The 56,690-nt window shown below is 69.5% G+C and carries 46 protein-coding genes and 1 pseudogene (2 of these 47 cut by a window edge); 21 read left to right on the top strand and 26 right to left on the bottom strand.

Features of this window, described 5'->3' with window-relative positions; all coding sequences use genetic code 11:
* From ACN469_RS15210 to ACN469_RS15200, 3 genes are all read right to left on the bottom strand, one after another.
* Nucleotides 1–86: the 5' end (the start) of a hypothetical protein gene (locus ACN469_RS15210; protein ID WP_498768490.1), read on the bottom strand. The gene continues 94 nt to the left of window position 1, outside the view; the window shows 86 of its 180 coding nt (coding positions 1–86); the start codon lies at nt 84–86; its stop codon lies off the left edge, out of view.
* A gap of 8 nt (nt 87–94) precedes the next feature.
* The gene (locus tag ACN469_RS15205; RefSeq protein WP_498768488.1) at nt 95–2,815 is read right to left on the bottom strand and encodes an AsmA family protein; all 2,721 of its coding nucleotides are present in this window, start codon (nt 2,813–2,815) and stop codon (nt 95–97) included.
* Between the two features lie 350 nt (nt 2,816–3,165).
* Complete coding sequence (locus ACN469_RS15200) at nt 3,166–4,770, bottom strand: TolB-like translocation protein (protein WP_498768486.1); 1,605 nt, start codon at nt 4,768–4,770, stop codon at nt 3,166–3,168.
* 250 nt (nt 4,771–5,020) lie between these two features.
* Between ACN469_RS15200 and ACN469_RS15195 the strand changes: the two genes are divergently transcribed.
* Nucleotides 5,021–6,796: a DUF885 domain-containing protein gene (locus ACN469_RS15195; RefSeq protein ID WP_498768484.1), complete on the top strand. Its 1,776-nt coding sequence runs from the start codon at nt 5,021–5,023 to the stop codon at nt 6,794–6,796.
* A 10-nt stretch (nt 6,797–6,806) separates the two neighbouring features.
* Here the strand turns inward: ACN469_RS15195 and ACN469_RS15190 are convergent, their stop codons facing one another.
* Nucleotides 6,807–7,265, bottom strand: a complete 459-nt coding sequence (locus tag ACN469_RS15190; RefSeq protein ID WP_498768482.1) for a fibril protein — start codon at nt 7,263–7,265, stop codon at nt 6,807–6,809.
* 286 nt (nt 7,266–7,551) lie between these two features.
* Here ACN469_RS15190 and ACN469_RS15185 point away from each other — a divergent pair, with 286 nt between their 5' ends.
* Nucleotides 7,552–8,040 carry a hypothetical protein gene (locus ACN469_RS15185; RefSeq protein WP_498768480.1) on the top strand — a complete coding sequence of 163 codons (489 nt, stop codon included), beginning with the start codon at nt 7,552–7,554 and terminating at the stop codon, nt 8,038–8,040.
* Nucleotides 8,041–8,053: 13 nt separating this feature from the next.
* Here ACN469_RS15185 and ACN469_RS15180 read toward each other — a convergent pair whose 3' ends face one another.
* The 6 genes from ACN469_RS15180 to ACN469_RS15155 all read right to left on the bottom strand — a co-directional run bounded on the left by ACN469_RS15180 (nt 8,054) and on the right by ACN469_RS15155 (nt 16,053).
* A complete protein-coding gene (locus ACN469_RS15180; protein WP_498768478.1) occupies nt 8,054–8,638 on the bottom strand; it encodes an imm11 family protein in 585 nt (194 codons plus the stop codon).
* A gap of 18 nt (nt 8,639–8,656) precedes the next feature.
* On the bottom strand, nt 8,657–9,529 hold the full coding sequence (locus ACN469_RS15175) for an AHH domain-containing protein (RefSeq protein ID WP_498768476.1): 873 nt from the start codon (nt 9,527–9,529) through the stop codon (nt 8,657–8,659).
* Between the two features lie 152 nt (nt 9,530–9,681).
* On the bottom strand, nt 9,682–12,258 hold the full coding sequence (locus tag ACN469_RS15170) for a carbohydrate binding family 9 domain-containing protein (protein WP_498768474.1): 2,577 nt from the start codon (nt 12,256–12,258) through the stop codon (nt 9,682–9,684).
* A gap of 90 nt (nt 12,259–12,348) precedes the next feature.
* Nucleotides 12,349–13,431, bottom strand: coding sequence for a 4-hydroxy-3-methylbut-2-enyl diphosphate reductase (locus tag ACN469_RS15165; protein WP_498768472.1), 1,083 nt, complete (start codon nt 13,429–13,431; stop codon nt 12,349–12,351).
* 175 nt (nt 13,432–13,606) lie between these two features.
* Nucleotides 13,607–15,658 (bottom strand): M56 family metallopeptidase, encoded by a 2,052-nt coding sequence (locus tag ACN469_RS15160; RefSeq protein ID WP_498768470.1) that lies wholly within the window; start codon nt 15,656–15,658, stop codon nt 13,607–13,609.
* Nucleotides 15,655–16,053 (bottom strand): BlaI/MecI/CopY family transcriptional regulator, encoded by a 399-nt coding sequence (locus ACN469_RS15155; RefSeq protein ID WP_163867756.1) that lies wholly within the window; start codon nt 16,051–16,053, stop codon nt 15,655–15,657. Before ACN469_RS15155 ends, ACN469_RS15160 begins: the two co-directional genes overlap by 4 nt.
* A 399-nt stretch (nt 16,054–16,452) precedes the next feature.
* On the opposite strand from ACN469_RS15155, the gene ACN469_RS15150 reads away from it, so the two are divergent.
* Both ACN469_RS15150 and ACN469_RS15145 read left to right on the top strand, forming a co-directional pair.
* A complete protein-coding gene (locus tag ACN469_RS15150; protein ID WP_498768468.1) occupies nt 16,453–17,379 on the top strand; it encodes a hypothetical protein in 927 nt (308 codons plus the stop codon).
* Between the two features lie 59 nt (nt 17,380–17,438).
* A complete protein-coding gene (locus tag ACN469_RS15145) occupies nt 17,439–18,062 on the top strand; it encodes a hypothetical protein (protein ID WP_498768466.1) in 624 nt (207 codons plus the stop codon).
* A 231-nt stretch (nt 18,063–18,293) separates the two neighbouring features.
* On the opposite strand, the gene ACN469_RS15140 is transcribed toward ACN469_RS15145, so the two are convergent.
* The 6 genes and pseudogenes from ACN469_RS15140 to ACN469_RS15115 form a co-directional block, all read right to left on the bottom strand.
* Nucleotides 18,294–18,905, bottom strand: a complete 612-nt coding sequence (locus ACN469_RS15140) for a hypothetical protein (protein ID WP_498768464.1) — start codon at nt 18,903–18,905, stop codon at nt 18,294–18,296.
* 15 nt (nt 18,906–18,920) lie between these two features.
* Nucleotides 18,921–20,249: pseudogene (gene sitA5 / locus ACN469_RS15135) on the bottom strand (SitA5 family polymorphic toxin); the annotation flags it as partial.
* A 43-nt stretch (nt 20,250–20,292) separates the two neighbouring features.
* Nucleotides 20,293–21,618 carry an IS701 family transposase gene (locus ACN469_RS15130; protein WP_498763318.1) on the bottom strand — a complete coding sequence of 442 codons (1,326 nt, stop codon included), beginning with the start codon at nt 21,616–21,618 and terminating at the stop codon, nt 20,293–20,295.
* A 446-nt stretch (nt 21,619–22,064) separates the two neighbouring features.
* Entirely contained in the window at nt 22,065–23,858 is a 1,794-nt protein-coding gene (locus tag ACN469_RS15125; RefSeq protein WP_498768462.1) for a serine/threonine protein kinase, read from the bottom strand.
* Complete coding sequence (locus ACN469_RS15120) at nt 23,855–24,724, bottom strand: DUF2381 family protein (protein ID WP_498768460.1); 870 nt, start codon at nt 24,722–24,724, stop codon at nt 23,855–23,857. Before ACN469_RS15120 ends, ACN469_RS15125 begins: the two co-directional genes overlap by 4 nt.
* A gap of 59 nt (nt 24,725–24,783) precedes the next feature.
* Nucleotides 24,784–25,608, bottom strand: a complete 825-nt coding sequence (locus ACN469_RS15115; protein WP_498768458.1) for a sterol desaturase family protein — start codon at nt 25,606–25,608, stop codon at nt 24,784–24,786.
* 251 nt (nt 25,609–25,859) lie between these two features.
* Here ACN469_RS15115 and ACN469_RS15110 point away from each other — a divergent pair, with 251 nt between their 5' ends.
* Nucleotides 25,860–26,189 carry a hypothetical protein gene (locus ACN469_RS15110; protein WP_498768456.1) on the top strand — a complete coding sequence of 110 codons (330 nt, stop codon included), beginning with the start codon at nt 25,860–25,862 and terminating at the stop codon, nt 26,187–26,189.
* Between the two features lie 27 nt (nt 26,190–26,216).
* On the opposite strand, the gene ACN469_RS15105 is transcribed toward ACN469_RS15110, so the two are convergent.
* On the bottom strand, nt 26,217–27,365 hold the full coding sequence (locus ACN469_RS15105) for a hypothetical protein (protein ID WP_498768454.1): 1,149 nt from the start codon (nt 27,363–27,365) through the stop codon (nt 26,217–26,219).
* A 19-nt stretch (nt 27,366–27,384) separates the two neighbouring features.
* On the bottom strand, nt 27,385–28,812 hold the full coding sequence (locus ACN469_RS15100) for a vWA domain-containing protein (protein WP_498768452.1): 1,428 nt from the start codon (nt 28,810–28,812) through the stop codon (nt 27,385–27,387).
* A gap of 281 nt (nt 28,813–29,093) precedes the next feature.
* Here ACN469_RS15100 and ACN469_RS15095 point away from each other — a divergent pair, with 281 nt between their 5' ends.
* The 3 genes from ACN469_RS15095 (at nt 29,094) to ACN469_RS15085 (ending at nt 32,940) form a co-directional block, all read left to right on the top strand.
* Nucleotides 29,094–30,620 (top strand): M91 family zinc metallopeptidase, encoded by a 1,527-nt coding sequence (locus ACN469_RS15095; protein ID WP_498768450.1) that lies wholly within the window; start codon nt 29,094–29,096, stop codon nt 30,618–30,620.
* A 148-nt stretch (nt 30,621–30,768) separates the two neighbouring features.
* Nucleotides 30,769–32,283 carry a M91 family zinc metallopeptidase gene (locus ACN469_RS15090; RefSeq protein ID WP_498768448.1) on the top strand — a complete coding sequence of 505 codons (1,515 nt, stop codon included), beginning with the start codon at nt 30,769–30,771 and terminating at the stop codon, nt 32,281–32,283.
* Between the two features lie 45 nt (nt 32,284–32,328).
* Nucleotides 32,329–32,940 carry a hypothetical protein gene (locus ACN469_RS15085; protein ID WP_498768446.1) on the top strand — a complete coding sequence of 204 codons (612 nt, stop codon included), beginning with the start codon at nt 32,329–32,331 and terminating at the stop codon, nt 32,938–32,940.
* Nucleotides 32,941–32,947: 7 nt separating this feature from the next.
* On the opposite strand, the gene ACN469_RS15080 is transcribed toward ACN469_RS15085, so the two are convergent.
* On the bottom strand, nt 32,948–33,604 hold the full coding sequence (locus tag ACN469_RS15080) for a hypothetical protein (RefSeq protein WP_498768444.1): 657 nt from the start codon (nt 33,602–33,604) through the stop codon (nt 32,948–32,950).
* Nucleotides 33,605–33,610: 6 nt separating this feature from the next.
* Nucleotides 33,611–36,472, bottom strand: coding sequence for a PAS domain-containing hybrid sensor histidine kinase/response regulator (locus tag ACN469_RS15075; protein ID WP_498768442.1), 2,862 nt, complete (start codon nt 36,470–36,472; stop codon nt 33,611–33,613).
* A 226-nt stretch (nt 36,473–36,698) separates the two neighbouring features.
* Here ACN469_RS15075 and ACN469_RS15070 point away from each other — a divergent pair, with 226 nt between their 5' ends.
* The gene (locus ACN469_RS15070; protein ID WP_498768440.1) at nt 36,699–38,438 is read left to right on the top strand and encodes a sensor histidine kinase; all 1,740 of its coding nucleotides are present in this window, start codon (nt 36,699–36,701) and stop codon (nt 38,436–38,438) included.
* 18 nt (nt 38,439–38,456) lie between these two features.
* Here the strand turns inward: ACN469_RS15070 and ACN469_RS15065 are convergent, their stop codons facing one another.
* Entirely contained in the window at nt 38,457–40,979 is a 2,523-nt protein-coding gene (locus tag ACN469_RS15065; RefSeq protein ID WP_498768438.1) for an ATP-binding protein, read from the bottom strand.
* Nucleotides 40,980–41,079: 100 nt separating this feature from the next.
* Entirely contained in the window at nt 41,080–41,595 is a 516-nt protein-coding gene (locus ACN469_RS15060) for a GreA/GreB family elongation factor (RefSeq protein WP_498768436.1), read from the bottom strand.
* Between the two features lie 117 nt (nt 41,596–41,712).
* Between ACN469_RS15060 and ACN469_RS15055 the strand changes: the two genes are divergently transcribed.
* The 4 genes from ACN469_RS15055 (at nt 41,713) to ACN469_RS15040 (ending at nt 44,448) form a co-directional block, all read left to right on the top strand.
* Nucleotides 41,713–41,937: a hypothetical protein gene (locus tag ACN469_RS15055; protein ID WP_498768434.1), complete on the top strand. Its 225-nt coding sequence runs from the start codon at nt 41,713–41,715 to the stop codon at nt 41,935–41,937.
* The gene (locus tag ACN469_RS15050; protein WP_498768432.1) at nt 41,930–43,096 is read left to right on the top strand and encodes a DUF6891 domain-containing protein; all 1,167 of its coding nucleotides are present in this window, start codon (nt 41,930–41,932) and stop codon (nt 43,094–43,096) included. The genes ACN469_RS15055 and ACN469_RS15050 overlap by 8 nt, the downstream gene beginning before the upstream one ends.
* Nucleotides 43,097–43,176: 80 nt before the next feature.
* A complete protein-coding gene (locus ACN469_RS15045) occupies nt 43,177–43,458 on the top strand; it encodes a rhodanese-like domain-containing protein (protein ID WP_498768549.1) in 282 nt (93 codons plus the stop codon).
* Nucleotides 43,459–43,500: 42 nt separating this feature from the next.
* Complete coding sequence (locus ACN469_RS15040) at nt 43,501–44,448, top strand: DMT family transporter (RefSeq protein ID WP_498768430.1); 948 nt, start codon at nt 43,501–43,503, stop codon at nt 44,446–44,448.
* A 12-nt stretch (nt 44,449–44,460) separates the two neighbouring features.
* Here the strand turns inward: ACN469_RS15040 and ACN469_RS15035 are convergent, their stop codons facing one another.
* The 3 genes from ACN469_RS15035 to ACN469_RS15025 form a co-directional block, all read right to left on the bottom strand.
* Entirely contained in the window at nt 44,461–45,396 is a 936-nt protein-coding gene (locus tag ACN469_RS15035) for an alpha/beta fold hydrolase (RefSeq protein ID WP_498768428.1), read from the bottom strand.
* A gap of 225 nt (nt 45,397–45,621) precedes the next feature.
* On the bottom strand, nt 45,622–45,867 hold the full coding sequence (locus ACN469_RS15030) for a hypothetical protein (protein ID WP_498768426.1): 246 nt from the start codon (nt 45,865–45,867) through the stop codon (nt 45,622–45,624).
* A gap of 220 nt (nt 45,868–46,087) precedes the next feature.
* On the bottom strand, nt 46,088–46,327 hold the full coding sequence (locus tag ACN469_RS15025; protein WP_498768424.1) for a hypothetical protein: 240 nt from the start codon (nt 46,325–46,327) through the stop codon (nt 46,088–46,090).
* Nucleotides 46,328–46,548: 221 nt separating this feature from the next.
* Between ACN469_RS15025 and ACN469_RS15020 the strand changes: the two genes are divergently transcribed.
* The 4 genes from ACN469_RS15020 (at nt 46,549) to ACN469_RS15005 (ending at nt 50,848) form a co-directional block, all read left to right on the top strand.
* Nucleotides 46,549–47,895, top strand: a complete 1,347-nt coding sequence (locus ACN469_RS15020; RefSeq protein ID WP_498768422.1) for an AHH domain-containing protein — start codon at nt 46,549–46,551, stop codon at nt 47,893–47,895.
* Between the two features lie 9 nt (nt 47,896–47,904).
* On the top strand, nt 47,905–48,471 hold the full coding sequence (locus ACN469_RS15015) for an imm11 family protein (protein WP_498768420.1): 567 nt from the start codon (nt 47,905–47,907) through the stop codon (nt 48,469–48,471).
* Nucleotides 48,472–48,583: 112 nt separating this feature from the next.
* A complete protein-coding gene (locus ACN469_RS15010; RefSeq protein WP_498768418.1) occupies nt 48,584–49,885 on the top strand; it encodes a phytoene desaturase family protein in 1,302 nt (433 codons plus the stop codon).
* 3 nt (nt 49,886–49,888) lie between these two features.
* Nucleotides 49,889–50,848 (top strand): sigma-70 family RNA polymerase sigma factor, encoded by a 960-nt coding sequence (locus ACN469_RS15005; RefSeq protein WP_498768416.1) that lies wholly within the window; start codon nt 49,889–49,891, stop codon nt 50,846–50,848.
* A 107-nt stretch (nt 50,849–50,955) separates the two neighbouring features.
* On the opposite strand, the gene ACN469_RS15000 is transcribed toward ACN469_RS15005, so the two are convergent.
* Nucleotides 50,956–51,753, bottom strand: a complete 798-nt coding sequence (locus ACN469_RS15000) for a prolipoprotein diacylglyceryl transferase (protein WP_498768414.1) — start codon at nt 51,751–51,753, stop codon at nt 50,956–50,958.
* 638 nt (nt 51,754–52,391) lie between these two features.
* Here ACN469_RS15000 and popC point away from each other — a divergent pair.
* The 4 genes from popC to ACN469_RS14980 form a co-directional block, all read left to right on the top strand.
* Complete coding sequence (gene popC / locus ACN469_RS14995) at nt 52,392–53,819, top strand: subtilisin-like protease PopC (RefSeq protein ID WP_498768412.1); 1,428 nt, start codon at nt 52,392–52,394, stop codon at nt 53,817–53,819.
* A gap of 63 nt (nt 53,820–53,882) precedes the next feature.
* The gene (gene popD, locus ACN469_RS14990) at nt 53,883–54,296 is read left to right on the top strand and encodes a PopC secretion inhibitor PopD (protein WP_498768410.1); all 414 of its coding nucleotides are present in this window, start codon (nt 53,883–53,885) and stop codon (nt 54,294–54,296) included.
* Nucleotides 54,297–54,580: 284 nt separating this feature from the next.
* The gene (locus tag ACN469_RS14985; RefSeq protein ID WP_498768408.1) at nt 54,581–55,060 is read left to right on the top strand and encodes an SRPBCC family protein; all 480 of its coding nucleotides are present in this window, start codon (nt 54,581–54,583) and stop codon (nt 55,058–55,060) included.
* A 156-nt stretch (nt 55,061–55,216) separates the two neighbouring features.
* Nucleotides 55,217–56,690: the 5' portion of a lytic transglycosylase domain-containing protein gene (locus ACN469_RS14980; RefSeq protein WP_498768406.1), read on the top strand. Its footprint extends 881 nt past the window's final position; 1,474 of the gene's 2,355 nt are visible here — the first part of the coding sequence; it begins with the start codon at nt 55,217–55,219; its stop codon lies beyond the right edge, outside the window.

The raw sequence follows: 56,690 nt of genomic DNA, 5'->3' as shown, positions 1-56,690 counted from the left end.
ACGGTGCGCGCCTCCCGCATTTCGTCCAGCAACAGCGAGCAGCCGTGAGCCCGGACGCGAGCCAGGGGGGCTTCCCTGGCCCGCATCCGCGGGACTACTTGCCGAAGATGCCGCGCAGGCGCTTCTTCGCCTCTTCTTCGGCGCGCTTCTTCGCCTCGGCCTCCAGCCGCGCCTTCTCCTCCGCGGCCTTGCCCTCCAGCTCCTTGCGCTTGGCCTCGGCGTCGGCGCGCAGCTTCTCCTCGCCGCCTTCGATGACCTGCTGCACCTGCTCGCCGCGCTTGCCGCCGATGAGGTTGCCCGCGAGCGACGAGGCCGCCAGCTTCGCGAGCGTCGTCACCGCCGGCTTCACGTCCACGCCCGTGACTTCGGGCTTCCACGCCGGGCCCGTCAGCTTCAGGCCCACGGGGATATCCGAGGGCGGCGTCACCTTGCCCAGCGTCAGCGTCTTCACCGTCGACGGCGTCAGCGCCACCGAGCCGATGAGGTCCAGCGTGCCGTCCAGCTTGATGCCACCGTCGAAGCTCATCGCCGCTTCCGGCCGCGTCCAGGTGATGGGCTTGGAGAGCTGCGCGACGCCGTTCTTGATTTGCACGCCGAAGGGCAGGTTCTCACTCAGCGACGTCACCTCGCCGCTCTTGAGCGCCTTGGAGGCGAAGGGCAGGGCCTTGGCGAGCGGCTCGGAGACGGACGCCACCAGGTCCTTGCCCAGGAGCGTGCCGCCCAGGATGTTGCCGCTGATGCCGCCCAGCAGCGTCTCCTTGAGCTTCTCCGGCGTGTAGCCGACGCCCTTCACGTCCACGTTCCCGTTGAACGTGCCCGTCATCACCTTCTTCGGCGTGGCCTGGGCAATCGCCTGCGCCATCTCCACGCCGTCCACCTTCACCTTCGCCTCGAAGGGGCGCTGCGCGGCGGCGGGGCCCAGGCGAATCGTCGTCCCGTCCGCGGCCACCTTTCCGCCGAAGACGCCCGAGGAGAACTTCTCCACGCTGATGAGGTCGTCGGTCATCTTCACCACGCCCGTCACGTGGGTCAGGTCCATCTCGGCGTAGCGCAGCGCGCCCACCGCGAAGCGGATGTCACCCCGGTAGCCGTTGAAGCGCGCGGGGTCCTCGGCGGGGAGCTCCGCCGACTCCGGCGCCGGCACGGTGCCGCCGTTGCGCGCCGCCAGCTCCTTCTCGTCGAACAGCAGCGCGTCCGCGTCCAGCTTGTTGGCCTTCACATCCGCGGAGAACGTCGTCGTCTGCTTCTTGCCCACCCCCGCGAGCGCGAACGACGCGCTGCCCGTCACCGTGTCCTCCAGGACGTGCGCCGTCATCTTGGGCACCTCCACCTTCATGCCCACGCCGCCCTTGCCGGGCGCGTAGGTGCCGGCGACGGCGAAGTCCATCCGCTGGCCGGGCGACTTGTCCACCAGCAGGCCGGGCCGCAGGTCCACGCCGGACAGGTCCGCGTTCGCGTCGAACTTCAACGCCCCGCCGCTGGCCGCCGCGCCCGTCACGCGCGCGGTGAGTTTCATGGCGCCGCCCGCGCTCTTCACGAGCTGCGCGGGCACGCGCAGGCGCACCGGCGTCAGGTCCACGTCCACGTTGATGGCCTGCGCGTCCTGCGTGCCGCTGCCGCGCACCTCCAGGCCGATGGGGCCGGCAATCATGCCGTTGAGCTGCTTCTTCAGCGGCGGGTAGTACTCGGCGAGCACGGCCGGGTCCAGGTTGCGGCCCACCAGCTCGAAGCCCTGCACCGACGGCTTGTCCGACAGCAGGCCCTTCACCTGGCCCTTGCCGGTGATGTTCGCGGGGCCCAGGTCCAGCTTCAGCTTGTCGAGCGACAAGTCACCGGTGGCGATGTCGCCCGCGACGTCCGTGTCCAGCACCACGTCCAGCGCCTTGCCACCCTCGGAGCCCGCGAAGCGCAGGCCCAGCGCGGAGATGACGCCGACGAGCCGCGTGGGGCCCTTGCCCCCGGGCACCGCGCCGCCCAGCTCCGCCTTCCAGTCCGCGTCCACCGTGCCGGCCTGGAGACCCACGTCGGGAGGCAGGAACGGGCCCAGCGGAGACAGGTCGATCTTCTGCGCCTTGAGCGTCACGCGCTCCGGCGTGGGAATCAGCGTGGGCGGCAGCGGCGCGGCGTGCAGCGACAGCTGGAGGTTCTGCTTGTCCGCGAGCACCGCCGCGGCCAGCTCCACCACCAGCGGCTTGCCGGCGCGCAGGTCCTTCACTTCGATATCCAGGTCCTTCACCGCCAGCTCGCGCGCGGCCTGTCCACCCGCGCGGTCCACGAAGCGGATGGTGCCGTCGGTGAGCGCGGCGCGCTCCACGTGCACGCCGGAGAGGTCCGTGGGCTGCGACTCGTCCTCGGGCTTCTCCTCTTCCTGCTTCGGGCTCTGATCCTCCAGCCGCTTCAGCAGGCGCTGCACGTTGGTGGTGCCGTCGGCCAGCCGCAGCACGTTGACGGTGAGGCCGGACAGCTCGGCGTTCTTCACCTGGATGTCCTTGCCCCGCGAGGACAAGAGGGGCCCGGCCGCGACGCTGATGTCCAGCGACGCCATCTGCGCGAGCGGCAGGTCCTCGCCCTCGGCGGCGCCGATGGAGACGTTCTCCACCTCCACGCCCACGGTGGGGAAGAGCTGGGTGGAGATGTCCCCGATTTCAATCGGGCGACCCAGCTTCTGCGAATACGTGGCGGCCTGCTCGCGCGCCGTCTTCAGCAGGATGGCGTCGAGCCGCCAGAGGACCCCGAGCACGACGACGACGAGGAGCGCGAAGACTCCTCCGAGCACGTAGGGCCAGCGGCGCTTCTTCTTCACGACGTCAGACATTGCTTGGTACCTCCTCCAGCGAGCGGGCCCCGGGGCTCGGCCCGGCGCGGGGCCCGGGCTGCGTTGAGACGCTTAGCCCAGCCAGGGCCTTGCCGCACGCGTCAGGCGCAAGAACCCACTGCATGCGGCGTAAGACCTCATCGCATCCCAGGACGGGGGCGGGGTCGTGGAAATGCACGGCGCCCCGAGCAGCGGGGTCGTCCGGCCGTCCCAAGGGCGAGAAACGGAGGCGCCAGCCGGCCCTCTTGGCGCCTCCTGCCACCCAACACGCTCGATGTGCGCACGGAGCAGGCGAGAGGGAAGGGGCTTTCACCCTTCAGCTCGCCTGCAACCCCGGAAAAGCGCGGAGCTCAGGGGCCGCTCGGAGGGGGAGCGACAGGGGTATTCCCAGGTGGGCTCGTGGGTTTCACGGAGGGCGTCACCGCGGGCTCCCACTTCACGGGGCCCAGGGGCACGGTCTTCCGGTGCGCGAGGTCGGCATGTGGAGGGGCTTCCCGCGGGTAGCGCAGGGCTCTGCCTCGCGTGTCGACGGCCAGGGGCTCGCCGGCCACGGTGCCCAGGACCTCGGCGGTGCCCAGGTCCAACAGCCAGCCCATCGTGAGCAGCCGCTCGTTCGCCCTGGCCTGGGCCTCTGCGCGCTCCTCTCCGACCAGGCGCTTCTCGCCGGTGTCCGCGTTCCACAGCCACAGCCGTGCCTTTCCACGCTCCGCGCCGTCCTGGGCGGGTTGCTCCTTCAGCAGCGCATGGGCTCCCAAGGCATGCACCCAGGTGCTGTCCGGAATGGGCGGAGGCACCAATGTGTGGCGCTCCATGTCCAGGAGGACGAGGGCGTAGCTGCGCGAGGTGTCCTTGCTGGTCAGGACGAAGGTGGGCAGCAGTCGAGGCCGCGGTTCATTGAACCGCTTCACCGGTGAGTAGGGCGACACCTCGCGCTCCAGGGACAGGTGAAGCTCGGGGCCGTGCAGCTCCAGCGTCGTCCCCAGCGGATCCGCCGTCCTGCAGCCGACGACGAGCAGCCGACGGGGCTCGTCCACGGCGTACAGGCGGGGCCGGTGGCAGCGTGCGGGCACCCAGGGCTGCTGGTTCGCGTGCTCGTCCTCGTAGACGATGACGCCCTCTGGCGTGGTGCGAAGCAGGCCGTCACCCAGGGGCTGGAGGATGTCCCTGCCCTCGACGAGCGTGCCGCCGTCCACGCGCAGGAAGCGGCGCACGGGACTGTCTCCCTTCCACTCGCCATGGGAGCTGGAGCTGACGGGCCCTCGGCACCGCGCTGGAGCGAGGGACGTCTGTTGATGGGGCCAGGTCAGCGTGCCGTCCTCGTCGGTGTCCTTCGCCACCACGTCGAACTGGGCCCAGCGTCCGTTCTCATGCAGCATCGCCTGGCCCAGCAGCCCCGGGCCCGCGTCCAGCACGCGCTCCTGGCCTCCCGCGACGTCCCGCAGCACCGCGACCTTCTTGCCGGCCTCGCTCCGCAGATAGAGCAGGCGCTGGCCGTCCTTCGAGAAGCTGGCGCGCACGGGCGGCTGGGGCGAGTTCGAGCCCACGTCGTCCGCGGTCCAGGGCGCGAGGACTTGCTCCTGGCCCGTGGTGGTGTCGAGGAGTCGCAGCGCGCCCTCGCGCACCACGACCAGGTGTCGTGCCGAGGTGTCCACCGCGAGCATGTCGTCGACGGCGAGGCCCGCTCCGGGCTTCAGGAAGAGATACAGCCGCGCCTCGTCACCGCGAAGCTCGCCGTGGGTGCCCACCTGGACCTCCAGGGTTCCATCCTGGTTGGTGTCCTCGCGCGCCTGACACGCGAGCATCCACCGGCCATCCGGCGCGGTGGCCTGGAGGAGGAAGGGGTGCGGAGTTCCGTACTCCGCTGGGGGCGGCGGTGTGCTCGGGAGGTGTTCACGCGAGGCACACGCACTGGACAGCCAGACCAGGGACCACAGGACACAGGCGCGCGGAGTCATGTCCCGCAAGCCTGTGCCACGTCGTCACGGGGGAGCAAGCAGGCGTTGTGCGCGCGTCGTGAGCGTCCGACTCAGGACGGACCCACGCGGGTGTTCGCGCAACGGTGAATCAGCGCACGTCAAGGGGGACCTCCGGGGTGACCCGACGGGTTGAGCGCACGACGGCGGCTTGCGAGCGCGCTTGTTTCCGCCTACCCCTTACCCACACGAGTGCCGAGACTTCGGCCCGTCATCCTTGAAGAGAGCCCTCATGCGCATTCGTGTCGCAGTCCTCGTGCTGGCCAGTCTCTCCGCGTGCGCGTCGCGCTCGAAGGACGGGTCGGAGTCCTCCTCCTCCTTGCCATCTCCCTCACGCGCCGCCACCGCCTCGTATTCGCACTTCATCCGCGAGTACCTGGACTGGTTCTCCGCGGCCAACCCCGTGCGCGCGACGCGACTGGGCTTCCATGCGCATGACGCGCGCCTGCAGGACGTCTCGCAGGAGGCGCTGAAGCGCAAGGCGGAGGCGCTGCACGGCTGGCTCACGCGCCTGGAGCAGGTGAACTGCTCCGCGCTCTCCGGCGACGAGGCCATCGACGGCGTGGTGCTGCAGAACGCCATCCGCGCGGAGCTGCTGGAGCTGGAGGAGGAGCGCGTCTGGGAGAAGAACCCCGGCGCCTACGTGGGCCTGGTCTCCGGTGGCCTGTCCACCTTGTCCTCGCGCGACTTCGCGCCGCTGGGCGAGCGGATGAGGGACATGCGCTCGCGCATGGCGCGCATCCCAGACGTCCTGGAGGCGGCGAAGACGAACCTCAAGGGCGTGCCCCGGCTGTGGGCGGAGCAGGCCATCCGCGACGCGCGCGGCACGCAGGTGTACCTGCGCGTGGACCTGCCGCGCGCGCTGGAGGCCCAGGGCCTGGACCAGGTGCCTCCCGCGGAGCGCGAGGCCTTCCACGCCGCGCGCGCGGACGCCCTGCGGCGGATGGAGGGCTTCACGGAGTGGCTGGAGGAGGAGCTGCTGCCCCAGGCGAACGGTGACTTCCGCCTGGGCCGCGCGCTGTTCGAGAAGAAGCTGGCGCTGGAGGAGCACATCACGCTGAACGCGGACCAGCTGCGCGACATCAACGAGCGCGCCATCCGTGAGTACAAGGCCTGGGTCGCGCGCGAGACGGCGAAGGTGGACCCGACGAAGACGCCCGAGCAGGTGATGGCGGCGCTGGTGAAGGACCACCCGAACCCCGAGGAGCTGATTCCCCTGGCGCGCACCCAGCTGGTGGAGCTGCAGCGCTTCGTGCGTGAGAAGGACATCCTGACCCTCCCCTCGGACGCGCTGCCGTCCGTGCGCGAGACGCCGCCGTACGAGCGGCTGGGCTTCGCGTCCATGGACACGCCGGGCCCCTTCGAGAGCAAGGCGAAGGAGGCGTACTACAACATCACCAACGTGGAGGCGGAGTGGTCCACGGAGGAGAAGTCCCAGCACCTGACGTACTTCAACCGCGCGGGCCTCTTGGGCATCACCGTGCACGAGGCCATGCCGGGCCACTTCGTCCAGCTGCTCTACGGGTCCAAGATTCCCACCGACGTGCGCAAGGTCTTCACCCCGGCCTCCGTGGTGGAGGGCTGGGCCCACTACGCCGAGCAGATGATGGTGGACGAGGGCCTGGGCCAGGGTGACCCGTCGGTGCGTCTGGGCCAGCTGCGGCGCGCGCTCCAGCGGCACGCGCGGTGGTACGCGGCGCTGGCGCTGCACGTCTACAACGAGCCGGTGGACGTGGTGGCGAAGCGCTACGCGGAGATTGCGTACTTCGAGCCCTTCCCCGCGATGCGCGAGGTGGAGCGCGGCACGTCCAACCCCACGTACCTGTATTACGCGGCGGGCCGCATGCAGATTCTGAAGCTGCGCGAGGACTACCGGAAGCACCTGGAGGCGAGCGGGAAGAAGTTCGTCCTGAAGGACTTCCACGACCGCTTCCTGCAGCTCGGCCTTCCGGTGTCGCTCGCGCGCAAGGTGCTCATCCCCAACGACGAGTCGCCGTCGCTGGAGTGAGCGGAAGCGGCTACAGCTCGATGACGTCCGACGGAGTCGTCGGCGTCTCGCGCGCGGTGAGGCCCTCGATGGTGAAGCCCTGGGGCGCGCGGATGGCGGCCCCATGGTTCGGGTCGATGAACAGGCGCACCGGGTCCGTCAGGCCTTCGTAGCCGACCTCGAACACCTCCAGCCCCGCGTACTCGAGTGACGGCGCGGGGCCGGTGTCACAGCACGGCCCCAGCCGCTTCCAGGCCACGCGTTGGCCCTGGGGGCCGCGCAGCAGCTCGAAGAAGGCCATGACGCCCGGGTTGCCCCAGCCCACGCGCACCGGGTCCTCCGCGCGATAGCCGTAGGTGCTCCCGTCCTCGGAGAGGCTCGCGACAGCGGGGGCCTCCTCGCGGGGGGCCCGCACCACGGCCGGGTTCGACGAGGCACACGCCGACAGTGTCAGCAGCAGCCCGAGACAGGCGAATCGAAGCGAAACCATTGCACCCTCCTCCTCCACGCCACCCGCGGCGAAAGTGGGAATGGCCTTTCGCGCGTGCACGAACTCGCCCGCCGGAGTCGTTCGACAGCCAACGCTCCCAAGCCCTGGCGGCGGGCCCCCGCTTCCCTGTCCCTCTGAGACGGCCGTGCTGATGACTTTCCAGAACCCGGCATTCGCCCCGCGCGGCCCGCCGGAACACCGTCTCCGAGGCTCCTGGTTTTCCACCCCGGGACATCGCCTGCCGGCTCGAATTGACTCCCGGGGACGGCGCGCCGAGCGTGGGTGCGTGCGCCCGCTCTCACGTCCAGCTCGCGGTGGTTCGCCCGGCGCCGCGAAGTCCGGCCGCCGTGCCCTGGCGTGGGGACTGTGCTGCCTGAGCCTGGCCGCCGCGTGTCAGCACCGCAGGGAGGAGTCGTGTGCCTCCGTGCAGGCGCTGGTGCTGGAGGAGCTGCGCGTGACGGATGGCTTCCGGGACAGCCAGCATGACGCGCACTCGCTGGCCTTGAATGCGAGCCAGCTCGAGGAGCTGTCCTCGCGCCTGAAGGCCCTCCAGGTCGGTGACGCCGCGCTGCGAGAGGCTGTGCGGCGCTATGGCGCGGACCTGGACGTGCTCGCGCAGTCCTATGCTGGCATCGCCCGGGTGCGGGCACGCCCGGAGCGGGAGGTCGCCGCGACGGACGATGGGCAGGTGGGGCCCGGCGTCTCGCTGGCCACCCACGAGGACGCGGTGAACGCGGCGCGCTCCGCCATCTCCCGCCTGTGCGCCGGGCCGTGAGGCCTACCTCTCCTCAGAGTTCGAAGCCGTCCCAACCCTCGGCCTCGTAGACTTTGAAGCCAGTCAAGCCTGCTTGCTCGAAGGCGGCGTGGACATCCTCTCGAATGAGGATGAGGCGGAGAAACTCCTTGCAGCGAAACATCTTGGCCTGAGGGTCGATGGTTCCAGGCTTGAGGACAAGATTGTTGATGCGACCAATCTGGTCCTTGGAGATGGCGTTCATTCTGTAATCAGCGCGCTCCATGTCGATGGCCTCTTCGGAGCCCTGCAAGTTGAGGAAGGCATAGTCAGGGCCCACGACATTCCCCTGGTGGTCCTTGACCACGACAGGGAGCCACTCCGCGTTGGTGACGTCCATGGATTCGATGAGCTTGCGGGCCCGTCCTGAAACCAGGAGGTCGCTCATCATGTTGGGCTGGAAGTCATAGAGATTCCGGTGGTCGGGATAATTGTCTGAGAAAGACACCTCGCCACCCATGGGGAACTCCCTGGCGAGACTGATTCCTTTGTCGAACTTCCAGTCCGTGGGACTGCCACGAGGGTATTCCTCGATGTAGCCGGCTTCTGTCGCCATGATTTTGAAGACGAAGTATTTCATGTGAAATGATTCCTTTTGCTAATAGAGCGCGCCCCACTCGTAGCGACTCTGGGCCGTCAAACTCTTGGGGGCATAGCGCACGAGGGGATGCATGTACTCTTTACCTTGGGTGACGGCTGCCACTACGGCTCGGCTCAACTTCACGAGCACCTTCCAGTAGTCGTCCTCCAAGTCCTTCAAGTAGGTGAAGATGTCGACCACCAGCAGGTTGTGGTCTTGGTTGGCGTCGATCTTCGCCTGAAGGTCCTTGGCGATGACCCTCATGTCCCGCATCACCTGCTGCGTGTACTCGGGATGGTCGCCCGGGTGTTGCAAGAGCGCGTGGATGGGCACCGCCCACGACTGGTCCGGGAGCATGATGATGTTGTGGCCGTGATTCAGGTTGTACTCGGACTGGAGAATCAGCCGGAGTTGCTTGTACGTGAAGACGGGCCCGCTCTTCAGCTCGTAATAGAACGCCGAGCCCGGGAGGATGTGGTGGGCCTCCCAAGCGTACGGGTACTTCTGGAGCGCGGGCTTCTTCTCCGAGTCCTTCGCCCTGGGGTTGAAGTTCTCAGGCGGTCCTCCCGGGAACTCCGCCGTCTCACGCACCAGGTCCCGGATTTCATCCAGGTACGAATGGTCGAACACGCCGTACACGCCACGCCCGTTCAACGACGCGATGTAGTCCGAGCCATTCTGCGCATAGTGGTTGTCCTTGCCGAGCACCCCACGCGGCTGCGCGTTGCCGTCGATATGGTCGGCGTCGTCCGCGGACTCCTCCGCGGGCTTCGGCTTCTTCTTCTTCGCCTCCTTGGCCGCCGCGTACTTCCGGTCCCGGCTTCGCTCGAAGATGGCCAACAGTCGCTGCGCCAGCGCCGTGTTCATCTCGTTCGCACTGAGGTTGCTCACGCGCACACCCACCTGGAGCGAGGCGGGCGCAAGGTCGCCACACCGTGGCGTCAATGCTGCCCGAAGGCTCGTCTCCAGGCTACGCCCACCCGCGCTGCTCCCAGGGCTCGCGTGACTTCCCTTCGCGCTGACACGACTGACTCACTGTCACCTCACGTGCCCCAGTAGTAGCTCCACTTGAGCATCACCGCGTCGTTGGCGGCCCCCGTCAGCAGGCGTCGTGGACGCAAGCTCGCGAAGGGCCGCTCTCCCTCCGGCTCCGGCAGGCCCTGTTGCGAGCGCGAGTAGACGACGAAGAGCGTGGAGCCGAGCTGATACTCCCACCGCGCGACGACATTCACGTTCAGCGCGGTGTCGTAGAAGCTGCTGTCGTCCTCGTGCGCGACGGCGGTCAGCGAGTCGAGCCGGATGCGCGACCGCCGCGCGTCGGACGTCGCCGTGAAGAAGGGGCCGTAGGTGCCGTGCGCGGTGAAGAGCTGCGCGTAGCCCTGCAAGGTGAGCCGGGGCGTCAGCACCCACTGCTGGCGCAGCGTGAGCGACAGGTAGCGCGAGTCCAACGCGCCCAGCAGGAAGCCGCCGTCGTCCCGCGTCTCCACGTAGCGCGGCCCATGGTCCGTCTTGTCGTTGCTCACGGAGAGCTCCGTCTGGAGCGACGGGTGCGGCCTCGCGGACAGAGTGACTTCCCCGCCCCAGTCCCAGGCCGGAGCGCTCGGTCCGCCCTGGAAGCGGTGGCCCAGCGAGAAGTACCCCTCCACCGAGACAGGGCGGTTGGGGTTCGTCTCGCCGCTGAGGCTCACGAACGTCCGGTCCGGCCGCTCCAGGGGGATTCCCGTCCTCGCCAGCTCCCGCACGTCGTAGCTGTTGAGGTCCAAGCCCGTCTCCACGCTCACCGTGTCGAAGCTGGGCAGGGTGGCGCTCGCGTAGAGGTTGAACCAGGTGACCCGGTGCTCGCTCCGCTCTTCCGCCGTCCACTTTCCGCCGACGTGGGCATTGGCGAACAGCGCCTTGAACGGCCCCAGGCCATTGGGCCGCGCGTAGCGCAGCGAGGCTCGGGGGGCCACCTCGTTCTGCGAGCGCTGGAAGCCCGTGGCCACCAGCGACAGCTTCGGCGTGGCGACATCCACGCCGACCTCTGGACGCAGGCCCTCGCCACCGAAGCGGCCCGCGCGCAGGTAGCCGCCCACGCCCGAGTCCCCGCCTCGCAGCAGCGTGCCGTCCGCGAGCACGCGCTCCGGTGGGCCGCCGTCCACGCGTGACGCCACCATCATCCCGTACACGCCCCAGGTGCTGTCCGCCGTCTTCAGGTCGAAGTCGAGCGCCCCAGTGAGCCCGCCGCGTCCCCGACACGACGCCGGCTGCAGGGCACCTTCCAGGGCCGCGTCCTCGGCGGTGCAGGTGCCCGACAGCGGGTTGGCCATGGCCACCGCGCCGCCCACGCGCGAGCCCGCGCCCACCTTCCCGCGTGCCACCGCCACCAGGTAGTGCGTCGTCGCGGAGGGCTCGTCCGGCAGCTCCAGCCCCGCGCCCAGGTGCAGCGGCCTGCGCCAGTCGAAGCGCAGGCTCCGGTCCGGGCTCGCCTCGTCGCGCGCCTGCCAGGGGCCGGTGACGAGCGCGTCCAGCACGCCCACCTGCACGCCGCCCACCGAGCCCGTCACCTTCGCCGCGCCGAGCAGCGGCGTGTCCAGGCCGATGCGCCGCGAGTAGAAGAGCGCCAGCGGCGCGTCACCCACGCCCATGCCCACCGGCTGGAACAGCTCCATGCCCTGCGTGAAGAAGGGGCGCCGCTCCGGGAAGTACGCCTCGAAGGTGCTCAGGTTGAGCAGCAGCTCATCCGCCTCCACCTCGCCGAAGTCCGGATTGAACGTCGCCGCCAGCGACAGCTGGCTGGTGAGCGCGGCGCGCACGTCCAGGCCCACGTCCATGGACGGGCTGAGCAGCCGCGGCGCCGGCCGTGACGCGTCCGAGAACTGGGGCCGCGCCAGGCCTCGCGCCGCCAGGTACGGCATCAGCTCCCACCGCCCGCGAGGTTGGAGGTTCTCCATGCCCGTCAGGTGGCCCAGCCGCGACACGTTGGCGTTGTGGTTGCGCGGGTTGTCCACCGACTCCAGCTCCTCGTTCTTGCGCGCGATGTCGCGACGCACCGAGAAGCCCCACGTCTGCACCGGCGCCTCCGGGAAGCGCAGCAGCGAGAGGGGGATGGCGAACTCCGCCACCCAGCCGTCCGCCACGTCGCCCGAGGCCCCGGCCCAGATGCCGCTCCAGTCCTCCGTGTAGTAGCGGTCGTCGTAGAACAGCCCGTCGCTCTGCACGCCGCCGGCGGTGACGGAGAAGCTGTACGCGGTGCGGTGGTCATGCGTCGGGTCGATGAGGACGTGGATGGTGTCCGAGTACGGCGCGCTGTCCCGCCGCCCCAGCCGCCGGTCGATGCGCGACGGCTCCGAGTCGCGCGCCACCACGCCCACGTACAGCATGTCCGCGTCGTAGAGGACTCGCAGCTCCGTCTTCTCCGACGGTGCCCGGCCCGCCGCCGGATAGCGCTCCACGAAGCCGTCGAACACGGGCGCGCGCGCCCAGTCGTCCTCGTCCAGCTTCCCGTCCACCTGGAGCGAGCCCGTAGCCCGCGCCGCCTGGAGGAACTGCGCCTTCCCCGGCCCCTCCACCGCCGCGCCCGCCGCCAGACTCCACAGCGACACCGCGAGCGCGATGGCCCCTCTGACCCCGAATGACATGTCCCATTCCCTCGTGCCCCGCGAAGCGGGGACACCGGGCTCCCTCGTGAAGAACGTGTGTGGACGGAGTTTCCTGAATGCCCTGGAGTGCTACTTGCCGCCCGTGCCGTCCTTGCCGCCACGCGACATGGAACGCATGAACTTCTCGTCGATTCCATGGATGCGCAGGCGCACCAGCTCTTCCGGCGTGATGTTCTTGTAGCCCGCGTCGCGCAGCTTCTTCACGAAGTCGGACGTCACGCCGTGGATGCGGAAGGAGACCAGCTCTTCCTGCGTGATTTCCTTGAAGCCCAGCTCTCGCATCTCCTTCACGAAGGGCGTGGTGACGCCGTGGATGCGCATGGCGACCAGCTCGTCGGCGTCCAGGTCCTTGAAGCCCAGGCCGCGCATCTCCTTGGCGAACTCGGTGGTGATGCCGTGGATGCGGAAGGCGACGATCTTCTCCGCGTTCAGGCCGCGGTAGCCCATGGCGTTCACCTCGCGGATGTACTCCGGGGTGACGCCGTGGATGGACATGGCGAGCAGGTCCTCCCAGGACAGCTTGGGGAAGCCCGAGACGGCCAGGTCCTTCACGCGCTGGGGCGTGACGCCGTGGATGCGGCCCTGCACCAGCTGCTCGATGGACAGCTTCTCGTAGCCCAGCTTCGCCAGCTCGCGGACGTACTCGGGGGACACGTCGAAGATGCCCACCGTGAGCAGTTGCTCGCGCGGGATGTTCTTGTAGCCGAGGGCCGCCAGGTCCTTCACCCGCTGGGTGGTGACGTTGGTCGCCGCGAACTGGAACTGTTCGTAGCTTGTGAGGTTCGCGTAGCCGAGCGCGGCCATGGCCTTCGCGTAGGCATCGCTCGGCGCGAAGCGGTAGTGGCCCGCGCCGTCACCGCCCTGGAAGGTGCCGGTGAAGGAGAAGACGCCGGCCTCGCGGGAGAGGGTGAAGGTGGCCGGGCCGTCCGAGGTGGACAAGCCCTGGAAGGAGGCGCGGGGCTCGGTGAAGCCCATCTGCCCCTGGCCGCCGTCTTCCTTGTCGGGGTGGATGAGGTTGATGTGGAAGCTGTCGGGAGACGACTTCTCGCGGGCGGTGGACGTCCAGGTGCCGCGCAGCTCGTTCGCGGCGGAGGCGGTGGTGGCCACCAACAACAGGACACAGCAGGTCAACAGCGACGGCAGGCGACGCATGGCGGGGCTCCTTCGGTTCTGGATGGACCCCTCCCGTCCGGCGCGCGCCGGTGAGGACGCGTCCGTGGGAAGGGCGTGAGAGGGGAGAGGTGTCACGGGGCCGGGGAGCGAGCGTTGCTCCCCGGGCCACTCGGTGACAGGTGTCGCGGTGTAACGGTACGGCGGTGTCGCGGTATTACTTGGAGTCGCGCAGCCGCCGGATGAACTCGGCGTCCACTCCGCCGGAGCGCAGGCGCACCAGCTCATCGGCGGAGAGGTTCTTCAGGCCCGCGGCGTTCAGCTCGCGCAGGAACTCCGGGGTGACGCCCAGCGCGCGCAGCTCGGTCAGCTCGTCCGGGTCCTTCGTCTCCACGCCGGCCGCGCGCATCTGCTCCAGCCACGAGGGGGTGACACCCACCCCGCGCAGCTCCTGGAGGTCATCCGGGGAGAGCTTGGGCAGGCCGAACTTGCCCAGGGCGCCGATGTACTCCGGGGTGACGCCCAGCGCGCGCAGCTCGGTGAGGTCCTCCAGCGACATGCCGGAGTAGCCCGCGGCCTTCAGTCCGCGCACGTACTCCGGGTCCACGCCCACCGCGCGCGCCTCCACCACGTCGTCCGGGTTCGTCGTGTCGAAGCCCGAGTCCTTGAGCGTGGCGACGTACTCCGGCGTGATACCCAGGGCGCGCAGCTCCACCAGCGTGTCGGCGTCCAGCTTGCGGCCGAAGCTCGCGGTCATCTTCTTCATGTACTCGGAGGTGATGCCCATGTGGCCCATCTCCACCAGGTTGGCGACGGTGGGCTCGTAGCCCATCGACTCCAGCTCCCGCACCCGCTCCGGCGTGACGCCCGCTGTCTTCAGCGCCACCAGCTGGTCGACGGAGAGCGGCTGTCCGGCGCCCACCCGCGTGCGCTCGTCCTCGTCCTTGTCATTGTCGTCACGGCCCGGGGACACCTTCACCTGGGGCGCGGCGGCCAGCTTCACGGGGACGTTCACCTTGACGTCGACCGTGGGATTCGGCGCCACGGAGAAGCGGGGCGCGCTCGGCGGCGCGGGAGGCGCGGCCGCATCGGGAGGCTCCGGCGGCGCGGGGACGGCGGCGCTCGCGACACCCGGCCGCACCTTGGTCGATGTGTCGGACGTGGGGACCTGGCCCAGCACCAGCGACGTCAGGGGCGCGGCCACCGCGAGGCTGCTGACGAGCGTGAGCACCGACGCTCCGGCGACCCAGCGGGAGGAGCAGCGCGGCGCGGGAGGGGAGACCAGGCGGCGCACGCGCTCGGGCAGCGAGCCCCCCAGGGCGGACATTGCGTGGCTTGGCTCCAAGGGCAGCACCCGCAGGGCCTCCAGCGCGGTGAGGGCCCGGGCGTAGGAGACGGAGTTGCCGCTGGCGCTCACCGCCACGTCGTCGCAGCAGTGCTCGCGCTCCACGCGGATGACGTTGGACATCCACCGCACGGCCGGGTGGTAGAAGAAGAGCGTCTCCACCACCACCTGCGCCAGGTTCACCGCGAAGTCATGCCGGCGGATGTGGGCCAGCTCGTGCGCCAGCACCATCTCCAACTGGCGCGTGGGGAGTCCGGAGAGCGTGGACACCGGCAGCAGCACCACCGGAGACAGCCAGCCCACCGTCGAGGGCACGTCCACCTCTGTCGACTGGAGCAGCCGCACCGCGCGCGACAGGCCCAGGCGCCGCGACAGCGTGTCCAGCCGCTCCTGCCACTCGCGCGGCGCGGGCAGGGCACGGCGCGCGAGCTGGCGCAGCTGCACCCACTCCGCCGTCAGCCGTCCGGAGCTGAGCCCCACGCCCGCAACCCACGCGAGCACCACCCACCGCAGCAGGCTGTCCAGCGACTCGCGAGCCCGCTCCACCAGTCGCGTCAGCACGCTCGCCGGCTCCATCCGCGTCCAGTCGGACGTCGTGGCCCGCGTGAGCTCGCGCTCGGAGGAGACGACGGCGCGGGGTGCCCGAGCCCTCGCGGCGAGGAGCGGCTCCTCATGCACGGCCCGAGTGGCCGCGGCGTGCTCGGCCTGACGCGTGGCGCGCGCCTGCGTCGCGTGTCGCCACCCGGTGGCCGCGGGCAGCACCACGGCCAGCACCAGCGCGCCACAGGCCAGCGCATACCGCGCGTTGGCCGCTCGGCGTCCCACCGTCACCAGCGCCACCGCCAACCCCAGCGCCACCAGCGTGCCCTGCCAGAGCGAGTGCACCAGCGCCCATCCCAGCGACTCCATCACCAGGCTGCTCATTCGTCCGCTCCTTCCATGGAATCGAGCAGCTGGCGCAACTGGGCCAGCTCCTCCGGGCTCGTCTTGCGCGAGGACAACGCCTGCATGGCCAGCCGCGCCGGAGAGCCGCCGAAGGCGCGCTCCACCAGGTCCGTCACCAGCTGCCGCTGCGTGCGCTGCTCCGTCGCCTGGGCCCGGTACACGTGCGCGCGCTGGGACTCGTCGCGCTCCACCAGGCCCTTGTCCGTCATGATTTGCATCAGCTTCAGCACCGTCGTGTAGCCCGTGGCCTCCGCCGGCTCTCGCCGATGAAGCGCCTCGTGCACCTCTCGCACCGTGCTGTCACCGCGCTCCCACAGCACCCTCAGGATGGCCAGCTCGCCATCCGTGGGGCGCGGCAGCTTCGACTCGCTCATGGCTTCCTCGCGTCCAACATCCACGAACTCATCATACGAATGGCTTCGTAGATGTCAACGAAGGTCTTCGTAGATGCCTTGTGTGAGGTGGTGCTCGCTCACGAAGTGCGGGCCAGTGCCCACCTTGGGAACGCGAGGCCTCACTTCCGTGCCTGCCTGCTCCCTGGTTTTTCCTACGAGGAGCAGAAACCGTCGTTTGGAGTGGGAAGCGCCGTTCCCACCGGAGGGAACGCGGGTTCCACGCAAGGGGCCCCGACGTCCTGTCCGCTCCGCCTCGGGGGAGGTGGGTTCGTCGCGGCGGATGCGACCTGGCAGGTCCTGAGCGTGGCACATCCGGTGAAAACGGCTCTCCCCGACGCGAGCCATACGGGCTCGAGACGACGCAAGGCGGAACAAGTAATGAAAGCGTTGAGCGGTTGGATGGGGGCGGCTTGTGCCGCCGCGGTGGGGCTGTCCGGTGTGGCGGAAGCACATGATTTGACGTGCTCGAAGCTGGTGAACGGGCAGTCCTCCGTGGAGGTCACGTCGTATCCCTTCACCGCGAACTTCAGCTTCCAGGTCAACAACGTCCACCCGACGTTGCCGTCCGTCCTGCTGTCCGCCGCGGATCCGCTGCTGGTGCTGGAGGGCTTCTCCTTCATCCCGCCGCCGCCGGTGGTGATTCCGGTAGGCCAGTCGGTGACGTCCACCTTCGCGCTGACCATCAACAGCTATGACGACTGCCGCGCGCTGTCGCTGCTCGACGGGCTGGCGGATGACCACATCGACAACGTGTTCACCGCGGGGTTCGACCTGGGCTCCTCGCTGTGCACCGCGCGCATCACCTGCCAGGAGCCGCTGCCGGACGCGTGCTCCAACGCGACGCGCACGCTGGGCTTCTACAAGAGCCACCTCGTCGCGATGCAGCAGTGTCTGGCTGGCGGCCCCATTCCGCTGGGCAGCATCGGCGTCGCCGCCACGCTGCCGGGCGCGGAGGGCATCCTCTGGGGTGACCCCGCGAAGTACCCCATCACCGGGCTGCCGCGCAGCCAGCTGGACCGCGTCCGCTTCCTGTCCTCGCGACAGACGCTGGTCGCCACCTGCAACCAGCGCCTGTTCGGCGGCATCACCGTTCCGCCCAACCTGCTGGCGCTCGTGCTGAGCGCGCTGGGTTCCGTCAACTGCACCACGCTCGAGAACCTCACCACGCAGCTGGACACGTACAACAACTCCTGTGACTCGGCGCCGTTCCCCCCGACCTTCGACCCGGGGCCCGCGACGCCCGCGGCCGCCCAGGCGCTCGCCGTCGACTTCACCATTCCCACGGGCCTCATCTGCCTGCCCTGAGCCCGTCCCATTCACCTTCCAGACATCGATTCACTGAAGAGCTTTCGAGGAGCCACGTCATGAAGAAGTTCCTGCTGTCCACCCTGGGGGCCTCGGCTCTCGCGCTCGCCGCCTGCGGTGGTGATGACCCCGCCCCGCTCCCCGGTGACGAAGACCCGGGTGTGGAGACGCCCGCCCCTGGTGGTGAAGACCCCGGCCCGACTCCGGGGGGTGAGGGCCCCGGTCCCACTCCTGGCGGTCAGGGTCCCGGCACGCCGTCCACTCAGAACTTCGAGCTGCGGCTGCGGGGCGAGGGCGTGACGGACTACACCTCGCTGAAGGTGCCCGTCTCCGACGTGCTCATCACCGCCGAGGGCAAGCCCGTGCCCGTGCAGGTGATGTCCAACATGCTGGAGCTGGCGACGCCGAACCACGCGCCGCTGGCCGCGCGCTTCACCGTGCCGCTCGGTGTGGAGAAGGTCCAAATCACCGTGCACTTCAACGCGCTGGGTGACTTCGCCCGGAATGGCGCGCAGGCGTCGCAGCTGGACGCGCGGGTGGCGCCGGTGACGTTCGAGGCGCGCGTGAGGGACTTGTCCGTGCGTGGCCGCGCGGTGCTCGTGCTGGACATGCCGCGCACCCTGGTGGCGCCACAAGGGTCCAACACGACGGTGATGCTGCCCAACGGCACGGTGAAGTACTAGCCGCGGTCGGGCACTTCAGGAGGGCGTCGTCGCGGCGCCCTCCTGGTGAAGTCCTTCGCGAGCTTCGCGTGAAGGCTCGTCGTGCTTCGTCCAGGGCTCGCTGCCAGCGCGCGCGAGTGGTCATCGTCGGAGACTTCGAAGCCACGGAGGCGATGAAAGCCCAGCTCGGCCAGAGCCTTCCGGGTGCTCGTCTCCGGATGGATGGATGAGGCCCCTTGAAATGGGGGCGTGTCAGAGCCTCACACCATCGAGTGTTTGCAGGACGGCGCGGAGCGCCTCCTCGGTGGTGCCGTTACGCTTGGCGACAGCGGGCGCTGAGTAGGTTACGGCCACGGTTTCCGGAGGTGACTCCAGCATGGCCTCCACGGTGATGCGGCTGGTGCCGGGCCAGGGCGCGGCGAGCAGCTCCTGTCGTCTGCGGGTGGGGTCCAGGAAGGTGAAGCAGGGCCAGGACGGGAGCTTCAGTGTGTCGATGTCACAGTCGACGAAGCCGCAGGCGTCGAGACGCGCTCCGGAGAAGTCGCAGTCCTCGATGCCTCCCTGTGCCTTCTCCGACTCCTCGTCGAAGGGCCAGCGGCCGAATTCGTTCCCGCTCATCGTGCCGGTGAAGCGACAGCCCTTCAGGAACGTCCTGCACCAGCGGAGGTTCTTGAGCTCCTGCTTGACCTCGATGACGCAGTCGATGAGCCGAGGCTGGATGAGAATCAGGTTCCGGCTCGTGACCTTTATCGTCAAGGTGCAGCCGCGGAGGGTCAGGTTCGGGCCGAGGAAGGCAATGTCCTCGCGACCGAGGACAAGCCGCTCGTTCTCTATCACCCTGTCCTCGATGTTGAGCTGTGCCATCCGTGCTCTCGTTGGTTAGAAGCCAATCATCCGGAAGAAGAAGCCCGCCATCCGCTGCCCGTGGAGCGCGAGGTTGGAGTCCGTTCCCGAGAGAATCTCGTACCTGTAGCCCGTGGAAGGATCAATCGCGTCGACGCCTCGGTTGCTCCAGCGCAGTTGACGGAATTGGGCTTTCAACTGGTTCTCCACGAACCGTCCTCGGGCCTGTCGCTCGAGGAGACGTGCCAACCAGTGCGCTCCGTTCGCAAGGGCCTGTCGAATGGCTGCTCTTTCCTGCGGCGAGAGGTCATTAGGCCCCCAGCGTTGGGCGAGCCGCAGTGCGGCGGCCTGAAGCTGGTCGCCGACAGGGTCGCTCTTGGGAATGGCGCTGGTGGGATTGCCGGCCGGCACATGCCAGCGCTGGCCGTTGATGACCACCTGCTGATTGCCGCCCTGGTGTTGGACGAGGACGCGCACCGGTGAGCCCGTCGTCGCGGGAGGCAACGAGGCTTGAGCGCCGGGCCTTCGCGCCAGGATGGAGAAGGTGCCCTCGGAGGTCGCCGCCACCGACTCCACTTCGGCCAGCGTCGCGAGCCTCGCGCCTCCCTGGGCCTCTGCCTGTGCGGCGGCCTGGGCGTAGCCCGGCAGCGCGGGCATCTTCTTCGAGAGCTTCCCCGTGCCAACGCCGACGGCCGCCGTGACGAGCATCACCAGCACCCGCGCGGTGTTCTCGCCCATCACCTTGCCGTAGGTCTCCCCGGCGTCCTCCAGTTCCCCGAAGGTGGTGGCCCGGCCCGCGTCCTCCATCAGCCGAGTCCAGCCCTGCATCAACCCCCAGACGGTGTCGACTCCCAGCCACGCTAGCAGGCCCACCGTGAGCACCGCCCCCACGCCCTTTGAAATCGGCTCGGGCAATGCCCAAAGCACGAAGTAGAACGTGGCGGACCACAACACGAGCGACAGCACCGCCGCGGGGTCCGCCATGTCCCGGAGAGAGTGCCGCGTCTCCTCCAGCACCGAGCCCATCGCGAGCGCGAGCGCCACCGCGTACCGGTCTTCGCTGCCAAGCACGGGCCCGTCCACCAGCAAGCGCAGGCAGTCCCCGCCACCCTGCGCGCGCTGACACCAGCGCAGGTACTCCCGCTTCAGCTCCGCCTCCGCTGCCGTCTCTGGGCGCACCTCTAACGAAGCCAGCCGATAGACACGTCCGCCGCCCACGGCGCTCGCCGTCTCAGAGCCCGGTGCGCGCTCGAGGAGCTGTCGGACAGCCTCGGGCGAAACCCGTCCGGGGCGCACTTCCCGGGCCAGCCGCGAGACGGCCCGGGTGAAGTCGTCCTTGTCCAGATCCACGGGCTCGGCGTCAGACTCGACTTTCGCTCTTTTGTGGCGAAGGGGCGAGCGCTGCGGTCTACGCGGCGCGCCCCTGGGGCAGCGTGGCGCGGGAGGCGGCGCGTAAGTTGGCGCGAAGTCGACGCGGCGAGTGCCAGCGGGCACGGGCCAGGGTAGCTTGAGCCAATCGCAGGACATCCGCGAAGCTGACAGTGGCCTTGGTGGTGTACCAGGGTCGCATAGGCAACTTCAGTTGCTGCCAGCTGGCGGCCAGCTCCAGGTACCAGAGGACGAGCAGGGTGTAACTCAAGCCCGCGAAGGGAGCGGTGCGCAGCACGGCCAGGCGGCGGCGGGCACGCGAGTCGGCGAAGCCAAGCAGCTGTTTCAAGTCTCGGAAAAGCACTTCGATGCTCCACCGGAAGGCATACCGTTCCACTACTTGGAGGGCCGTGAGGGAGGCGTCGGTGCAGAAGAAGACGCGCAGGGGGCGGCTGCCGCCCGTCATCCGCACGACGACGACCTTGAGCATCCGCTCACCGGCAGCACTCTTCCAGCGGGCCACCACCTCCTTGCAGTCCACCTGCTGCGACTGGCCGTAGAGAAAGGCCGTCAGCCGCTGCCAGGGGAGCGCGGCATCCCGGGCGAGGGCCTGGGGCTTGGGGACCGTCACGTCGCGTGTCAGCCACCGGCCCGTCTTCGGCGAGCGGCACCGGTGAGTGCGCGGGCGAGTCAGCACTGCGTCTGGGCGCATGGCGCCGACGAAGACGAGCCGTTGCGGCAACTGCTTGAGCACGGTGCTGCACGAGTAGGCCTCGTCTGCGGCAAGCTCCACGGGAGCCGTGGGCAGCCAGCTGAGGACACGCTCCACCAGCTCTCGGCCCAGCTGCGTCTTCTTGCGGTGCGCAATGCCTTTCTTCTGGCACTCGGCCTGGGTGCGGTAGAGCCGAAAGAGGATGGGCAGCGCCCAGGGGCGCGAAGCGAAGGGCACCTGCACCAGCACCGCCAGCGTCACCCAGACGTGGCCGAAGCAGAAGACGTGCACACCTCGGGTGGAGTGCACCGCATCCAGGTGGCTGCCCAGCCCGAACACCTTCGGCCCTTTGTGGCTGCACAGGGTGTCGTCGAGCACCAGTCGCAGGGGCCCCAGGGCCGAAAGCTTCAGCAGCAGGAGTCGGCCCACTTCGTCCGCACTCCAGCGAGCCCGGGAGAAGAAGCGATGGAAGGCCGCGTGGTGCTGCACGCCCGAGACACCCGCGGCCACCAGCGCCTCGGTGACCGCGTGCGTGCCGCCACTGCACACCCAGCCGGCGAACAGCACCAGGAAGCGCAGGAACGAGGGCTCGGTGAAGGCGGGCCGAACCAGCTGCAAGACTCGCAACAGTGCATACAAATGGGAGGCGGCCATCGGGAGACCTCGAAGGTGCTGGTGGAGGCGTGTCTTGCCGGACACCTCTCTCAGCTGGCCTCGATGGCCGCTCTTCTCCTACCCTCAGCCCCTTCTCCCCTCGCCCCCCTGCTTGGGCCTCCCGGCCCAAAAGGGCGAAAGTCGAGTCAGAGCCTCGGAGCGGGATGACTCGCTGCGAGTACCAGGCTTCCTGCGCCCCCTCGCTGGAGGCCGTGCTTGGGAGACGCGCCGCGCCTCCACAGGCGGTCAGCAAAGCGAGCAGGAGGGCACCAGCCCGACGGAGCACCATGAGTCTCCCTTCGACGGCGAGGAGCTTCGACGCTACGAGGAACCCCATTCCCACCGCGAGGACGTCGCGCGTCGCGCTACCTCGCCGGCGCGAGACAAGCGCGCGGGTTCTTCCAGGGTCTGCGCGGATGGATGAGTCCCCTTGGCAGCGGTGGGACTCAGGGCCAGCGATCCACGACGCGTCCGGTGGTCCAGTTGCGTCCCTTCACCTTCCCATCCTTGAACTCCAACGCCTTCGCCTCGACGACGAAGCAAATGGGTTGCTCGTCCTGCCCCGGCAGCTTCACGCGGTCATAGCGAACGATGAGCGCGGGTCCGTCCACGCGCCCCAGCTTGTCGGAAAGGTAGTAGGCCTTCCCGTAGAAGCGTGTTCCGGCGGGCACCTTGTCCTTCTGCCGGTCATCATCGGCCGAACTCTTCGGGACGACCCCCACCACCTCCCCACCAGGGGAGAACCAGACGTTGTCGAGATTCGCGTACCGGTCGTCCAGGTTGAGGATGAATCGGTTGCCAACCTCCCAATGAAGATTCTCCTCCATGGCCTGTTCCGCACCAGCAGGACAGGTGAACGACTCGGGCCGTATCTGGGCACTCGGGCAACCCGCCGCCAGCGCCGCGACGAGCGACAACGACGCGCACTCCGCGGCGGCAGAGAACTTCTTCGGCGTGCGGACTGCGCGCCCTTGGGGCGGCGTCTCAAGCGGAGAGGGCTTCACGGTTGAACCTTCCTTCTGTGCGGCGACGAGCGCCAGCCCCGGGGCTTTCACGGGAGAGGGGATGGAGGATGACATAGCAGCAGGGGTCATCCTGGGCGGTGTGGAATGAGGAGCGATGGAAGGGCGGGGACTCACGGCGACGTGTGAATCGACGGGAGGCGCGAGCTCCGCCGTCGAATAGCGCCACAGGGCGACGAGCGCCACGACGCCGGCAAGGATGACACCCCACCTTTTCGACAGGCGCGGGCGCTCAATCAAGCCGCCGTGCCACGGACGTGGGGCAGAGGCGGGCGGCAACGACGACGCGGCGGGCAGCTCATGCTCGACGTGCTCGGAACGACGCCGCTCTTTCGGCGCATGCGCCGGCACGTCGTAGTCGGCGACAGGGTCATCTCGAAGTGCCGCCAGCTCGCGACGAAGCGCCTCGGCGTCGACCGGACGCTTTGTTGGGTTCCGGGACACGACGCTTTCGACGAGTTCGCTCAGTGCCTCCGGGACACGGGCGTTCACCAGACGAGGCGAGCGAGGCACATGGTTCGGGTCGTTCAAGTCGAAGCGCGCGTGCTTCTCCAGCGGTCGTGGGTCCGCCAGCAGCTCGTGCAGCATGACTCCGACCGCGAAGATTTCATCGGCGACCTGAAAGGCATAGCGGGCCTGCAGGTCGTTCTTGTGCTCTCGCAGGAACTTGAACTGCTCGGGGGCGCGATAGCGGTCCGTGCCCGGAGGCAGGCCCCCGCCCGTCAGGTCTTCGGCGAGCGGATAGGTCGCACAACTGAAGTCGATGATGACGGGCTCGCTGTCGCTCTTGCGAATCAGGACATTGAGCAGCTTCAAGTCCCGATGCAGCACGCCTCGACCGTGCATGTACGACAGCGCACCGGCGAGCTTCTCGAAGACCGCGATGATTTCTCGAAAGGTCGGGTGCTTGCGTTCCGCCCACTCCGCGAGCGTCCAGCCCTCCACGTAGTCGAGCGCGAGATAGGCGTGGCCCGTCAACGTGTAGCCATGCCCTTGCGGCCGGACGATGTTGGGGTGGTTCAGCAGCAGCAGCGCCGTCAATTCGCGCAACGTCCGGACGTGGGTCTGCTTGAAATCGCCGCTCGTCTCCCGGTGAAGCGCAACCTTGAGCGCGCCGCATCTTCCGTGCTTCTCGCCCAGGAAGACGAAGGCAAATCCCCCGTCGCCGATCTGCCTTGAAATCTGCCATCCGTCGATGAGGGTCTCGAAGGGCGTCATGGGTCCTTCCCTCCACTGGACTTGAGAAAGCGCACGTCTGGAATCTTGAGACGCCGGCCCCCATCCCCGCGCAATTCCACGGTGAAGACCTGGTTCGCTTTTGGCGCGGGCGTCTCGACAACCACAAGAACGCGTCCCTCCTCACCTGGAGCAATCGCACCCTTGATGGAGGGTACGAGCCGCGCCCGCAGAGGCAGGCCGACCCGCCTCGTGAACGTCGCCTCTCGCGGTGTCCAGGCCGGTTGCCCGAGCATGTTCGTGATGGTCACATCCACCAGAACCCAGCCCTTGCCCCGATAGGACACGGTCTTTGTCGAAGCGAGCCCCTGTGCCTCGTCGCTGAGGTCTGGGACGCTGGAAGTGGTGACGCCGTCATCGTCCATGTAGCCGAGCAACAGGAAGTCTTCCGGCTTCGGCACGGGTGGTTCAGCGTCGGCCTCACAGGGCCTGGCCCGAGGCTCGGGACGCTGGACGGTGATTCGCGAGTCCACGTCGCCCGGGGCGGTCACGAGCACGAAGACGGCCCGCGCGGGTGTCCCGCCGTCGGCGAAGAACACCCCGAGCTCCTGCCGTTCGCCCTCCTGGAGATCCTCGAGGGGCTGAACGATGACCGACCGTTCCCCCGCATCCAGGACCCGGATTCGCGACTCGTCGAAGGTCAGGGACTTCTTCTGGATGGGCGCGGAGAAGAGCAACACCGTCCAGGTGTCCCCCGCGACATGGATGACGGGTAGCGGTTCCGCGGGCGGGCCGGCGACACTCACGGAGCGCTCCCGCCTGACGCGCCCTCCGGACAGTGGCTCAGCCGCCGCGGCGGCTCCCGCCACGAGCACGAGCGCGAGAGCCAATCTCAAGGGTTGGAGCAACGGTGCGTGACCTCCTGGATAGGGAGGCTACCACCACCGTGCTTCGCCCATGGCTCCCTCTACGGCTCGCTACCGGCGCGCGCGGGAGCGTCCTCGGGCTGCGTGCCCTGGCCTTCCTTGCCCTGCCAGAAGCGGCGCGGGTGGTCATCACCGCGTGTGCCATTGGAGAGCTTGTCCACCCACGGGTAGCGCTTGGCTTCCTCGGCGGTGTAGCCCAGGTTGAACACCGTGGGGCTCTTGGGCTTCTCACCGGCCTTCGAATAGAAGGTCCCGAAGAGGCGGTCCCAGAAGTAGTTGGTGATGCCGTAGTTGCCCTGCTCGTTGTGGTAGTGGTGAGACAGGTGCAGGCGCTTGATTTCCTTCAGGAAGCCCAGCTTCGGCGTGTAGTTCAGGTGCTGGATGCAGTGGCAGAACTCATAGAAGCACGTAATCACCATCGCCCAGCCCAACGCCGCCGCCGCTCCGGACTTGCCGCCAATCAGATAGCCGATGGGCGCAATCACTCCGCCCACCGTGGGCAGCACGTTGGCCAGCGCGCCGAAGAGCACGCGCAAGTCATTGGGGTCCTGGTGGTGGTCGAAGTGGATGCGCTTCCACGTCGCCGCGGTGAAGGGCGTCTTGTAGAGGAAGCGGCTGTGCAGGATGTTCTTGTGCACCAGGTACCAGCCGAACGGGAACACCACGCTCGCGGCCAGCATCGCCAGCAACATGCGCACCGGGTTGTCGAACCACTTCACCGCGTACACCAGGCTGACGATGCCGACGGTGATGTAGGCAAGCACGGCGTAGTACGTGAAGAACGAGAAGACGAGGTCGCCCAGCGTCATCCGGTCCAGGTTGTGCTTCCGGCTCTTCAGAAACGAAAAGGGTGCGCTGACGGCCACGGTATCCCTCGCGATTGGACGCTGCCCGCCCATGCGGCGCCGCTGTGAGTAGCAGGGGCCCGGCACCCTTGCGCCACAATCATCAGGCCCGCTTTTACGTTTTTCTGCGCTGCAAGAGAAGCACCGCTGCTTGCCCGTCCGCCGACTGGACGCCTGCCCTCCCACCTGGGTGGGGGCCGAGTTGAGCGGCGGACTTCCCCGAGGAGCGCCCACGGCCCACTTTCGACGAGGGGATCAGCGTGGAGGCTCCCATGGCGGAGAAGGCAGCGGAAGACAGGTCGCGAGGGAGCAGGGCCCGGGGGCAAGTCGCGGTGGCGACGCGGACCAGCGAGACGGAGGACCGAGGCACCCTCGCCCTACGTCGGACCACCTCGGAGTACCGCGCGACGGCGGAGGAGCAGGCGGCGCGGGTGCGTGAGGAAATCGAGGCGGCGCTCGTCATCGCTCGGGACACGCGGGAGGCCATCGAGCGGAGAATCGCCGACGAGCTGCACGCGCCGCCCGGCAGCTTCAGGGCCAGCGTCCAGCGCAAGGCGCCCCAGCGCAAGGCCGCCGCCCGGAAGAAGAAGGCGAGCGCCTGACGCGCTGGGGGCGTCTCTCAGCTCCCTTCAGCTCCGGAGGCGCGTGGCCTCGGGGGTGGTGGGGCGCGGGGTGTCTTCCTGCGTGTCCACCGGGGCAGGGGGCAGGGCGGACTCGTCACCCAGGCCCTTGAGGCGGCGCGCGAGCTGCGCGGCCTGCTCGCCCTTGGCACCCAGCTCATGGCCCTGCGCCCCGATGAAGGACACGCGGGCGCGCTCCAGCAGCGCCACCTGCGCGTGGAGCTGGGCGAACAGCCGCTCGCGCTTGCGGCTCAGCGCATCCAGGTGGTTGAGCTCCTCGCCCAGTGAGGACGCGGCGAGCTCCAGCTGCCGGCGCGCGACGGTGTCCTGGATGGCGGCGGCGCGCGCGCGCAGCTCCTTCACCTGCGCGTCCACGTCATGGGCGACGACGGAGTCCAGCTGCGCGGTGAGCGCCGAGTGGGTCTCCGCGAGCGAGAAGCTCTCCGAGGCCATCTTCTCAATCACGACCACCAGCTCCTGCCGCCCCGGGCTCGCGGGCATGCGCAGCACCGCCGCCTTGCACTGCTGGTACAGCCCGAGCGCGCGCGCGGCCAGCTCCTGGGCCTCGCCCTTGAGCGTGTTGCCGAGCGCCAGGCCCCGGGCCTCCACCGTGTCGGTGTGCAGCACCAGGTGCGAGGGCAGCGTGCCGATGCTCCAGAAGAGGGCCACGCAGGCGTAGCCCACCACCAGGGACAACAGCGTGGTGCTTCCCAGGAAGCGGGCGTCCAGCACCTGATTCACGTACAGGCCCACCGGGGCGAGGACGCCGGCGGCGGCGGCGCTCGCGGCGACGGCGGTGGAGCTGCCCGCGCTGTCACGGCCGTTGCCCAGCCACGTCACCAGCGCCGCGGCGATGCAGGCCGCCAGGCTCTGGGGCAGCGGGGAGGGCGCGGAGAAGAGGAAGGGGAAGACGGGCAGCACGGCGAGCGCCGCGCGCAGGCCCCACCCGTAGCCCTTCAGCGGCTTCGCGGCGGCGAGCGCGGCGGCCACCACCGCGAAGTAGCCCGGCTCCAGCGTCAGCCGGACGATGGGCGCGAAGGGCTCCCAGACGCGCAGCGCCAGGGCCGCGAAGATGCCCATGCAGGCGCCTCCCCCCAGGGCGCGGAAGGTGCGGGACTCGAACTCCTCGCGGTGGAGGAACTGCAGGGAGAGGGCCATGGGCTCTGCACCGTCCTGACTAATAGGCGTTGTTCTCGCCGAAGTTCTTCATCGTCTTCTTGTAGAGGTTCAGCGACTCGCGGCGAACGTCACCGTCATTCGACGCCCGCCCATAGGCTGCCTCTGTCTGGTCCAGCTCCGCAAGCTCCCCCGACAGCGCGGCGGGGGACGAGCCGAAAAGCTTCCGGGCGTTGCCCAGCAGACCCACGGCGCCCTTGCGGTTGCCGCGCTTCATCTCCTCCACGGCGGCGCGCATCTGCTGGGTTCCCAACGCTCGCACCGCGTGTACGCGCACGTCCCGGTCCAGGTGGGCGCGCACCAGGGCGACGTCCTCGGTGACCTGGGCCTTCAGGGGCAGGGTGGTCTCCGCCATCGTATCGCGGGACACGTCCAGGTAGCGCACGGTGGCGTCGAGCAGGGGCAGGGCCTCGGAGGTGGCGCTCGCTCGCAGCGTCATCTTCACGACGACGCGGACGGACTGTTCTCCGGCCAGGTCATACAGCGGCACCTTGACGACGTCGCCCTCTCGGGTGGAGGGCAGGCCCATGACCTCCACGCCGCGGACGGCGGGGGGCAGGGTGAGCCGCAGCTCCACGCGGCGGGCGACGGTGCTGGTGGCCTGGTCCAGCTCGCGGGAGAAGACCTCCGCCAGCCGGGAGGAGTCGTTGAGGAAGCCGGAGAAGCCGCCGCCCTGCTCGGCCATGCCGCGCATGAGGGAGGCCTGGAAGTCCTCGCCCACGCCGAGCGCGCTCACGGTGATGCCCTCGTCGCGCAGGCCGCGCGTGAGCCTGAAGAGCTCCGGCTCCGTCACCAGGCCCGTCGTCGGCTGGCCGTCGCTCAGGAGGATGGCGCGGCTGACGCGGTACTGGGCCAGGTGCTCGCGCAGCGCGGCGCCCGCCTGGATGAGGCCGCCGCTGATGTTGGTGGAGCCGTCATCCTGGATGCGGTCGATGGCGGCGAGCAGGTCCTCGCGGACCTCATTCGTCACGAGGCGGCTGGGGATGACCTTCACGTCGGTGCCGTAGTGGATCAACGCGAGCCGGTCCTCGGGCGTCAGGCGGCGCACCAGCTCGGCGGCGGCGCGCTTGGCGTCCGTCAGCTTCTGGCCGGACATGGAGCCGGAGCGGTCCACGACGAGGGCCATGTTGACGGGGACGCGGCGCTGGGCCTCCACGGGGCGGGCCTTGATCTCCATCCACGCGAAGGCCTCGCTGTCGCCGGTCTGGACATAGGCGCCGGACAGCTTGCCGGTGAGGGTGAGGGCGCCGTCGGAGGGTTGGGCGACGACGAGGGGCAGCACGGAGGTGGCGGGCTCCTCATCCGGCCGGGCCACGGTGTGGCTGGTGTCGGTGACGGGCGGCGGCGGAGGCGGTGGGGGCTTGCCCAGCGAGAGCGCGCCCAGGGCGAGCAATCCAGCGGCGGACAGCAGCAGCAGGGTGCGATTCATGTGTGGCCTCGGGGTGTGAAGGCTGACGTGGACGGCACACTCGCCCGTCCGAGCCCCAGGCCGCATCGGTCACCGGGAGGAGGGTCCCCCCGATGACGGATGGAGTGACGTCAGGCGTTGCCTTGGCAGGCGTTGCGTGGGTGCGCGAAAACCCAGACGTCTGTCCATTCAAGGTGACAGCGGATGGGGCAAGACCCCATGGGACGCCGTGGATCCGCCGATTCGTTCCCAGGATTCGAGAAACGACGCAACTCCCGGGAGGGGCCCCCGATAATCCGGGCATGACCACGATTGGCAAGTCCGGTTCGCGCCCCACCCTCACCGTCAAGCCCGAGCCGAAGCCGGAGCCGGTGAAGGAGGCCGCCAAGGCCCAGCGCCCCGACGCGGTGAAGACGGCCGTCGCGCAGCGGATGCAGGACGGTTTCGACGCGGCCCCGCGCACGGGCTCGGCGTCCCGTCCGGTGCTCTCCGAGATTCGCGGTGAAGGCACCCAGTTCCCGGGCAACCCCGGCTCCGGAATCGGCAAGGTCCTGGACAAGGTGGCCGAGCAGGTCAAGCAGGCCGGGAAGGGCGCCGCGGCCCTGGCTCCCCAGGTGAGCACCAACGCGAACGGTCAGACGGTGGTGGACCTGGGCACGGGCAACAACACCGCGACGGTGTCGCAGGGCAAGGACGGCTCGCTCACTGTCACGTCGGGCAAGGACTCCGTGACGCTGACGGCCGAGCAGGCCAAGGGCGCCATCATCCAGGGCGGCGACGGAAACGACACGATTACGCTGGACGCGAGCGTCACCCAGGACGTCACGGTGGACGGTGGCGCGGGCAACGACAAGCTGACGGGCGGCGCGGGCAACGACACGCTCATCGGCGGCGCGGGCAACGACGCGGTGCTGGGCGGCGCGGGCAACGACGCGGTGTCGGGTGACGACGGCGACGACTACGTCGAGGGTGGCGCGGGCGACGACCTGGTGAACGGTGGCGCGGGTCGCGACGTGCTCTACGGCCTGGACGGCAATGACCTGGTGAACGGCGGCGAGGGCCGCGACTACATCGACGCGGGCGCGGGGAACGACACCGCGGCGGGCGGCGCTGGGGATGATCAGGTCATCGGCGGCCGGGGCGACGACTCGCTGACGGGTGGCGAGGGCAACGACGCGGTGGCCGGTGGTGAGGGCGCGGACACGGTCCAGGGCAACGGCGGCGATGACAAGCTCTACGTCGAGAACGACGAGAAGACCGACGACGTCGCCGGGGACACGCGGACCATCGTCGACATGACGGACGCGGACAAGCGCGGCAGCTCCGTGTCGGTGAAGGGCACTGCGGAGTTCCAGGCGCGCGTGCAGTCGGACCTGGACGCGATGCGCTCGCTGCCGTCGGGCCAGGACCTGCTGCGCTCGCTGGATTCCAGCGGCAAGACGACGACCATCTCGGAGACGAGCGGCGGCAACACTGCGTCCGGCACCGCCTTCAACGACGGCTTCTTCAACAAGGACGGCACGCCGGGCAAGGGCACGGACGCGACGGTGAACTACAACACCTCGCGCATCTCCCTGGGCGCCGACGAGTGGATGAACCGTCCTCCGATTGTCGGCCTGTTCCACGAGCTGGTGCACGCGTCCGACATGAACAACGGCACGCTGGCGAACGGCTCGAAGGACGGCACGCGCAACCTGGAGACGTCCGCGGTGGGTCTGCCCGTCGACCTGGACCAGAACCCGGCCACGCCGGACGTGGTGCAGGGTGGTCGCCCCGGGGAGAACGTCCTCCGCGATGACCTGAACCTGCCTACCCGGCCGCACTACTAGTCGCAGGGCAGATGATCCGCTCCCGATTATCGAGAGGCGACGCAACTGTCGCCCGAGGACCTCGATAATCGGGAAGGTCGGCGTTCGTCCGCCCCGGCATTGGCCGCTGGGACTGTACCGGGTGCCTCGTTCTCAGGGAGAAGTCGTCATGACCACGATTGGCAAGTCCGGTTCGCGTCCCACCCTCACCGTGAAGCCCGAGCCGAAGCCGGAGCCGGTGAAGCAGCCCGCCGCCAAGCCCAACGCGGTGAAGACGGCGGTTGAGCAGCGGATGAAGGACGGCTTCGACGCGGCCCCGCGCACGGTTTCGGCGGCGTCCGCGAGGGGCAGTGACTTCGAGGGGGCTCCGTCCCCGCTCAAGCCGGGCCCTGGCATCGGCGGCGTCATCGCGAAGGTGGCCGAGAAGGTCAAGCAGGCCGGCCAGGCCGCCTCGGGCACGGGACCTCAAGTCAGCACCAACGCGAACGGCCAGACGGTGGTGGACCTGGGCGCGGGCAACAACGACGCCAAGGTGACGATGAACCGGAGCGGCGGGCTGGTCATCACGTCCGGCTCCGACACGGTGACGCTGTCGCCCGAGCAGTCCAAGGGCGCCATCATCCAGGGCGGCGCGGGTAACGACACCATCACCGTGGATAAGAACGTCACGGTCGACGTCACGATTGACGGCGGCGTGGGCAACGACAAGCTGACGGGTGGCGCGGGTCACGACACCATCACCGGCGGCGCCGGCAACGACACCATCATCGGTGGCGCGGGCAACGACTCGGTGTCGGGTGACGACGGCGACGACTACATCGAGGCCGGCGCGGGCAACGACCTGGTGAACGGCGGCGCGGGTCGCGATGTCATGTACGGCCTGGACGGCGATGACCTGCTGAACGGCGGCGAGGGCCGCGACTACATCGACGCTGGCGCGGGGAATGACACCGCGACGGGCGGCGCGGGTGACGACCAGGTCATCGGCGGCCGGGGCGACGACTCGCTGACGGGTGGCGAGGGCAACGACGCGGTGGCGGGTGGCGCGGGCAAGGACACCGTCAGCGGCAACGGCGGCGATGACAAGCTGTACGTCGAGGCGGACGAGAAGACCGACGACGTCGCGGGAGATACGCGGACCATCGTCGACATGACGGACGCGGAGAAGCGTGGCAGCTCGGTGACGGTGGAGGGCAGCGCGGAGTTCCAGGCGCGCGTGCAGTCGGACCTGGACGCGATGCGCTCGCTGCCGTCGGGTCAGTACCTGCTGCGCACGCTGGATGACAGCGGCCACTCGACGACCATCAAGGAGACCGCGAGCGGCAACTCGGCGTCCGCCAAGAACAAGGATGACGCCTGGTTCAACGCGGACGGCACGCCGGGCAAGGGCACCGACGGCACGGTGAACTACAACACCTCGCGCATCTCCCTGGGCGCCGAGGAGTGGATGAACCGCCCGCCGGTGGTGGCGCTGTTCCACGAGCTGGTGCACGCGTCCGACTACGCCAACGGCACGCTGGCGAACGGCGAGAAGAACGGCACCAACAACCGCGAGACGTCCGCGGTGGGCCTGCCCATCGACCTGGACCAGAACCCGGCCACGCCGGACGTGGTGCAGGGTGGCCGCCCTGGTGAGAACGTCCTCCGTGACGACCTGAACCTGCCGACCCGGCCGCGCTACTAACAGCCCTCTCGCATGAGAGCCCTGCTCCAAGCTGGCGCCTGCTGCATGGCGCTGGTGATATTCGTGGGCTGCACGCGGGTGTCGAATCAGCCCGCGAATCCGGGAGGACGCGTGGCCCAGGCGGAAGTGGAGCTGAAGGTGGAGTCGGTGACGAGCGGGCCCGAGGGGCTCGCCGTCGCGTATGCGGTGCGTAACGCCACTTCCCATGCGGTGCTGTTGGTGGACGGGCTGCCGGAGTGGGGTCCCACGGGCTACGTGGGCCTCGCGCCCGAGCGCGCCTATGTGGACCTCTCCGGTGACGGCGCGGTGCTGCTGCGTCAGCTCGTGCCCGTGCCGCAGGACACGGACGTGGAGGCTCCCGAGGTCCCCGCCCTGAGCCGCGTGGAGCCCGGAGCCACCGCGTCCCGCCGTCTGCTCGTGCCCCTGCCGCTGCGCACGTCGATGCCCTACGCCACGGGCCCCGAGGTGACGCGCGAGCTGTCCGCCGTGCGCGAGCTGCGGCTGCGCGTGGGCTACGTGCCGGACGCGGCCGAGCTGCGCCTGCACGGGACAGCGGAGTCGGGAGGCACCGAGTACCGCACGGCCGAGTACGGCCAGGTGCTGACCCACCAGCGGATATTGGACAGCGGGCCCTTGCCGCTGGACGGCGCGAAGTAGTTCGCGCTCAGGGCTCGTGTCGCAGCAAGCAGGTCGGCGCGTCGTGCCCCGGCGTGGCGAAGAAGCGGAACGACTCCACGCGAGGCAGCTCGCGGAAGGCGTCTGACTTCACGGCCTGGAGCACGGCCGCGTGCGCGCACTGGAGTGTGCGCACCAGCAGCAGCTTCTGGAGCGGCTCGAACACCTCCAGCTCGCGAAGCGCTTCGTCCTCGGCCAGCTCCACCAGCGTCTCTCCGAGTGAGCCCAGCTCGAAGCCGCCACAGGTGTCGAAGTTCGTCGCGCCGAACCGCAGCACGTTCTCCGACTCCGTCTCCTCGTAGCGGTAATCGACGAGCCCCGTGCCCCACACCATCTGCGGCACGTAGGGGCTCACGTCCCCGCCCGCCCAGGAGAGGAGCAGCGCGGACAGCGGACGGACGCGCGCCGTGCGCACGCCATCCCGCTCCTCCCAGACATAGGCCTCCGGACGCAGGTAGCGAGGCTGGCGGTACATCCCGAAGCTCTTCACCAGCCCCGCCGTCATCTCGGTGACGAGCCCTTCGTCAATCGACTCCGCCTCGGCCGCCTGTTCGCGGACGAAGGCGAACCCGTCCGTCTGGCGCACCTCCTCCAGCAGCCGCGCCGCGCACGCCGGGAGGTCTCTCAGCTCCACGTCATTCCACATGGGTCCTCACGCCTCCGCGGTGGGACGCCGCAAGCGCACCAGGTCCTCCACCACGCGCCGCACGCGGCCCTCGTCAAAGGGCTTCTCCAGCAGGAGGTTCGGGATGCTCGCGAGGAACTCCCGCGCGCCCGTGGTGAAGGCCCCGCCCGACACGAAGACGAAGCGGCCCTCCAGGCCCGCGTGTTCGCGTCGCACGGACTCGTAGACGTCGCGGCCCGTCAGGTCCGGCATCATCACGTCGCACAGCACCGCGTCCGGCTCCAGCCCCTGCTCCAGCAGCTCCAGCGCCTGCCGTCCGCTGCAGGCGACCTCCACCTCGTGGCCTCGGAGGATGCGCTGCAACACGCGCCCCACCGCGGGCTCGTCGTCCACCACCAGCACGCGCCCTCGCGGCTGGCTCAGCGTCCTGGGCGTCACGTCGAGCGCCGCCGCCGACGCGCGCGTGTCCTGCTCCATGGTGGGCAGGCTGACGCGGAAGATGGTGCCCTTGCCGGGCTCGCTCTCCACGGTGATGTCACCGCCCAGCCCGTGGATGATGCTGTGACAGATGGAGAGGCCCAGGCCCGTGCCCACGCCCACCGGCTTCGTGGTGAAGAACGGGTCGAAGATGCGGTCGATGACTTCGCGCGGAATCCCCACGCCCGTGTCCTGCACCTCCACCACCACCCGCGAGCGTCCGTCCCGCCGCGTCGCCAGCCGGATTTCGTGCCGATGCGCGGAGCCCTCTGGAATCGCCTGCGCCGCGTTCACCACGAGGTTCAGGAACACCTGGCTCAGCTTCCCCTCGTTCGCCATCACCGAGGGGATGTCGCCGTACGCCCGTCGGAGCTGCGCGCGGTGGCGAATCTCGTTCGCCGCCATCATCGCCACCGACTCCAGCACGCCGTGCACGTCCAGCGGCGACACGTTCTCCTCGTCGGGCCGGGAGAACGTCTTGAGCTGACGGACAATCTGCCGCACCCGCTCCGCGCCCTCGCAGGCCTCGTGCAGCACCTCCACCCACTCGCCCAGATCGGGCTCGCCCCGCAGCCGGGCCTGGAGCGCCGTCGCGCCGTCGCCCGGGGGCAGGTTGCGGCGGAACTCGTCCGACATGAAGCTCAGGTTGGACAGCACGAAGGCCAGCGGGTTGTTGATTTCGTGAGCGATGCCCGCCGCCAGCGTGCCCACCGACGCCAGCCGGTCCGCCAGCGTCAGCCGCGCCTGGAGCTGCCGCTGCTCCGTCACATCGCGGGCAATCGACACCACCGCGGGATGGCCGTCGAAGCGCAGGGGCAGGGAGACGACCTCCGCCACGCGCGTGCGTCCGTCGCGTCGCATCAGCCGCCGCTCGCCGGTGAGCGCGCCCGCCCTCACCGCCTCCGTGCCGCGCATGTCCTTCACGAACTCCGACAGCTGGCGGCCCACCAACTGCTCCGCGCGCTCGAAGCCCAGCGTGCCCACCAGCGCCGCGTTCGCGTAGACGATGTGCCCGTCCCGCTCAATCGCCGCCGCGTCCGGCACGCCCTCCAACAGCGCGCGGAAGCTGGCCTCGGACAGGCGCAGGGCCTCCTCGGCCTGACGTCGCTCGGTGATGTCGCGCGCCAGTCCCTCCACCGCCACCATGCGCCCCAGCGCGTCCGTCACCGGGACGACGACGTGCTCCAGCCACAGCGTGCGGCCATCCGGATGCAGGTAGCGCACCGTCACCGGCGCACCGGCCGACGCGCGCGGGGCCTCCAGCAGTCGCTCCAGCGCGTCCCGGTCCTCCGGGTGCACGCGCCGGTACCACAGGTCCGCGTCGCCGTAGTGCGCCACCGGCCCGTAGCCCAGCTTCGCGTGCGCCACGCGGCTGACGTAGACGAAGCCTCGCGGCGCCTCGCAGCGGTACAGGTACAGCACGTCGGATGCGTTCTCCGCGAGCTGCCGGAATCTCCGCTCGCGCTCTCTCAGCGCGCGCTCCGACTCCCGCCGCTCCAGCGCCACGGAGATGGCGCCCGCCGCGGCGGACAACAGGTCCACCTCCAGCCGGTCCCACCGCCGCGCCTCCGCGCAGTTGTCGAAGCCCACGAAGCCCGTCAGCACGCCCTGCACGCGCAGCGGCAGCACGAGGATGGAGAGGATGCCCTGTGGCTCCAGCAGCTCGCGCTCTCCGGCGGGGAACGTCTCCACCAGGCCCTCGATGACGTCGCCGCGCGCCAGCGTCTTCTCCCACCGCTCCAGCGTCGGCATCATCGGCAGGTTCTGGAGCTCCGGGTTGTCTATCTCCGCGCGCACGCCCGGCGCGCACCACTCCGCGCGCTGGCTGCACCAGTGGTTGCCCTCGGGGCCCGGGTGCAGCTCGAAGACGTACACGCGGCTGGCGCCCGAGGACTGGCCCAGCGGCTCCAGCACCGGCCCGTACAAGTCTCCGCCGTCGCGCACCGAGAGCAGCCGCTGCTGCACCTCCACCAGCGCGGTGAGGTAGCGCTCACGCCGCTCCAGCGCGCCGTCGGACGCCTTGCGCTCGGTGATGTCGTTGAGCGTCCCGGACGTGCCCAGCACCACGCCGTCCTCGCCCACCATCAGCCGCCCGTAGACCTCCACCCACCGGAAGCCGCCGCCGCGATTCACGTAGCGCACCTCGGTGCGCACGTACTCCAGCTCCTTCGTCACCAGCTTGCGCAACCCCTCCAGGCTTCGCCGCTGGTCCTCCTCGAAGACGAACTCCGAGAAGTGCTTGCCCAGCGAGTCCTCCACCGGGTGGCCCGTGATTTCCGACCACGCCGGGTTGAGGAACGTCCAGGCACCTTGTGCGTCCGTCTGGAAGACGACCTCCTTCAGGCTGTCGATGACGAGCCGATACCGGCGCTCGTGGGGAGTCCAATCAGGCCTGGCGGGCGGCGTCTGCATGTTGAGGCTCGAGGAAGTGGACGCGTCGTCTGAACGGGGAGTTCGGGCGATGTACAACTATCCAACGATTCAGGATTTCTTGCAGGACAGGCAAGGGGGCGGACCTGACCCCAGGAAGGTTGGGATTCAGACCGCGCCCCCTCAGGTGTTGAGCGAGGGCAGGGAGTTGTCTTCCTTCGGGCGGGTCAGGATGCCACCATGCCACGAGCGGAAATTCCCTGAACTCATGTCCTCTGGCCGCGCCCCGCTTTCGAAGATTCATCAGGTGCTCGCGGAACGGGCGGAAGCCCGACTGAGCGACGCCGCCCTGCGCCTGCTCGTCGAGCAGACAGGCGAAGCCCTCGTCCTGCTGGATGCTACCGGCCACGTGCTCGTCTTCAACGCCGAGGCGGGACGCCAGTTTCGCATCCCCATGCCGGAGCGCCTGGAGCGCGGCTGGCTGCCTGGGTGTGACTGGGTGCGTGCGGACAACGTGTCATTGCCACTGGAAGTTTCTCCGCTGACGCGTGCGCTCGCGGGGGAGCTGGTCCGCGAGGAGCGCTGGGGTCTGCGCCGACCGGACGGAACGGTGGTGGTGTTGAGGGGCAGCGTGTTCCCGGTGTCGCCGGAGGGGGGCGCGACGCCGTCGGGGGTGCTCCTGCGTGCGCGCGAGGAGCTGCTGCCCCGCCTGGACGCGACGCGCGGCGCGAAGCTGCTGGCGGAGGCCGGCGCGCTCCTGGGCGCCGAGCTGGAGACCGAGGCGCAGATGGAGCCGCTGCTGCGGCTGCTGGTGCCCACGCTGGCGGACGCGGGCGTGCTCTTCCTGGGCTCGTCGGGCGAGTCGGTGCGCGCCGTCGCCGCGGTGCACGCGGAGCCGGAGCGGCACGTGCTGCTGGTGGAGATGCTGTGCCGGTATCCGCCTGACACGCTGGACCCTCGGGGGCTGCCCGCCCTGTTCCTCACGGGCCGCACGGAGCGGACGGCGGTGTTGTCGGAAGAGGACCAGGTGGCCCTCTCCCGGGACGTGGAGCACGCGCGGCTGCTGCTCTCGCTCGGGCTGAGCAGCTACCTGGGTGTGCCGCTGGTGGCGCGCGGGCGCATCATCGGCGCGCTGGCGCTGTACCGCACGGATGGCGCGCCGAGCTTCGGTGACGAGGACGAGCGGCTGGCGGAGGAGCTCTCGCGGCGCACGGCGCTGTCGCTGGACAACGCGCGGCTGCTGCGGGAAGCGCGCGAGGCGGTGCGCCTGCGCGACGAGTTCCTGGGCATCGCCAGCCACGAGCTGAAGACGCCGCTGACGCCGCTGCACCTCAAGGTGCAGTTGCTCCAGAAGCAGGTGGACCTGCTGGCGGCGAACGGCAAGCCGGTGTCCGCCGAGCGCGTCTCGGAGACGCTGGACGTGGTGCAGCGCCAGGTGCGCAAGCTGACGAGCCTGGTGGACAACCTGCTGGACGTGTCGCGCATCACCGCCGGCCGCTTGAAGCTGGAGCTGGAGGAGATGGACCTGGCGAGCGTGGCGGCGGAAATCCTCTACCGCTTCGCGCCCTCGGCCGCGCAGATGCGGTGCTCGCTGGAGATGCACGCGCCGGTGCCGGTGCTGGGGCGGTGGGACCGGCTGCGGCTGGAGCAGGTGGTGACCAACCTGCTCTCCAACGCGCTGAAGTACGGCGCCGGCCAGCCGGTGCGCATGAGCGTGGAGGCGGATGGACGCACCGCGCGCCTCACCGTGGAGGATGGCGGCATCGGCATCTCCGCGCGTGACTTGCCGCGCATCTTCGAGCGCTTCGAGCGCGCGGTGAGCGACAGGCACTACGGTGGCCTGGGCCTGGGGCTCTACATCACCCGGCAGATTGTGGAGGCCTTCGGTGGCACGGTGAAGGCCACCAGCGAGCTGGGACGCGGCTCCACCTTCGTGTTGGAGCTGCCGCGCGGCGACATCCCGGAGGAGTGGCTGTCGGTGCCCGGCGCGCCCGAGCCCTCGCGGTGAGCCGAGGGCCTGGTCCGCTCAGGCCGCCACGTCGGTGACCTGGGGCACGACGCCGCGAGGCAGGCGCACGTGGAAGGCGCTGCCTTGCTGTGGCCCCGGGCTCTCCGCCCAGATGAGGCCGCCGTGGCGCTCCACGATTTCGCGGCAGATGAAGAGGCCCAGGCCCAGGCCGCCGTAGTGTCGCGCGGTGGCGTTGGACGCGCGCGCGAAGGGCTTGAAGAGGCCGGCCAGGCTCTCCGGGGGAATGCCGATGCCCTGGTCCTTCACGTGGATGAGGACGTGGTCCGCGGCCTCCTCCAGCGTCAGGCACACCGCGCCGCCCTGGGGCGAGTAGCGCACGGCGTTGCTCACAAGATTCGTGATGACCTGGTCCAGCCGGGGCGCGTCCCAGTCGCCTTCCACGGGGTGCTCGGGCACGCGCAGCTCGAAGGCGATGCCCCCCTCGCCGCGCAGCTCGAAGCGCTCCATCACCTCGCGCAGCACCGGCGTCAGGTCCACGCGCTGGCGCTCCAGCTCGAAGCGGCCGCCCTGGATGCGCGCGGTGTCGAGCAGGTCATCCACCAGCCGCGCCAGCCGCTCCGTCTGCCGGGCCATGGAGCGCAGCGCCTTGAGCAGCCGCTCGCGCTCCGGGAAGTCGCCGCTCTTCTCCAGTCGCTGGAGCGTGAGCGCGGCGAAGCCCTTGAGCGGCGTCAGCGGCGTGCGCAGCTCATGGCTCGCCACGCTGAGGAACTCCTCGCGCGTGCGCACCGCCTCCTTCAGCTCCTGCTGCGCCGCGCCCGTGCGGTCCGCCATCTCGTTGAAGCCGCGCGCCAGCTCCCCCAGCTCGTCGTCCTCCTCCACCTCCACGCGCCGGGTCAAATCGCCAGCGGCCAGCGCGGCCGTAGCTTCGCGCAGCGTGCCGAGCCGGCGGATGACGTCGCGCGCGACGAGCTGGGAGAGCCCCAGGGCCAGCAGCACGCCCAGAAAAACCAGGCCCACCACCGCCGCGCTCATGCGCGTAATCGCCGCGTAGGCCACGCCCAGCTCCTGCGTCACGACGACGCTCCACGGCGAGCCCTCCACCGGGGCCTCGGCCGCGAGCACGCGCCGGTCCGCCGCGTCGAAGGCCTCCAGCACGCCGCCACCCGGACGCTCCAGTTCCTCGCGCAGGGCATCCGGCAGGTGGGCCTTGCCGAGCAGCTGCGCGCCCGCCGCCGTGTCTCGCAAGACTTGCTGGCCACGCCGGTCCATCACCTGCACGCGGAAACGCTGGGATGCGGGCGTGGCGGCCTCGCTCAGTCGCTCCAGGGACAAGAGGCCCACCAGCACTCCGCGCCGGGAGCCCTCCAGCTCGAACGGCAGGGCCACGGCCACCAGCGGATGGTTGTGGGGACGGATGAAGGGCAGCGACAGGGGCAGCGCGCCGGGCGCGGGTGGGTCGGGGAAGTGCTCCCGGAGGTTGAAGCCCCAGCCCTCCGGCCCCTCGGACGTGGCCAGCACCTGGGCGTTCTCGTCCATCGTCAACGCGGCGTGGAAGGTGCGCTCGCGCGCGGCGAGGTTGGCGAGGTACGGCTCCAACCGCTCTCGCTCTCCGCTGGCGAGCGCCGCGCGGAAGCCCGGGGACTCCAGCAGCAGGTGCAGCGACTCGCGCGAGTCATCCAGGTAGCGCCGCAGGAAGTCCGCCTCGCCCGCGGCGGCGTAGCGCGTGTCGTCGCGCACCTGCTTCTCGATGGCCCGCTGGGCCAGATAGGCGGCGAGCCCGCCCAGCGCGAGCAGCGGCACCAGCCCGGCGAAGGCCAGCCCTCGCAGCAGCTTCCAGCCCACGGTGCGCGGCGCGCGCGGACGCCAGTTCAACGCCTGCGCGACGCAGGAGAGGGCCAGCACGGTGTACACGGCCGCGCCCAGCCACGAGGAGCCCCGGGCCAGCGCGTAGGCCAGCAGCGCGAAGGGCACCGCCAGCGTGGTCAGCAGCAGCGGGGGCATGCGCGGGTGCAGCCAGCGCGACGGCAGCAGCAGCCCCACGCCGCCCGCGGTGAACAGCAGCCCCACCAGCGGGCGCAGCGGTGACAGGTGCGCGTAGACGGACAGGGGGAAGCGCTCGGGCGCGGCGAGCAGCGCCACGCCGAAGGCCGTGCCGGTGAGGGCCGCCAGCGCGCGCAGCGTGGGCCGCTGGCGCATGGACGGCCACGCCTCCAGCAGCAGCCCGACGAAGAACAGCGGGTAGAGGACGATGCCCGTGAGGCTGCCGGGCATGACATTCAGCACCCACCAGTACAGGCCGATGGCCGCGCCGAGCAGCACGCGGCCGCCCACGTCCAGCCAGCGCGGCGCGCGCGGGTACAGCAGCGCGCCCATCAAGCAGATGCTGCCGGTGAGGTAGGTGACGCCGAGCAGGCGCACGTACGGGTAGAGCGGCCGGAAGGCGGCCACGCGGAACTCGTACGGCACATAGGTCATCAGCACGCCGAACAGCAGGCCGATGAGGGCGGCGGGCCACGTGAGTGGCAACAGCGTCGCGGTGGAGGGCGCCTGGAGTGAACGCGGTGCGGGAAGTGGGGACATCTTCCCGGATTCACGCGTGTCGGGGCCCATGGGTTCTAGTGCTCGCTCGCGTTTCGTCGGGGGCAGGACACCCCGGACGACAGGGGTGGGACACCTGGGCTCATGCGACTTCGAGCACCGTCCACTCGCGTACCTCGCCCGCCAGGGTGACTTCGATGGTGTCGCCCGCCTTGCGGCCCATGAGCGCGCGGCCCACGGGAGATGCGGGGGTGATGACCGACAGGAAGCCGTCGCCGCCGGGGCCTGTCAGCTCCGTGCCCGCGCCCACGGGCAGCACGAAGAAGGTGCGCTCGGCGAAGCCCTCGTCGTCCTCGGTGCTCACGTCCACCAGCGCGCCCAGGGCCACGGGCCCCTGACGCGGGAAGCGCGGCATCGGCCCCTGGCCGAAGTTGGACAGCGCCTTGAGCTCCTCTTGCACGCGGCGGCCGCGATTCGCCTGTCCGGTGGCCAGGCTGCCGAACTCCAGCGCGGCGCGGCCGTCCTCTCTCTTCTCTGATTCGGTGGCCAGACTGCGGGCCGCCTCGCGGGCTTCGGCTTCGGCCCGGTGGGCCAGCCTGTCGCTCTGCTGGAGGCGCTCGGCGAGCTGCAGCATCAAGGCCTGCTTGTCGAGTGACATGATGGCACAGAACTGTAGCGCCCCTCCGCGACACCTCCAGTTTTCGGCCGTGCGCGCTCGGTGGTGCGGGCCGTGGGAGCGAGCAGGTGCGCGAGGGCTGGCGCGATGCGACATCCCGTGTGGCCTCTCGTTCTCCTGCCGGTACGAGGCCCGTGTCTTCGCGATGCGCTCAACGGGAAGAAGGAGCCCGGTGTGAACGAGGAGGAGCTGGAGGCACAGGTGCGCGCCATCGCCGACGGCGTGGAGAACGTGGGCGTCGACCTGATTGATGAGAAAATGGGAGTCATCGTCACGTGCTTCGCGGAGACGGTGGACCTGCACGCGGGAGGCTCCGGTGAATGAGCGACAGCGCAAGCAGGTGAAGGCGCTCGCCGAGCAGGTGCTGAAGGGCTCGGGCGACGTGGTGGTGGAGTGGGGCGATGACGGGCACCTGGAGGCGGGGCTCGCGCAGGTCGACGAGGACACGGGGGAGGTGCTCTCCCGGCTGTTCGTGTCGACGCGAGGCGACGTGGTGCGGCCCAGGCTCGCCGCGCGCCTCGGCGTGTCGGCGCAAGCGGAGGAGCTGGCGCGTCGACTGGGCGCGCTGAAGCTCGCGCCCCGGAGGCAGGCGCCGCTCCCCAAGAGCGAGCTGAAGCTGATTCCTGGAGCGCTGGAGAACCTGACGCGCGGCTTCGACTACGGCACGCATCCGCTGGAGTCCGTCTTCGACTCCACGGGCGGCGGGGACTGGGACTCGCTCGAGGATGAGCGCGTGAAGCGCCTGGTGCTGGAGCGGTTCGTCGCGTACGTCCGGGCGCGGCGCGAGGAAGAGAAGACGTGGCCGGAGGTGCTCGAGGCGGACCGGGTGGAGGCGGCCTTCGCTTCGCTGAAGCGCGCGGGCATCGTCGCGGAGATGGGCGCCACGGACACGCAGAGCGGCGGCTGGAGCCTGGTCCGGGAGCTGGCGGCGGAGCTCCGGGCGAAGGGCAAGAAGCCCTGGGGCGCGGCCTTCTTCCACGAGCAGGACCTGGATGGCGCGTTCGAGGGCGAGGCGATGTGCATCTCCTTCGGCACGCTGGACCAGGAGCGCTCAGTCCAGGACCTGGACGTGGCGCAGGCCGTCGTCAAGGCGCTGCGCAAGCACGGCTTCGAGCCGCGGTGGAATGGCACCGCGGACAGCCGCATCGAGCTGCTGCCCGCGTTCGTCTGGCGTCGCAGGCGCGCCCGCGTCGACACCACGGAGCGCCTGGAATTGGGCTCCAGCGAGTTCAGCGTCTTTCCCGGGGGACTGGTGGAGTTCCTCCCCCGGCTGCGCGTGCTCTCGTGCTGGGCGAGCCGTCAGCGGTTGACGGACATGCGCTCCGACAGCGTCGAGCAGCTCACCGTGGAGTACGAGCGGGAGGATGACGCGCGGGAAGCCCTGGAGGAGGTGCGACAGCAGGCGAAGGAGCGCTTCCCCCGGCTGCGCAAGCTGGTCATCAAGGCGGACGACTTCGCGCACACGGCGCGCTTCCCGAAGTGAGCACGGGATGTGCCGTGAAGGGAACAGGGGCTCGCGTGACGCGCGAGCCTCCGCCCCTTGAATCGGGCATGCTGCCCCGCATGACGCCCCAGGAACTGTCCCAGAAGGCCAGGCAGCTCGTCGCGGAAGGCGCGGTGCTGCTGGACGTGCGCACCCCCCAGGAGTTCCAGCAAGGACACCCCGACGCCGCGCGCAACATCCCCGTGCAGGAGCTCCCCCAGCGAGTCTCCGAGGTGGGCCCGCCCGGTACCCCCGTGGTGGTGTATTGCGCCGCCGGAGGCCGCAGCGCCGTGGCCTCACAAATTTTGCGCGCCAATGGTTTCCCGGACGTGTTCGACCTGCGGTCCGTGAACAACTGGTAACCCCCTGTCCGGGTGGGAGGGGCTGGACGCGTAGCGCGTGACATGGGGAGCGGGTTGGAGCAGCGTGCCGCCGCTCCCGCCATGAACCGCACCGCTGGCTTCCTCATCGTGGCCCTGTCTGGAGCGTGCTTTGGCGCGCTCGGACTCTTCGGTCGCCTCGCCTACGCGGCGGGTGCGGACATCTTCACGCTGCTCTTCCTGCGCTTCACGTGCGCTGGAGCGGTGCTGGCCGCCTTCATGGTGGTGATGCGCCAGCCGCTGCCCAGGGGCCGCGTGCTGGTGGGCCTCATCCTGCTGGGCGCGGTGGGCTACGTGAGCGAGGCGGGCGTGTACTTCGCCGCGCTCCAGTTCGCCCCCGCGGGGCTGGTGGCCCTGCTGCTGTACTCGTTCCCCGCGTTGGTGGCGCTGCTCCAAGTGGTGGTGTTCCGCGAGCGCCTGGGCCGGCTCAAGTGGGTGGCGGTGGTGCTGGCCCTGTGCGGCACGGGGCTGACGGCGGACCTGCGGCAGGGCACGGTGACGCCGACAGGCGTCTTCCTGGGACTATTATCCGCGCTGCTCTACGCGGTGTACGTCGTCACCAGCGCGCGCGTGGCGGGCAAGGCGGGGCCGCTGGCCTCCAGCACCGTCATCCTCTCGTCCGCGGGGATTGTCTTCGGCCTGGCCATGCTGGTGAAGGGGCCGTCCTTTCCGACGACGGGCCTGGGCTGGGGCGCGGTGGCGGGGCTGTCACTCATCTCCACCGTGGCAGCCGTCTTCCTCTTCTTCCTCGGCATGGCGCGCATCGGCCCGGTGAACACCTCGCTGGTGTCCAACATGGAGCCGCTGACGGCGGTGGTGCTGAGCGCGCTCTTCCTCGACGAGCGGCTCAGCCTGCGTCAGGTGCTCGGCGGCGCGCTCATCCTCACCGCCGCCGTGCTGCTGGCCCGCTCGGACACGCCGGGGGCGAACCTGCCGCCCCCCGAGGAGGCCAAGGCCGAGGGGCCGGCGTAGACGCGTCGAGCGCTACCGCGACACGCGGCGCAGGAACTGGCTCACGTCGCGCACGAAGGTCCGCGGCAGCTCCGCGTGGGGCGCGTGTCCGGTGTTCGGGTAGAGGATGAAGCGCGCATCGGGCAGCGCGTTGACGAGCGCCTGCTGCTGCGCGACGGGGAAGAAGCCGTCCTGGTCTCCGCCCACCACGAGCACGGGCACGCGGATGTGGCGCAGGCGCGAGGAGTGGTTCTCCGCGAGCATGCCGTCGAGCGTGTCCTGCCACACGCGCGCGGGGACCTTCAGGCTCTCCGAGATGAGCTTGTCCAGGTACGAGGCCGGCACGGGCCGTACGAAGGTGCTCGACTGGAACTCGCGGACGAAGTCCGGGTCCACGGTGCCCACCTGCTCGTCGACGACGGACTTGAGGAACAGCGCCACCTCGTTGCCCGCGACGGTGGGCGCCGAGCCGACCAGCACCAGCGCGTCCACGCGGCGCGGGAAGTCGAGCGCCACCTGCTGCGCGATGAAGCTGCCCATGGAGTGGCCGACGAGGATGGCGCTGCGCTCGCCCACGGCATCGAGGAAGGCGGCCACGTCCGAGGCGAAGTACTGCTGCGTGTAGCAACACACCGGGCGCGTCGAGTCACCGTGTCCACGCTGGTCCAGCGCGTAGATGTGGAAGTCACGGGAGAAGAGCGACAGGTTCAAGTCCCAGGTGTGGTGCGAGTCCGTGTAGCCATGAAGCAGGACGACGGCGGGCCCGAGGCGCGAGCCCTGCTCCACGTAGCGCAGCGTGACGCCGGTGCGCAGACGGACGGAGCGCTCGCGAGGAGCAGTGGAGAACAGCTCGCTGGACTGCTCGGTCAACGCGGCGGAGTCGGAGGGTGTCTCGGTCGGCGCGGGCTCGGAGGCGGGGCCACAGGCGAGAAGGGGCAGCGTGAGCAGGGCTGCGAGGAGCGTCTTCATGGATGCGTGCCTTGTTCAGAGCCGGCGGGTCATCCGCCGTGACGCACATCATTCTACGACTACCTCTGACATTGCCTCCCCTGGCATGACGTCTGGGGTCGTATTCACTCAGGTCGAGGTGAATCAGACCCAGAAGCCATGTCTGTTATCAGCCAGGGCGGAAGGTTTTTGTCCGGGCGAAATCATGTGTGAGACATGTTTCAGCGTGTGCTCCGCCGGGGTGTTTCAGGGCGCTTCTTCGGCGGTCTTGGACTCTTCTTTTTCCGCGTCGGGTGCATCCGAGGAGGGGGCAGGTCCGTACACGGGCTCGCTGGAGGGGGCGGGGGGCGGCTCCTTGTAGGAGGGCTGGGTGTTGGACCGGGTGCTCGGGTGGTCGAATCGGGCGATGGGGAGGAGGGGGACAGCCCACCAGTAGTTGCTGCATCCCGTGAACAGCAGGCTCGCGACGATGGCGATGGCGGCGTGACGCATGAGTGTCTCCAACAGCCCCTGAGTGCCCGCACCATGACCGGGGCTTCCGTGCAGGCGGCTCGTGATGATGTCTCGTCAGGGAATGACACCTGAGCGGTGGAAGTCGCGCATCCAGGCTGTCCGCACGGCGCGTCGCTCGGCGCAACGCGCCGCGTCCTGGAGCGGCGCGAGCTTCGCGCGCCGTGTGACGAACCCTGGGACGGTGAGTGGCCGGGGTGTTTCAGGGCGCTTCGTCGGCGGGCTTGGACTCTTCTTTTTCCGCGTCTGGAGCCTCCGAGGCGCGGTCAGGTCCGTACACGGGCTCGCTGGTCGGGACGGGGTCCTCCTCCCATCCACCGGGCTTCTGGGTGAGGCTCCTGGGGTTCGGGGTGGAGGGGAGCATGGGGTAGACCCACCAGCGGCTACAGCCGCTCAGCAGCAGTCCCGCGATGACGGCGATGGCGATGGTGGCTTGGCGCATGTCTCTCTCCAGCGGCCCTGACTGAGTTCCCCAGCATAACCGGGGGCTTGGACGAGTGCGACTCATGGTGAAGTCGCGTGAGGGAAGGGCTCGCGAGGGGATGACACCTGAGCGGCGGAATTGGCGCATCCGGACTGCCCGCCTGGTGTGGCGCCCGGAGCGACGCGCCGCGTCCTGGTGCGGATGAGGTACGGCGCTCAAGGTGAGGCGGGAGGCTGCTCATGCGCCTGTCTTGCGTGGTCCCGCTGTTCCTGGTGGTGGCGACGGGGTGCTCCTCGGGACGTGTCGTCCGCCTTGAGACGGGCCTGGACTCTTTTGTCGTCACACCCCACGAGGAACCAGGCGCGGAGTTGAAGGCGGCGGAGCTGGGGGCTGATGCGTTCGAGCAAGCCGTCGCGGAACTCGCGAGAGATGTGCGGCCCTTTCGGCATCCCATGCGAGAGGCACGAGCAGTCTTCGGCGTTCCCTCCCGAAGCGGGACCTTTGATTACGAAGCCCGGGGGCAGCGCTTCATTCCGCGGCAGCAAGATGTGGATGGACCTCGGCTCCTGGAGACCTATGCGGATGAGGAACTCACGCGCGCTTACGGCGAGTGGTGTGCTCGCCGGCGGAAGGCAGGGGATTGTCTGCGCCTCCTGGATGAGGGTCCCTTGTTGGGGAGTGACGGCAAGTACACGCTGGCCATGGCCATCGCCATGGATGGGGTGTGGGTCGAGACGGTCGAGGCCTTGGAGGGCATGGTGGACCCTGATGTCCTTCACGCCACCGTCCTGGCCTCCGTCACCATGTACATGCTCTTGTGGTCATTGCCCGAGCCCATTTCTAAAGGCATCGCGGCGACCTTGACTGCTGCCGCCATCGCCTATCTGGGCGTGGACACGGTGCTCCGCCTCATCGACGGCTGGGTGTTGTTGGTGCGGAAGGTGGATTCATCCAGGACGTTCGCGCAGCTCAGCGAAGCGGCGGGCGAGTACGGCGAGGTGCTGGGCGAGAACGCCGCCCGTGTCTTCGTCATGCTGGCGACCGCTGCCATCGGGAGTACGGCGGGGTTGGCGGCGAAGTCAGTGGGGTTGCCGGGCTCCGCGCAGGCGGCCCTCGCCGTGGAGTCGCAGGCCGGCTTCTCGTATGCCGCACTGGGAGGGGTTCAGTCCGTCGCGGCGACCACCACGGGACTCACGGTGGCGCTGGTTCCTACAGCGGTGGCCATGTCGGCGCGTTCGCCGCGAGATGGTTCGCATTCTCATCAACATCACCTCGCCACGAACAAGAACGACCGCTCTTCGGTTCGGGGAGGACCCTGGACGCCAAGGTTCCGGCACATCTTCCAGAAGGCGGGGATGGAGTTGAAGGATCAGGAGAACATCGTTCCCATCAAGGGACATCGTGGACCGCACCCACAGCGCTATCACGAGCTGGTCTTCGAGGAGCTGGATGCGGCGACGTCGACCTGTCGAACGGTGCAGTCCTGCCGAGCTGCCCTGCAAGCCACGTTGCGGCGACTCGCACGGGAGGTCGCCACTCCGGGGACAGAGTTGAACCTGCTCGTCACTCGCGGAGCAAAGCCGTAGGTTCCCTCCATGTCTCGGCGCTTCTTCGAGCTGCATGATGATGTCCAGGCTCCTGGGCGCTGGCATTTGGGGATGCCCGTCGACGCTCGCGGCCGTGCCGTGAATGAGCCCGAGCGCTTTCGGCTAGGCACGCCCGTCCCGGTGGATGGTCGCTTGCGACTGCCCATCGAAGTGCCAGGCCGCCCTCTCGACTTCACCGAGGCGGGGGTGCGAATCCCGGTGGTGCACGTCAAGGTCGCGACGGCCTTCACGGAGCTGGCGCCCGATGACGTTCAGCTCGTCCCGGTGGACATCGAAAAGCATGAGGACGCGTATCTCATCCTGGTGGCCACCCGCCTCATCCGCTGCATCGACGAGAAGGCCACGCGGATTCAGCGCTGGCTGCCCGAGGACGGAGTGCCCGAGAAGATAGGCCAGTATGCCTCTGTGCGAGGCCTGCGTATCGATGCCTCGCAAGTGGGTGAGGCCCGCGTCTTTCGACCGGAAGGCTGGCCCGGAGCCCTCATCATCTCCGAGGACCTTCGAGATGCACTGATGAGGGTCGGGGCGACGGGACTGGCGCTCAAGGAGGTGTGAGCCCCAGCTTCCAGAAGTATTCGCCGAGCCCTCTGTAACCTTTCGCCCCCCATTTTCGTGGAGTCGTCGAGTGCTCGGGATTTTCCCGGGCGTGAGTCGACGGAGGACGGACATGGACGCGAAGAAGGTGGCGGTGGTGGGTGGCGGACTGGGTGGGCTCGCGGCGGCGGCCCTGCTGGCGCGCGGTGGCTGCGCGGTGACGCTGTACGAGCGCTCCAAGCACCTGGGTGGACGCGCGCAGACGTCGGAGGTGGAGGGCTTCCGCTTCAACCTGGGGCCGCACGCCCTGTACCGCGCGGGAGCCGGCATGCGGGTGCTCGGCCGCCTCGGCGTGAAGCCTCGCGGTGGCATCCCCGGCCAGTCAGGCGCCGCGTACGCCCTGCGCGCGGGCCGACTGCACACCCTGCCGCGCGGCCCCGTGTCGCTGATGACGACGGACGTGCTGCACCTGCCTGGCAAGCTGGAGATGGCCAGGCTCCTCGCGAGCCTCCGTCGAATCGACGCGGACTCCCTGGCCCATGTGTCCCTGCGCGAGTGGTTGGACACGCGCCTGTCCCGCGATGACGTGCGCGCCGTCGTCGCCACGCTCGCGCGTGTGGCCACCTACTGCGGAGACCTGGACGCCTTGAGCGCGCAGGTCGCGGTGACGCAGCTCCAGCTCGCGCTCGAGGCGAACGTGCTCTACCTCGACGACGGCTGGGCCGCGCTCGTGTCGTCGGTGGAGTCCGTCGCCCGCGAGGCGGGCGTCACCCTGGAGCTCTCCGCGCGAGTCGACGGCGTCGTCATCGAGTCGGGCCACGTCCAGGGCCTGCGAATGGGCGACGGCACCGTGCGCGCGGCGGACGCGGTGGTGCTGGCCGGAAGCCCGGGTGATGTGTCCAACCTCCTGCCCGAAGACACGGTGCTCGCGCGAGAGGCCGCCGAGTCGACGCCGGTGAAGGCCGCCACGCTGGAGCTGGGCCTGTCGCGGCTGCCCAGGCCGGAGGCGCTGTTCGCGCTCGGCATCGATGGTCCATGGTACGTCTCCGTGCACTCCGCCTTCGCGAAGCTGGGGCCGGAGGGAGGCGCCATGGTGCACGTCATGAAGTACCTCGCGACGCCCGACACCGAGGCGAGTGAAGCCGAGCTGGAAGCGGTGATGGACGTGCTGCAACCCGGCTGGCGCGCACACCTGGTCGCCCGGCGCTTCCGGCCCTCGCTGGTGGTGAGCCACCGGATTCCCACGGCGAAGTCGGGAGGGTTCGCGGGCCGCCCGTCGCCAGAGGTGCCGCACGTGCGCGGCCTGTACCGCGTGGGAGACTGGGTGGGCGCCGAGGGCCTGCTGGTGGACGCATCCTTCGCCAGCGCGGAGTCGGTGGAGCGCGCGCTGCTGCGACAGCGCTACGAGGAGCCGCGCCTCGCGGTGGGAGCCTGAGCCATGTCGGACGTGTCGCACGGAGCACTGGCGAAGGCGGCGCGCGAGCACGAGCGCTACCTCTGGGGGCTGTGCTACCGCATGACGGGCGTGGCGGCGGACGCGGACGAGCTGGTGCAGGAGACCTTCGCCCGCGCGCTGACCTCCCCGCCAGCGCGTCACGAGGAGCTGCGCCCCTGGCTGACGCGCGTGGCGGTGAACCTGTCGCGAGACGCCCTGCGCCGCCGACGACGCGAGGGCTACATCGGCCCCTGGCTGCCCTCGCCGCTGGAGACCGGTGACGAGGAGGTGCCGCCCGCGGTGGAGGCGCGGCTGCCGGGCGGAGGCTCGACGGAGGGCCGCTACGAGCTGTTGGAGAGCGTCTCCTTCGCCTTCCTGCTGGCGCTGGAGGCCCTGACGCCCAAGCAGCGCGCCGTGCTGCTCCTGCGCGACGTGTTCGACTCCACCGTGCACGAAGTCGCCGAGGCACTGGGAATGACCGAGGCCAACGTGAAGGTGGTGCACCACCGCGCCCGCGCGGCCATGGCGGCGTACGACGGCGCGCGCTGCCTGCCGACGAAGGACCTCCAACAGCGCACCCGCGCGGCGCTCGAAGGGTTCCTCGGCGCGCTGCTGACGGGAGACGTGGCGGCGGCCGAGGCACTGCTTGCCCACGACGTGCTGACCCTGACGGATGGCCGAGGCGAGGTGCGCGCCGCCCACGTGCCCCTGGTGGGCCCCAAGCGCGTGCTGACGTTCCTGACACGGCTGATGGAGCAGCGCGGGCCGCCCCTCGCGGTGGAGCTCCAGTGGCTCAACGGCCTGCCCGCGCTGGTGCTGGTGTATGCGCCCGGGAAGGACCCCTTGCTTGCCACGCGCGCGGTGGTGCGCGTGGAGCTGGGCGCGGACGGACGCATCGCCCACATCCACTCGGTGCTCACGCCGCGCAAGCTCTCCGCCGTGCGCATCCCCACACCGGCGTGAAGCGAGCCGACCCACCGGAGTCGCCAGGGCGCGGCGATGTCACGCGGCCCTGCCCTCCGGACAGCAAGAGGCCCTCGCGAACCACCGCGAGGGCCTGGAGCAACACCCTACCGAGCCGTGCTGCCCAGCGTATTCCCAGGCGGCGCTGACGGCGCGCGCGACTCGCGGCGGCGCAAGAGCCCCCACAGGCCATAGGCCACCAGCGCGAAGCAGCCGTACTGCGCGGGCGTCAGGCCGAAGTAGCGCGCGTCCACGTAGTTCATGTCCGTGGCGCGCAGGAAGTCGAAGCTGAACCGGCACGCGGCGTACAGCAGCGAGAGCAGCGGCAACAGCCGCCCCTTCATCTTCTCCACGTCGCGCAGCGCGTACAGCAGGCCGGAGATGAGGAAGAGGGCGATGGCGTCGTACATGCCCAGGTCGTGCCGGGCCCCGTTGGGGAAGGCCACAGCGAGGAAGAAGTCGGTGCGCACGCCCGGATGGTCATGCACCGCGAAGCAGCCCAACCGCGCCACCGCCCAGCCCGGCGCCACGCCCAGGGCGAACGCGTCCGCGTAGTCGTTGAAGCGCAGCTTGCGGTGCCGGAAGAAGAAGAAGGCCGCGATGATGCCGCCCACCAGACCGCCGAAGGACGACAGCCCGTCCCACACCTTCAGAATCTGGAGCGGCCCCTTGGACAGCTCCTCCGGGTGGTAGAAGAACAGGTGCACCCAGTGGCCCACCAGCACGCCCACGCCCACGCCCCACGGGGCGTAGTCGGCGAGCGGCGTCGGGTCCAACCCTTGGCGCTGCGCCTGGCGACCGAGCAACCGCGCGGCCAGCAGGATGCCCACGGCGACGAAGATGCCGAAGGGCTCGATGGTGAGGGGCCCCAGCTTCAGCGAAGGGGCATGCCAGTAGGGAATCACGTCGATGGCTCCAAGGGACGGACCGCTTGCGCCCACTTAATCCGTCGTGGGCGACGTAGGCGAACAATTGTGGGGACACGAACTTCCCCCTCCCTCCCCGCCCCTTCCAACACCCCGGGTCGGCTGGCGGACACCGCTCTTGTGACGCTCCGAGCAGTCTGGGGGGCCTCCTTCATACTTCCCGACGCTCCAGAAAGTCCCGCAAGGACCGATTCGGGGGGGCTCATGCGTCTACAGCATGGAATCCCTGGTTTAATTGTCAGGCCCGTCCTGTCCAATCTCACAATGGGGTCGGGGATTCCTGGAGGAGAGCGCGAAGCCATGGAAGGGCGAGCCACAGCCATCGGAGGTCGGGCGCCCGTGAAGGCGACGGACCGGGGTGTACGGCGGCTCGCACGCGAGGACGCGGTGGCGTCCTTGAAGTCCTGGGGAGTCGGGGGCCGGAGGGCTGCCCCATGCCGCAAGGAGGTCTCATGCGCCGGGGAAGAGGACCCGGCTGTTCAGCGCCGCTCAGCAGCGTGCGCCATCCACATCCGCCGGGCTCGAGAGGCTCCGGGCGCGGCGGACGCAGCTTGGGTGCCGGTGGCCCTTGGTTCACGCCGCCAGCGTTGCACGGTCGTTCAAGGAGTAGACAACCCATGAAGTCCTACCTGTTGGTTCCCAAGGAGTCCATCGAAACGCAGGCCCGCGTCGGGCCTCGCGGTACGCAGCAGGGCGAGCGCGTGTTGCCGCGCACCACGGCGCTTCGCTTCGCGGTCGCCAATCGCGCACCGGACACCCTGTCGTCGCTGGGCCTGCGCTCGGCCACGCTGCCCGGCCCGCGTCCGGCCATCAGCGGCCAGGAAGAGCGCAAGCGCGTGGCGAAGGGGTCCAAAATCAAGCGCCCCACCACGCGCGGCGCCGACTCCACGACGGCGCCGCTGCCGGGCTCACCGGTGTCGGAGCAGACCGGCAGCGAGGCGGGCAGCTTCCGCTTCATGCCGCTCATCGGCGCCACCATGGCCCACTTCTACTCGGAGGACACGGAGCGCGAGGCGCGCGGCGAGCTGGCCGCGGACTTCGAGTTCATCCCCGACGTCGTGCCCCTGTCCTTCCCCGGCCCCGTGTCGGCGGGACAGTCCGGCCCGCGCAACCGGGGCATGAGCTCGCTGGCCGAGCGCGAGTGGCCCGAGGAGAGCGGTGTGCCCCTGGCTCACGCCCAGGGCATCCGCGGCGCGGGCGTGCTGCTCGGCGTGCTCGACACCGGCGTGGACGCCGACCACCCCGAGCACGCCGCCAAGGTCATCCAGTTCCGCTACGTGTCGCTGTTCCCCAACTCACCGCACAATCCAGCGCGCGACATCCGGGGCTTCGACCCGGATGGCCACGGCACGCACGTGTGCGGCATCGCCGCGGGCACGCACCACGGCGTCGCGCCGGAGGTCGACCTCTATGTCGCGTCCGTCATCGAGTCGGAGACCATCCGCACCAGCCTGGGCCGCGTGGCCGCCGGCATGGAGTGGCTGCTGCACCAGTTCAGCAGCCCGCAGAACGTCACCCGTCCCGCCGTCGTCAATCTCTCGCTGGGCTTCCCGCTCAAGCCGCCTCCGGGCATCTCCGAGGCGGACTACAAGCTCAACCAGCGCGCGCTCCAGACGATGATTCGTCGCCTGCTCGACAGCAACGTCCTGCCTGTTGTCGCGGCAGGCAACAGTGGACCCGACTCGGTTGGTTATCCAGCCGCCTTTGACGAGTCCCTGGCCGTCGGTGCAGTCGACTTCGAGCGCAACGTGGCCCATTTCTCGGCCAGCGGTGTCGTGGAGCGCCGCGTCGTGCCCGACATCATGGGTTACGGGGTGAACGTGTATTCCAGCACTGAAAGGCGCTGCAACAATCAGGCGTTCTACGAGCGAATGAGTGGCACGAGCATGGCGGCACCTTATGTAGCGGGTATCGCGGCGCTCTACCGATGCCGTGCCCCTGACTTGACGGCGCTCGAAGTGCGGGATTTGATTTTGGCCAATGCGGTCAAACTTCCTCGCTCAAGCGGACACCGGACAGGCAAGGGCCTGGCTGTATTCAGGTGACGGCGGGTTGAAGCCGGGGTCGGCGCCAGTCGAGCGCCGGGCCCGGGGGAGGAGGATGAGGCCATGAGCAGAAAGATTGGCGAGCCGGGGGACGGCTTCGCGACGGGTTCGTCCCGCGTCACGTCGGCGGTACGTCCGTTGCCCGGCCTGGCCGGTGCGCGGACGCAGCCTGAGTGGATAGATGTCACGGTCATGCCCCGCGAGACGCCCAGGGCGCCTCGAGGGCACACCCCTGTCCGTCCTCCGTCCCTGTCACGGGCGGAGGTCCACCGGGCCGGGCAGGCGGAGAGCGCTCGTTTCCACGAGAGCTTCATGCTCTGGCTCGAGGCGCACCACCTCCTGGGCTCCGTGCGTTCGGTGAGCGAGCCGGGCTCGTTGCCCATGCTCCACCTGCGCTGCGCGCCGCGCGTGCTGGACCAGCTGCGGCGTGCTCCGGAGTTCGAGGCGGGCGCCATGATGCCCGTCGACCTCTACTAGCGGTGGGTGCCCCTCGCCGTGCACCCCTGGTTTGGGCTCCCCATCCGATGACGCGGAGGGCGGCCCGTGGTGGCTTGTTCCACCGTCGCGGCCTTCCCGCGTTTCCAATTCGGGAAACGCACGGGTTCTCCGCTTCTTCCTGACTAGCGTAGAAAGTCGCGATTCTCCTGTCATCCCGCAATCGCCCCGCGGGGCATGTATGCGTCATCTGTCGGTTGATAGAGGACAGCCTGGGTGTTGGGGCTGCCTTGCAGTCGCCAGAGCCGCGGAATGAGGGGAGAAAGATGTATCGACTGAGGACCGAGGCCTTCATCGACGCGCCGCCCGACGCCGTGTGGGAGGTGCTGGGTGATTTCGCCCGCTATCCCACGTGGAACCCCTTGATGGTGGAGGCGCGGGGCCGGGTGGAGCGCGGGGCGCATGTGAAGATGAAGGTCCGTCCGCCAGGGGGCCTGGGGCGCGTGTATGGCTTCACGGCGACGATGTCGCGCGTGGAGCGGCCTGGGGCGCTCGAGTGGACGGGCGGCATTCCTGGCCTGATGTATGGACGTCACTACTTCCTGTTGTCCGCGGAGGGCACGGGGACGCGGCTGGTCCACGGTGAGGACTTCAGCGGCGTGGTGACGTGGGTGGCGCGGCACAGGCTGAAGACGCTCCAGCCGTCATATGAGGCGCTGAACCGCGCGCTGGCGGAGCGGGTGCAAGCGGCGCGGGCGAATCCCTCGGTGTCCACACCACCACCGCGCAGCTTCACCCACGTGTAGCGCTCCGTTCCGTCGTGTTTCGAGCAGTGACGCGCGGACACTTCGCGCGCGTCTATCGCCTGGACGACGCGTGTGCGCCCGGCGCGGCTGGCGCCCGGTCCCAAGTCTGCTCGGCGTGCAAATCCTCAGCGGCCCGATTCGCGGAAGAGGGCATGCATGGATGGACGACGTCGGCTGCGCGTGGGTGCCATGGCGATGTGCGTGGCCTGCGTGGGCCTGGTGGGCGGCGCGGGCTCCGCTCGGGCACAGTCGCCCGAGGATGACGGGCCGGGTGAGGGGCTGTCGGAGGAGCAGCTGGAGCAGCTGCTCGACACTCCGGCGGAGCAGCCCTCTGGAGCGGAGCTGTCGGTGGTGTCCTTCGGGCCCGAGCAGCTCGCGCCCTACTTCGCGGAAGGCGTCCTCGCCAAGGCCCGCGACGAGCTGCGCCGGGGCCGTCATGCCCGCGCGCGCGCGCTGCTCAAGGACGAGGAGTCCACGCTGCCGGTCCGCTTCCTGCGCGCGCAGAGCTCGATGTTCGCCAGGGACTACGCCACCGCCGCGGACGAGTTCGCTGGGCTGGCCGTCGACTACGTCCCCCTGAAGGACCACTGCCTGCTGTGGGCGGCGCAGGCGAACGAGAAGCTGCATCGGCTGGAGCTGGCGACCTCCCAGTACCGCGAGGTGAGCCCGGGCTCTCCTCTCTACGCGGAGGCGCGCTTCAGCCTGTCGCGCGTGCTGCAGCGTCGGAAGGACGTCCCCGGGGCACTGCAGGCGCTCCAGGAGCTCATCGACAGCCGGCAGGCGCGAGGGCCGGATGCGCTGCGGATGAAGGCGCTGCTGGCCATCTGTGATTTGGCCCGTGTGCAGGGCCTCTACAATGTCGAGCACCGCGCGCTCCTGGAGGTGTGGGCCACCAGCCCCCTGTCGCGCGAGGCGCAGCGGGCGCGTCAGCGGTTGCAGGGCCTGCCGTTGCCCACCAAGTGGAAGGTGCGCCGGGGTGAGGCGCTGGTGGAGCTGCACCGGCACGCCTCCGCGATGGATATGTTGTGGGGGGTGATGTCCTCGGTGGACCTGCCCGACGAGCTGTCCTGTCGCGCGCACCTCGCCTACGGACGCGCGCTGCGCAAGGACCGCCAGCACCGCCGCGCCATCCAGCTGCTCACGCCCGTGGCGGAGAAGTGCATGTCCGCCGAGCAGCGGCCCCAGGCGCTCTACGTGCTGGGCTACTCGCAGTCGGTGGTGGACCCCAAGTCCGCCATCAACACCTATGCGACGCTCGCGCGCGACTATCCCGATCACGGCTATGCCGACGACGCGCTCTTCTTCGAAGCGTGGCTTCTCCAACGTACGGGCCAGCTCGACAGCGCATTGGAGCGCTACGAGGAGACGGCGCGTCGCTACCCGGGGGGTAACTTCGCGTCGGAGGCGCTCTTCCGGGCCTTCTGGCTCCACTCGCGCAAGGACGCTCCGGCCGCCGCGCTGGCCGCGCTGGAGGCCGTGGAGAAGCTGCCCGCGGCGTCTCGCACGGACGAGGCGCTGTGGCGCTCCCGCTACTGGCGCGCGCGGGTGCGCGAGCCGGTGCCGCTGACGAACGCCACCGCGCTCGATGAATACGAGCTGCTGGCGACCGAGCGACCCGCGACCTGGTACG

Source organism: Corallococcus terminator, from assembly GCF_049194865.1.
Classification (GTDB): domain Bacteria; phylum Myxococcota; class Myxococcia; order Myxococcales; family Myxococcaceae; genus Myxococcus; species Myxococcus terminator_A.
The sequence above is the reverse complement of the archived record's forward strand: the minus strand, read 5'-3'. Positions and strand labels throughout refer to the sequence as shown.

What these genes read in the sequence shown, in the direction of transcription:
- ACN469_RS15005 (WP_498768416.1), top strand. Translation starts at nt 49,889, where the DNA reads ATGTCGGACGTGTCGCACGGAGCACTGGCGAAGGCGGCGCGCGAGCAC.
- ACN469_RS15065 (WP_498768438.1), bottom strand. Translation starts at nt 40,979, where the DNA reads ATGTCCCCACTTCCCGCACCGCGTTCACTCCAGGCGCCCTCCACCGCG.
- ACN469_RS15095 (WP_498768450.1), top strand. Translation starts at nt 29,094, where the DNA reads ATGACCACGATTGGCAAGTCCGGTTCGCGCCCCACCCTCACCGTCAAG.
- ACN469_RS15160 (WP_498768470.1), bottom strand. Translation starts at nt 15,658, where the DNA reads ATGAGCAGCCTGGTGATGGAGTCGCTGGGATGGGCGCTGGTGCACTCG.
- ACN469_RS15080 (WP_498768444.1), bottom strand. Translation starts at nt 33,604, where the DNA reads ATGTGGAATGACGTGGAGCTGAGAGACCTCCCGGCGTGCGCGGCGCGG.
- ACN469_RS15075 (WP_498768442.1), bottom strand. Translation starts at nt 36,472, where the DNA reads ATGCAGACGCCGCCCGCCAGGCCTGATTGGACTCCCCACGAGCGCCGG.
- ACN469_RS15105 (WP_498768454.1), bottom strand. Translation starts at nt 27,365, where the DNA reads ATGGCCCTCTCCCTGCAGTTCCTCCACCGCGAGGAGTTCGAGTCCCGC.
- ACN469_RS15045 (WP_498768549.1), top strand. Translation starts at nt 43,177, where the DNA reads ATGACGCCCCAGGAACTGTCCCAGAAGGCCAGGCAGCTCGTCGCGGAA.
- ACN469_RS15060 (WP_498768436.1), bottom strand. Translation starts at nt 41,595, where the DNA reads ATGTCACTCGACAAGCAGGCCTTGATGCTGCAGCTCGCCGAGCGCCTC.
- ACN469_RS15180 (WP_498768478.1), bottom strand. Translation starts at nt 8,638, where the DNA reads ATGAAATACTTCGTCTTCAAAATCATGGCGACAGAAGCCGGCTACATC.
- ACN469_RS15150 (WP_498768468.1), top strand. Translation starts at nt 16,453, where the DNA reads ATGAAAGCGTTGAGCGGTTGGATGGGGGCGGCTTGTGCCGCCGCGGTG.
- ACN469_RS15195 (WP_498768484.1), top strand. Translation starts at nt 5,021, where the DNA reads ATGCGCATTCGTGTCGCAGTCCTCGTGCTGGCCAGTCTCTCCGCGTGC.
- popC (WP_498768412.1), top strand. Translation starts at nt 52,392, where the DNA reads ATGAAGTCCTACCTGTTGGTTCCCAAGGAGTCCATCGAAACGCAGGCC.
- ACN469_RS15040 (WP_498768430.1), top strand. Translation starts at nt 43,501, where the DNA reads ATGGGGAGCGGGTTGGAGCAGCGTGCCGCCGCTCCCGCCATGAACCGC.
- ACN469_RS15090 (WP_498768448.1), top strand. Translation starts at nt 30,769, where the DNA reads ATGACCACGATTGGCAAGTCCGGTTCGCGTCCCACCCTCACCGTGAAG.
- ACN469_RS15070 (WP_498768440.1), top strand. Translation starts at nt 36,699, where the DNA reads ATGTCCTCTGGCCGCGCCCCGCTTTCGAAGATTCATCAGGTGCTCGCG.
- ACN469_RS15200 (WP_498768486.1), bottom strand. Translation starts at nt 4,770, where the DNA reads ATGACTCCGCGCGCCTGTGTCCTGTGGTCCCTGGTCTGGCTGTCCAGT.
- ACN469_RS15170 (WP_498768474.1), bottom strand. Translation starts at nt 12,258, where the DNA reads ATGTCATTCGGGGTCAGAGGGGCCATCGCGCTCGCGGTGTCGCTGTGG.
- ACN469_RS15140 (WP_498768464.1), bottom strand. Translation starts at nt 18,905, where the DNA reads ATGGCACAGCTCAACATCGAGGACAGGGTGATAGAGAACGAGCGGCTT.
- ACN469_RS15110 (WP_498768456.1), top strand. Translation starts at nt 25,860, where the DNA reads ATGGCGGAGAAGGCAGCGGAAGACAGGTCGCGAGGGAGCAGGGCCCGG.
- ACN469_RS15010 (WP_498768418.1), top strand. Translation starts at nt 48,584, where the DNA reads ATGGACGCGAAGAAGGTGGCGGTGGTGGGTGGCGGACTGGGTGGGCTC.
- ACN469_RS15130 (WP_498763318.1), bottom strand. Translation starts at nt 21,618, where the DNA reads ATGGCCGCCTCCCATTTGTATGCACTGTTGCGAGTCTTGCAGCTGGTT.
- ACN469_RS15165 (WP_498768472.1), bottom strand. Translation starts at nt 13,431, where the DNA reads ATGCGTCGCCTGCCGTCGCTGTTGACCTGCTGTGTCCTGTTGTTGGTG.
- ACN469_RS15145 (WP_498768466.1), top strand. Translation starts at nt 17,439, where the DNA reads ATGAAGAAGTTCCTGCTGTCCACCCTGGGGGCCTCGGCTCTCGCGCTC.
- ACN469_RS15035 (WP_498768428.1), bottom strand. Translation starts at nt 45,396, where the DNA reads ATGAAGACGCTCCTCGCAGCCCTGCTCACGCTGCCCCTTCTCGCCTGT.
- ACN469_RS15025 (WP_498768424.1), bottom strand. Translation starts at nt 46,327, where the DNA reads ATGCGCCAAGCCACCATCGCCATCGCCGTCATCGCGGGACTGCTGCTG.
- ACN469_RS15020 (WP_498768422.1), top strand. Translation starts at nt 46,549, where the DNA reads ATGCGCCTGTCTTGCGTGGTCCCGCTGTTCCTGGTGGTGGCGACGGGG.
- ACN469_RS15015 (WP_498768420.1), top strand. Translation starts at nt 47,905, where the DNA reads ATGTCTCGGCGCTTCTTCGAGCTGCATGATGATGTCCAGGCTCCTGGG.
- ACN469_RS15030 (WP_498768426.1), bottom strand. Translation starts at nt 45,867, where the DNA reads ATGCGTCACGCCGCCATCGCCATCGTCGCGAGCCTGCTGTTCACGGGA.
- ACN469_RS14985 (WP_498768408.1), top strand. Translation starts at nt 54,581, where the DNA reads ATGTATCGACTGAGGACCGAGGCCTTCATCGACGCGCCGCCCGACGCC.
- ACN469_RS15155 (WP_163867756.1), bottom strand. Translation starts at nt 16,053, where the DNA reads ATGAGCGAGTCGAAGCTGCCGCGCCCCACGGATGGCGAGCTGGCCATC.
- ACN469_RS15085 (WP_498768446.1), top strand. Translation starts at nt 32,329, where the DNA reads ATGGCGCTGGTGATATTCGTGGGCTGCACGCGGGTGTCGAATCAGCCC.
- ACN469_RS15125 (WP_498768462.1), bottom strand. Translation starts at nt 23,858, where the DNA reads ATGACGCCCTTCGAGACCCTCATCGACGGATGGCAGATTTCAAGGCAG.
- ACN469_RS15190 (WP_498768482.1), bottom strand. Translation starts at nt 7,265, where the DNA reads ATGGTTTCGCTTCGATTCGCCTGTCTCGGGCTGCTGCTGACACTGTCG.
- ACN469_RS15100 (WP_498768452.1), bottom strand. Translation starts at nt 28,812, where the DNA reads ATGAATCGCACCCTGCTGCTGCTGTCCGCCGCTGGATTGCTCGCCCTG.
- ACN469_RS15205 (WP_498768488.1), bottom strand. Translation starts at nt 2,815, where the DNA reads ATGTCTGACGTCGTGAAGAAGAAGCGCCGCTGGCCCTACGTGCTCGGA.
- popD (WP_498768410.1), top strand. Translation starts at nt 53,883, where the DNA reads ATGAGCAGAAAGATTGGCGAGCCGGGGGACGGCTTCGCGACGGGTTCG.